This window comes from Chryseobacterium nakagawai (assembly GCF_900637665.1).
Taxonomy (GTDB): Bacteria; Bacteroidota; Bacteroidia; order Flavobacteriales; family Weeksellaceae; genus Chryseobacterium; species Chryseobacterium nakagawai.
In genome coordinates this window covers 3,344,700-3,402,370 of sequence record NZ_LR134386.1, presented here as the reverse complement: position 1 = coordinate 3,402,370, position 57,671 = coordinate 3,344,700, and the positions used below count along the sequence as shown (strand labels likewise).

Annotated in this window: 47 protein-coding genes (2 of these 47 cut by a window edge); 26 read left to right on the top strand and 21 right to left on the bottom strand. The window is 35.3% G+C overall.

Annotation, left to right across the window (positions count from 1 at the left end):
• Positions 1-745, top strand: the 3' portion of a protein-coding gene (locus EL260_RS15350) for a TonB-dependent receptor domain-containing protein (RefSeq protein ID WP_123856180.1). Its footprint begins 1,379 nt before the window's first position; only the last 745 of its 2,124 coding nucleotides appear in the window; its start codon lies off the left edge, out of view; its stop codon occupies positions 743-745.
• A gap of 254 nt (positions 746-999) precedes the next feature.
• Here EL260_RS15350 and EL260_RS15345 read toward each other — a convergent pair whose 3' ends face one another.
• Both EL260_RS15345 and EL260_RS15340 read right to left on the bottom strand, forming a co-directional pair.
• On the bottom strand, positions 1,000-2,202 hold the full coding sequence (locus tag EL260_RS15345) for a YncE family protein (protein ID WP_123856179.1): 1,203 nt from the start codon (positions 2,200-2,202) through the stop codon (positions 1,000-1,002).
• Positions 2,203-2,208: 6 nt separating this feature from the next.
• Positions 2,209-4,569: a TonB-dependent receptor gene (locus EL260_RS15340; protein ID WP_123856178.1), complete on the bottom strand. Its 2,361-nt coding sequence runs from the start codon at positions 4,567-4,569 to the stop codon at positions 2,209-2,211.
• Between the two features lie 533 nt (positions 4,570-5,102).
• Here EL260_RS15340 and EL260_RS15335 point away from each other — a divergent pair.
• From EL260_RS15335 to EL260_RS15320, 4 genes are all read left to right on the top strand, one after another.
• Positions 5,103-5,468, top strand: coding sequence for a BlaI/MecI/CopY family transcriptional regulator (locus EL260_RS15335; RefSeq protein WP_123856177.1), 366 nt, complete (start codon positions 5,103-5,105; stop codon positions 5,466-5,468).
• Positions 5,469-5,473: 5 nt separating this feature from the next.
• Entirely contained in the window at positions 5,474-7,192 is a 1,719-nt protein-coding gene (locus EL260_RS15330) for a M56 family metallopeptidase (protein ID WP_123856176.1), read from the top strand.
• Between the two features lie 55 nt (positions 7,193-7,247).
• Positions 7,248-8,153: a GLPGLI family protein gene (locus EL260_RS15325; protein ID WP_123856175.1), complete on the top strand. Its 906-nt coding sequence runs from the start codon at positions 7,248-7,250 to the stop codon at positions 8,151-8,153.
• Between the two features lie 103 nt (positions 8,154-8,256).
• Positions 8,257-8,823: a sugar O-acetyltransferase gene (locus EL260_RS15320; protein WP_123856174.1), complete on the top strand. Its 567-nt coding sequence runs from the start codon at positions 8,257-8,259 to the stop codon at positions 8,821-8,823.
• Between the two features lie 54 nt (positions 8,824-8,877).
• On the opposite strand, the gene fsa is transcribed toward EL260_RS15320, so the two are convergent.
• Positions 8,878-9,531: a fructose-6-phosphate aldolase gene (gene fsa, locus EL260_RS15315; RefSeq protein ID WP_123856173.1), complete on the bottom strand. Its 654-nt coding sequence runs from the start codon at positions 9,529-9,531 to the stop codon at positions 8,878-8,880.
• A gap of 231 nt (positions 9,532-9,762) precedes the next feature.
• Between fsa and EL260_RS15310 the strand changes: the two genes are divergently transcribed.
• Positions 9,763-10,251: a YdeI/OmpD-associated family protein gene (locus tag EL260_RS15310; protein ID WP_123856172.1), complete on the top strand. Its 489-nt coding sequence runs from the start codon at positions 9,763-9,765 to the stop codon at positions 10,249-10,251.
• A 94-nt stretch (positions 10,252-10,345) separates the two neighbouring features.
• On the opposite strand, the gene EL260_RS15305 is transcribed toward EL260_RS15310, so the two are convergent.
• Positions 10,346-10,909, bottom strand: a complete 564-nt coding sequence (locus tag EL260_RS15305) for a tetratricopeptide repeat protein (RefSeq protein ID WP_123856171.1) — start codon at positions 10,907-10,909, stop codon at positions 10,346-10,348.
• A gap of 184 nt (positions 10,910-11,093) precedes the next feature.
• Between EL260_RS15305 and pepE the strand changes: the two genes are divergently transcribed.
• The 4 genes from pepE (at position 11,094) to EL260_RS15285 (ending at position 15,342) form a co-directional block, all read left to right on the top strand.
• Positions 11,094-11,786, top strand: a complete 693-nt coding sequence (pepE, locus tag EL260_RS15300) for a dipeptidase PepE (protein ID WP_123856170.1) — start codon at positions 11,094-11,096, stop codon at positions 11,784-11,786.
• Positions 11,786-12,649, top strand: coding sequence for a hypothetical protein (locus EL260_RS15295; protein ID WP_123856169.1), 864 nt, complete (start codon positions 11,786-11,788; stop codon positions 12,647-12,649). The genes pepE and EL260_RS15295 overlap by 1 nt, the downstream gene beginning before the upstream one ends.
• 146 nt (positions 12,650-12,795) lie before the next feature.
• The gene (gene dacB / locus EL260_RS15290) at positions 12,796-14,169 is read left to right on the top strand and encodes a D-alanyl-D-alanine carboxypeptidase/D-alanyl-D-alanine endopeptidase (protein WP_123856168.1); all 1,374 of its coding nucleotides are present in this window, start codon (positions 12,796-12,798) and stop codon (positions 14,167-14,169) included.
• A gap of 6 nt (positions 14,170-14,175) precedes the next feature.
• Positions 14,176-15,342, top strand: coding sequence for a sensor histidine kinase (locus EL260_RS15285; RefSeq protein ID WP_123856167.1), 1,167 nt, complete (start codon positions 14,176-14,178; stop codon positions 15,340-15,342).
• Positions 15,343-15,430: 88 nt separating this feature from the next.
• On the opposite strand, the gene EL260_RS15280 is transcribed toward EL260_RS15285, so the two are convergent.
• The 7 genes from EL260_RS15280 to EL260_RS15250 all read right to left on the bottom strand — a co-directional run bounded on the left by EL260_RS15280 (position 15,431) and on the right by EL260_RS15250 (position 25,810).
• Positions 15,431-17,287 (bottom strand): M61 family metallopeptidase, encoded by a 1,857-nt coding sequence (locus tag EL260_RS15280; RefSeq protein ID WP_123856166.1) that lies wholly within the window; start codon positions 17,285-17,287, stop codon positions 15,431-15,433.
• A 133-nt stretch (positions 17,288-17,420) separates the two neighbouring features.
• Positions 17,421-19,052, bottom strand: coding sequence for a M1 family metallopeptidase (locus EL260_RS15275; RefSeq protein WP_123856165.1), 1,632 nt, complete (start codon positions 19,050-19,052; stop codon positions 17,421-17,423).
• Positions 19,053-19,199: 147 nt separating this feature from the next.
• Complete coding sequence (locus EL260_RS15270) at positions 19,200-22,166, bottom strand: reprolysin-like metallopeptidase (RefSeq protein ID WP_123856164.1); 2,967 nt, start codon at positions 22,164-22,166, stop codon at positions 19,200-19,202.
• 275 nt (positions 22,167-22,441) lie between these two features.
• Positions 22,442-23,269 (bottom strand): twin-arginine translocase subunit TatC, encoded by an 828-nt coding sequence (gene tatC / locus EL260_RS15265; protein ID WP_123856163.1) that lies wholly within the window; start codon positions 23,267-23,269, stop codon positions 22,442-22,444.
• A 217-nt stretch (positions 23,270-23,486) separates the two neighbouring features.
• Complete coding sequence (locus EL260_RS15260) at positions 23,487-24,173, bottom strand: type 1 glutamine amidotransferase domain-containing protein (RefSeq protein WP_123856162.1); 687 nt, start codon at positions 24,171-24,173, stop codon at positions 23,487-23,489.
• A 98-nt stretch (positions 24,174-24,271) separates the two neighbouring features.
• A complete protein-coding gene (locus tag EL260_RS15255; RefSeq protein ID WP_317126509.1) occupies positions 24,272-24,838 on the bottom strand; it encodes a Crp/Fnr family transcriptional regulator in 567 nt (188 codons plus the stop codon).
• A 12-nt stretch (positions 24,839-24,850) separates the two neighbouring features.
• Positions 24,851-25,810 carry a KpsF/GutQ family sugar-phosphate isomerase gene (locus tag EL260_RS15250; protein ID WP_123856161.1) on the bottom strand — a complete coding sequence of 320 codons (960 nt, stop codon included), beginning with the start codon at positions 25,808-25,810 and terminating at the stop codon, positions 24,851-24,853.
• A gap of 158 nt (positions 25,811-25,968) precedes the next feature.
• Here EL260_RS15250 and recQ point away from each other — a divergent pair, with 158 nt between their 5' ends.
• From recQ to EL260_RS15205, 9 genes are all read left to right on the top strand, one after another.
• Entirely contained in the window at positions 25,969-28,173 is a 2,205-nt protein-coding gene (gene recQ, locus EL260_RS15245; RefSeq protein WP_123856160.1) for a DNA helicase RecQ, read from the top strand.
• 905 nt (positions 28,174-29,078) lie between these two features.
• Entirely contained in the window at positions 29,079-30,161 is a 1,083-nt protein-coding gene (locus tag EL260_RS15240; protein ID WP_123856159.1) for a glycosyltransferase, read from the top strand.
• An 18-nt stretch (positions 30,162-30,179) separates the two neighbouring features.
• Positions 30,180-30,572, top strand: a complete 393-nt coding sequence (locus tag EL260_RS15235; protein ID WP_123856158.1) for a cupin domain-containing protein — start codon at positions 30,180-30,182, stop codon at positions 30,570-30,572.
• A 99-nt stretch (positions 30,573-30,671) separates the two neighbouring features.
• Positions 30,672-31,805 carry a helix-turn-helix domain-containing protein gene (locus EL260_RS15230; RefSeq protein WP_123856157.1) on the top strand — a complete coding sequence of 378 codons (1,134 nt, stop codon included), beginning with the start codon at positions 30,672-30,674 and terminating at the stop codon, positions 31,803-31,805.
• A gap of 59 nt (positions 31,806-31,864) precedes the next feature.
• Positions 31,865-32,506, top strand: coding sequence for a DUF2306 domain-containing protein (locus EL260_RS15225; RefSeq protein WP_123856156.1), 642 nt, complete (start codon positions 31,865-31,867; stop codon positions 32,504-32,506).
• Positions 32,507-32,615: 109 nt separating this feature from the next.
• Positions 32,616-32,957: a hypothetical protein gene (locus EL260_RS15220; RefSeq protein ID WP_123856155.1), complete on the top strand. Its 342-nt coding sequence runs from the start codon at positions 32,616-32,618 to the stop codon at positions 32,955-32,957.
• A 127-nt stretch (positions 32,958-33,084) separates the two neighbouring features.
• On the top strand, positions 33,085-34,488 hold the full coding sequence (lpdA, locus tag EL260_RS15215) for a dihydrolipoyl dehydrogenase (protein ID WP_123856154.1): 1,404 nt from the start codon (positions 33,085-33,087) through the stop codon (positions 34,486-34,488).
• A gap of 490 nt (positions 34,489-34,978) precedes the next feature.
• The gene (locus EL260_RS15210; protein ID WP_123856153.1) at positions 34,979-35,821 is read left to right on the top strand and encodes a DUF4476 domain-containing protein; all 843 of its coding nucleotides are present in this window, start codon (positions 34,979-34,981) and stop codon (positions 35,819-35,821) included.
• Between the two features lie 131 nt (positions 35,822-35,952).
• The gene (locus EL260_RS15205) at positions 35,953-37,905 is read left to right on the top strand and encodes a hypothetical protein (protein WP_123856152.1); all 1,953 of its coding nucleotides are present in this window, start codon (positions 35,953-35,955) and stop codon (positions 37,903-37,905) included.
• A 148-nt stretch (positions 37,906-38,053) separates the two neighbouring features.
• Here the strand turns inward: EL260_RS15205 and EL260_RS15200 are convergent, their stop codons facing one another.
• Complete coding sequence (locus EL260_RS15200; protein ID WP_123856151.1) at positions 38,054-38,500, bottom strand: hypothetical protein; 447 nt, start codon at positions 38,498-38,500, stop codon at positions 38,054-38,056.
• A gap of 127 nt (positions 38,501-38,627) precedes the next feature.
• On the opposite strand from EL260_RS15200, the gene EL260_RS15195 reads away from it, so the two are divergent.
• The 5 genes from EL260_RS15195 to EL260_RS15175 all read left to right on the top strand — a co-directional run bounded on the left by EL260_RS15195 (position 38,628) and on the right by EL260_RS15175 (position 45,992).
• Positions 38,628-39,455 (top strand): CvfB family protein, encoded by an 828-nt coding sequence (locus EL260_RS15195; RefSeq protein ID WP_123856150.1) that lies wholly within the window; start codon positions 38,628-38,630, stop codon positions 39,453-39,455.
• A 226-nt stretch (positions 39,456-39,681) separates the two neighbouring features.
• On the top strand, positions 39,682-40,275 hold the full coding sequence (locus EL260_RS15190; protein ID WP_123856149.1) for a TetR/AcrR family transcriptional regulator: 594 nt from the start codon (positions 39,682-39,684) through the stop codon (positions 40,273-40,275).
• Between the two features lie 88 nt (positions 40,276-40,363).
• Positions 40,364-41,731, top strand: coding sequence for a TolC family protein (locus EL260_RS15185; RefSeq protein WP_123856148.1), 1,368 nt, complete (start codon positions 40,364-40,366; stop codon positions 41,729-41,731).
• A gap of 6 nt (positions 41,732-41,737) precedes the next feature.
• Complete coding sequence (locus EL260_RS15180) at positions 41,738-42,799, top strand: efflux RND transporter periplasmic adaptor subunit (protein ID WP_123856147.1); 1,062 nt, start codon at positions 41,738-41,740, stop codon at positions 42,797-42,799.
• Positions 42,800-42,806: 7 nt separating this feature from the next.
• Entirely contained in the window at positions 42,807-45,992 is a 3,186-nt protein-coding gene (locus EL260_RS15175; protein WP_123856146.1) for an efflux RND transporter permease subunit, read from the top strand.
• Between the two features lie 306 nt (positions 45,993-46,298).
• Here the strand turns inward: EL260_RS15175 and EL260_RS15170 are convergent, their stop codons facing one another.
• The 6 genes from EL260_RS15170 to EL260_RS26000 all read right to left on the bottom strand — a co-directional run bounded on the left by EL260_RS15170 (position 46,299) and on the right by EL260_RS26000 (position 50,736).
• Positions 46,299-46,745, bottom strand: coding sequence for a KTSC domain-containing protein (locus EL260_RS15170; protein WP_123856145.1), 447 nt, complete (start codon positions 46,743-46,745; stop codon positions 46,299-46,301).
• Between the two features lie 147 nt (positions 46,746-46,892).
• Positions 46,893-47,789, bottom strand: coding sequence for a retropepsin-like aspartic protease (locus EL260_RS15165; RefSeq protein WP_123856144.1), 897 nt, complete (start codon positions 47,787-47,789; stop codon positions 46,893-46,895).
• Between the two features lie 171 nt (positions 47,790-47,960).
• Positions 47,961-48,908, bottom strand: a complete 948-nt coding sequence (locus EL260_RS15160; protein ID WP_123856143.1) for a WG repeat-containing protein — start codon at positions 48,906-48,908, stop codon at positions 47,961-47,963.
• A gap of 144 nt (positions 48,909-49,052) precedes the next feature.
• Positions 49,053-49,817 (bottom strand): hypothetical protein, encoded by a 765-nt coding sequence (locus EL260_RS15155; protein ID WP_123856142.1) that lies wholly within the window; start codon positions 49,815-49,817, stop codon positions 49,053-49,055.
• 160 nt (positions 49,818-49,977) lie between these two features.
• Positions 49,978-50,439 carry a hypothetical protein gene (locus EL260_RS26005; protein ID WP_228445479.1) on the bottom strand — a complete coding sequence of 154 codons (462 nt, stop codon included), beginning with the start codon at positions 50,437-50,439 and terminating at the stop codon, positions 49,978-49,980.
• An 18-nt stretch (positions 50,440-50,457) separates the two neighbouring features.
• Entirely contained in the window at positions 50,458-50,736 is a 279-nt protein-coding gene (locus tag EL260_RS26000; protein ID WP_228445477.1) for a hypothetical protein, read from the bottom strand.
• A gap of 237 nt (positions 50,737-50,973) precedes the next feature.
• Here EL260_RS26000 and EL260_RS15145 point away from each other — a divergent pair, with 237 nt between their 5' ends.
• Both EL260_RS15145 and EL260_RS15140 read left to right on the top strand, forming a co-directional pair.
• Positions 50,974-53,274, top strand: coding sequence for a tetratricopeptide repeat protein (locus EL260_RS15145; RefSeq protein ID WP_123856141.1), 2,301 nt, complete (start codon positions 50,974-50,976; stop codon positions 53,272-53,274).
• A gap of 17 nt (positions 53,275-53,291) precedes the next feature.
• Positions 53,292-55,754 carry an SEL1-like repeat protein gene (locus EL260_RS15140; RefSeq protein WP_123856140.1) on the top strand — a complete coding sequence of 821 codons (2,463 nt, stop codon included), beginning with the start codon at positions 53,292-53,294 and terminating at the stop codon, positions 55,752-55,754.
• A gap of 134 nt (positions 55,755-55,888) precedes the next feature.
• Here the strand turns inward: EL260_RS15140 and EL260_RS15135 are convergent, their stop codons facing one another.
• The 3 genes from EL260_RS15135 to EL260_RS15125 form a co-directional block, all read right to left on the bottom strand.
• Positions 55,889-56,269: a VOC family protein gene (locus tag EL260_RS15135; RefSeq protein WP_123856139.1), complete on the bottom strand. Its 381-nt coding sequence runs from the start codon at positions 56,267-56,269 to the stop codon at positions 55,889-55,891.
• A 597-nt stretch (positions 56,270-56,866) separates the two neighbouring features.
• Positions 56,867-57,511 carry a DUF2306 domain-containing protein gene (locus tag EL260_RS15130; RefSeq protein WP_123856138.1) on the bottom strand — a complete coding sequence of 215 codons (645 nt, stop codon included), beginning with the start codon at positions 57,509-57,511 and terminating at the stop codon, positions 56,867-56,869.
• A gap of 11 nt (positions 57,512-57,522) precedes the next feature.
• Positions 57,523-57,671 carry the 3' end of a DUF2750 domain-containing protein gene (locus EL260_RS15125; RefSeq protein ID WP_123856137.1) on the bottom strand. Its footprint extends 310 nt past the window's final position, so 149 of the gene's 459 nt are visible here — the last part of the coding sequence; its start codon lies off the right edge, out of view — the gene reads right to left on this strand; its stop codon occupies positions 57,523-57,525.

Genomic DNA, 57,671 nt, shown 5'->3' with positions numbered 1-57,671 from the left:
CCCGAGTGCATCAGTTAAATACCAGATGAACGATCAGCATGGATTCTACGCATCGTATAGTAAAAGGATCAACCGACCGAGCCATTTTGATCTGAATCCGTTCCGTTTCTATGATGATCCATTCAATTATTGGCAAGGAAATCCCAATCTGAATCCCGAATTTACCCATGCAACAGAATTAGGATACACTTGGGGGAAATATATTATAGCATCAGCTTACTTTAGTGTAACGAACGATGTAATGACGGAAGTCTACAATTACCAGCCGGATACAGGAATTTTGGTAAAGACCCAGGACAATCTGAATAAGTCTTATGTATACGGAGCCAACATAACGGCTACGACAAAGCTTTTCAAATGGTGGTCGCTTACCTCTATGCTGAATGTTTTTAATAATGAATATAAAGGGAATTACCAGAATTACTCAGTAAATAGTTCGCAGCTGGCATTCACACTCAATGCACAAAACAGTTTCAGCATTGCAAAAGGAGTAAAAGCAGAGATGAATGGACAGTATTTTTCAAAATCAAACATTGGTCTGTTTATCCGTGATGCTTATTTTGACCTGACATTGGGTGTTTCCAAAACATTATGGAAAGACAAAGCAACCGTAAAGCTGGCCGTTACAGACTTACTAAAAACAAATAATTACCGCGTAACAGGTGATAACTTCAGTTCTACGATCCGACAGAAATACAATCTGGATAGTCGTGTGGTAACATTATCGTTCAATTATAAGCTTTAAAAGAATTAGAAAGAAAGTTATCATTAACTTAGAATACAAGAATGACCGGAAAAAATTTTCGGTCATTTTTCGTGTTGCAGATTATCAGTCTCCGAATAGCCTTGCCAAACAGAGTCGAAAAGATGTAGTTTTTTCATCATTAGACTAAACAAGCCATGGATGTAAGCAGAAATAAAAAACTGCTCTCAAAATGATTGAGAGCAGTTTTTATCAAGTCAATATCCTGTATGATATCCGAAATTAATAGGCTATGATTAACCATAGAACTTATCGAAGCGGGCAAAGCCGGAAATATTATCAGGAAGTTTCATTCCTTTAATTATTTTGTCTGTCTGCAGATCATAGATCCATACATAGTTACCCCCTTTACTTGCATTTACAGCAATATATAGCTTTTTATCCTGAACAAATAGACCTTGTTCATAAGGTTCATCTCCAGGCAGCTCATCCAATACTCTAACCAATTGTTTGGTTTCGATATCTATTATAGCATAACGTCCATTATAGGTATTTCCCAATGCCGGATCACGATACAGAACTACCATTTTATTGTTCCCAATATAATCGATCATTGTTTCAAGTGTTTTGCCCCCTACAAGATCTGTAAGGTTGATCTGATACCCTGTATCAGGTGAAGTTGCTCCTTTAAGAGTTCTGAAAAGATAAATTTTATTTGATCCGGCTCCTACACGTGGAAAACAGGTATAATAAAAAGCTTCATTATCTTTTCTGAAAGCGGTTTTAAAATAGGGAGAACCATTAGCCACACCAGAGCTTCGGCTATCGCTTGCCGAGTGTTTTACTTTGAAGGTTTTATAATCTATTACCGCAAAGTTATAATATTCCGGAGTGATCCATTTGCCATTACGGAAACTATACTGCAGATAGATCTGTCCGTCCATATAGGTCATAGAGCCTAATGTATAGAAATTATAAGCATTGGGGAAAGGTTCAAATCCATCGATCTCACCCTGACGGATAATACTAAGGTCTGAAGCATTGAATACCGAATAACGTATATGCTGGCCATCACCGGTTTCTCCAACAATTACCAAGGTATTATCATCTATCCAAACATAGCTGGAAATATCACTGATAAAGGTATAAGGGACTTCTTTTGCCGTAGTCAGTCTATCCTGAGTATATTTGAATTTTTTAAATATACCCTGATCAGTTTTGTAGTTATAGATAAAACCATTTTTTACAATGTAGGAGTAGGTTCCTTTAGAATTAATCTCGTCACCTTCCTTGGTAATATCCATCGCCCCTTTGGTAAGATCGTTGGTAGCCGTCATATAATGTACGGTATTGGGCCAGCTTCCTAAAGCGGAAAGCAGGAAATATTTATAGTCTTTTTCGCCGCTTCCGGAATCTCCGTAGTCTGGTTCGCGTTCACAACCAATGATGGTTAAACATGTAAGTATTAAAAATATACTGTTTCTGAAATATTGTGTCATGGTCTTTTACTTAAGTAGATATCTGAATTTTATATAGAAAGCACGTCCTTGCTTCTGAAGTTTGAAATTGTCATAGGCCAGTGCATCACTAAGGTTGGTGACATCAAACGCCACATTGTACCTTCCGTTCTTCATAGAGTAGCTGATCCCAATGTTGTGCAGGGTTTGTCTTGGAATAATGGGAATATTTCTTGGATTTCCATACGTTTTCCAGTTTTTGTAGAACCACTCAGTCATTTGTAATCCATAGTAAAACTCTAAACGGCTGTCTTTCTGAAGCCAGTCATCTTTACCAATGCTTACATTTACATTTCCAAATAACCAAGGCTGGTTAGGAACATCCTTTTTGTAAGTTGCTGAAATTACATCTTCGCTGTTGTTGGCAAACTTTGTATTGTCGTAAGCTTTGTTGTAGCTTACATTCATCAATACATTCAGGAGCCTTTTGTATTGGTAACTCAGCTCTCCTTCAAGTCCTTGTGTAAAGATATTGGATAGGTTTTCATATTTGAAAGTACTGTTGTACAAATTAGGAACGGTGAAAATAAAGTCTTTTGTATCACGGATGTATCCTGCAGCTTCTATACGGAAAGCATGTTGTCCCCAATGATGATTGTAGTATAAGCCCACGTTTACATTATTACTGGTTTCAGGCTTCAGATCCATATTACTGGTTACAGCAACACCATCTCCGAAGATTTCCTGTGGTTCTACCAAGCGGTAAGAGCGTTCAAATGATCCTTTAAGTCCCAGCTCATTCGTGATTTTAACCGTTGTTGCAAAACCATAACCCCAGTTACTGAAATGATCTTTTACCGGACTATCAGTCCTGGTCACCTGATCAAAAACCATTTTTTGTAATCCTACTTGGTAATATTTAGCAAAGAAAATATTCGTCCAATGTCTATTGAAAAACTCTTGTTGATAGGCCATAGACAGTATTTGCTTGGTCATTTTCGCAGGAAATACATTATCTTTTTCCTCTTCCAGTTTATTGAACGTGATATTTTTAAGATAATCTATTACATAATTAAAGATCAATTTGTGATGATCCACTATTCTGTAAGTAGCTCCCATTTGCGTATAGAGACGGTCTTCATGCTGCATAATTATACTTTTACCTCCTTTTTCACTGGTTGCAGAAGGTTCAAAAGTACCATCCCAGCTATATTTGCGCATAAGGGTATCGGTTGCTTTCTGAACACTTCTGGAAAAACCTGCATAGACATTTACATCCAGATGATTATTGAAGAGGTTCGCTTTTTTATACTTCATAAAATAATTATGAGCTTCTCCGCTTTGCTTTACTCCACCATACACTACATCCTGGTTGGAACCGGTCTGGATCTGTTTGTCAAAAACGGATTGTGATGCTCCTACAAAGAAAGAATCTGCCCAGCTTTTGTTTTCTACTCCAAGTTCAGCCATCCCAAAAACAGATTGATATCGGTCATTAAAACGTTTTAGATTTCTTGGTTCGTATTCGTTTTTAGCAGGATTCCAGATTTTCATATCCTTCATCAGATAATTGTTATCAGAATGGTTATAAAAGCTGTTGATGCGCAGGATAATTCCTGTTTTATCATCTTTAAATTGTCCATTCAGATTGATACGCTGTGTATTAAAAGATCCTATACTGATCCCGGCATCCAGATAGTTTTTACTGCTTCCGGGAGTAATAATATTAACAGCCCCACCCATAGCATCGGTACTTAGGTGGATAGGAACAACGCCCTTATAAATTTCTACACGCTCGGCCATATTTACAGGTAATGTACTCAGGTCTACGCCTTTTCCAAGCATTTCCAAAGGAACTCCATCTATAAAGAATTTTACAGCCTTACCGGACATTCCGTTAATAGAGAAGTTATAATCGGAACCTATACCTCCCTGCTGCCGAACTTTAATCCCTGTGGTTCTGTTCAATACCTGGTTTAGATCGGCTGTGGTATTGGCCAATTTTGCAACATCTATAGCATTCACGGTGAAAGCACCGTCCTGTAATGATTTTACTTTACCTTTTCCGTGTACAACAACCTCTTTTACTACTGATTGATCTTCGGTTAGCTGAACATTTACCGCAGATACTTCGTTGCCGAAGTTGATTTTCCTTCTGAACTTTTTATAACCATCCAGATGAAAGACCAAAGTAGCATCTCCTTTTTTGTAGCTGATCCTGAAATTTCCGTTTTGATCGGTTTGTGTTTTAATTTTTGTGTTTTCAACAAAAATGGTTACGCCACTTAATCCCTGTTTTGTGTCATTTTGTACAACTCCCTGAACCGGAAATCCAGTATCCTGTGCTTGGATTTGGGAAATTGAAAGAGTAAAAATGAGAAAGATAAAAATACGCTGGTATAATTTCATTATTTATAATTATTATAAATAGCAAAATTAAAGGGTTCTAATGAATCGTCAAAGAAAACAGCTTCTTTATTTTTAATTATTCTAATTATAATTAAATTTGATTTATGATTGAAGTCAATAATAAATTATAACTATCTTATAATCAAATACAAATTATTCAAGTGTAGGTTTATCGGACTGTATTAACACGAAAAAAATCATCTGCTTATTGATTATATAGAGTATAGGTTATCAGTTTTGAATGTTTCTTAAAAAATCATTAAATCTCTACTTTTTCTTAGTATGTTTTAAGAATTTCAGGCAGAAACCTATCTTTTTATGTTGATAAATGGGTGATCGTTTCACTTTGTTTTAAAATTAATATATTTGATTGAATTTTATTGTATTGATTTACAGTTGATTATATTATTTCAATGACTTATCACTAAAAAAATAGTTGTTAGATTCAATTTTATTTCTACATTTGTATAACTAATTTCTTAGTGATATGGGAATCATCATTTGTATGTCACTTTAATGATCAATGAAAGGATATGAAAAACCAGACTTTAACAAAAGCAGAAGAACAGGTCATGCAGTATGTATGGAAATTGGAAAAAGGATTTCTTAAAGATATTCTTGACCTCTTTCCTGAGCCCAAACCACATACCAATACCGTTTCCACTATTTTAAAAGTATTGAAGGAAAAGGAGTTCGTAGACTATAACGTACACGGAAGACAACATGAATATTTTCCATTGGTAACAAAAGAACAGTATTCAGGGAAAACCATGAAAAGCCTTGTGAAAAATTATTTCAAAGGATCTTATAAAAGTGCCGTTTCATTTCTGGTAGAAAAGAATGAAATGACTGTAGAAGATCTTGAAATGCTGTTAAATGAACTTAAAAATAAAGACTAATAACCATGGAAACTCTACTTCTGTACTTTGGAAAAGTAATTTTATGTTCTGGTGTAATGTTTTTGTATTATCAATTGTCTTTAAAAGACAAGACATTCCATCATTATAATAGATTCTATCTTTTGTTGGCAATTGTGGTGTCACTGCTGCTGCCCCTTATCAAACTGGATGATTTTACGATAGAGGTTAATAGTGATGTATACTTGTTGTTGGATAAGATTCAGAATTTTAACACACAAAAAAACGTAAACAATGGTAACCTTTATTTTAACATTATTTTTTCAGCTCTGGGACTGGTTTCTTTCTACTTTTTAGGAAAGCTTATCTACGGGATTGTTAAGATCCAGCAGTTTAAGGAACAGTTTCACAAAGAAAGTTTTGACGGGATCAATTTTTACCGTACAGACTTAACCGAAGCTCCGTTTTCATACTTTAAGAACCTTTTCTGGAAGAATGCCATTACCCTGGATTCTGATATCGGAAAACAGATTTTAAAGCATGAGATGGTACATATTGAACAGAAACATTCATTCGATAAAATTCTTATTGAAGTGATGACAGCTATTTTCTGGTTCAACCCATTCTTTCATATCATTAAAAGAGAAATTAGTTTAATCCATGAATATCTGGCTGATAAAAAAGCCGTAAAGAATTCGGACACCAAAGCATTTGCGCAGATGCTTTTAGCAAGCCACTTTTCCGGAACACAGTTGCCTGCTGCCAGTCCGTTTCTAAGTTCAAACCTTAAAAAAAGACTTAAGATGTTACAAAAACCAAAAACCAAATTCGGGTATGCGCGAAGAATCCTTGCATTGCCGGTTTTATTCACCGTAGCTTTTGCTTATCTGGTAAATGCTAAGAACAGGGAAATTGAGGAAACGAACCTCTCTATTAAAAAAGTAGTTTCAGAAATCAAACACGATACGGTAAAAGAAAAAACAGAACAGAAAAAAATAAAAGAAGCTGAACCTGGCTCTCCTGGTACTGATCCTCAATTGGCTGAACTTGAAAAAAAGCTGGCTGAAAAAGAAAAAGAACTTGAAGGGTTGGATCCAGAGTCTAAAATTTTCGATCAGAAGATTGAGGAAATAAGTTCTTTAGCCGGAGAGATTGGTAATATTACAGCCAATATGGAAGTTGATAAATATTTCAAATCTGATGAATGGAAAAAGCAGATGAAGGATCTTGAAAATATGGATCCGCTTGATAAAAAAGAACTTCGCAGAATTAAAAAAGATGCTCAAAAAGCAGCAAGAGAAGCCAGTAAAGCAGCGATAGAAGCTGAGAAAATTGGAAGAGAGGCCGAAAAAATCGGCAGGGAAGCTGCAAAGATCGGAAAAGAAGCTGCACAACAGGCAAAAATTGAAATCAGCAAAGCAAAAATAGAAAGTGAGAATGCAAAAATTCAAATGGAGAAGGCCAGACAGGAAGCTGAAAATGCAACGACAAGCCCAAGAGTTGTAACCCTAACAGGCTCTCCTAAAATCATGGTTATGCAGGCAGACTTCATTAAAAAAGACGGAAATGGGAACATTACCATGAATGGAGTGAAGAAGTATGATATGAAAGGTTGGGATAATATTAAATACTTTGTGAATGGAAATGAAGTTTCCAAGGAAGAAGCTCTTGCTATAAAACCTGAAAATATTGAAAGGATTAATATTATTAAGGAAAATGTAGTACGAGGAACACAGAATGAAATAAGAATTCAGACAAAGAAATAAAGTTCAACCAGGCTTTGCCAATATCATATTGACAAAGCCTTTTTTATCATCCATTATGAAAACTAAAATTCTATTTTTTATATTCCTGGGAATCCTGACCAATGCACAGGTCAACAGGTTTTTCTATGAATACACGTTTATTCCGGATTCTAATAATAAAGATGATGTGAAGAAAGAAATGATGTTGCTGGATATTGATAAAGATGGGTCCAACTATTATAGCCGTGATAAATTTGTGGCAGATTCTACCGGACGTGCCGAGCTTGAAAAACAGTTGAAATCCGGAAGCGGGAGCATAAGTGTAAACAAAAGAGACAAACCTGGGACGGTCTCCTATAGAGTAACCAAACAGTACCCTGATTTTAAAACCTATCTTTTCAGAAGTATTTCTATGGATAAATATAAAATTAAGGAAGACAAAAAGCCTGAATGGAAAATTTTACCTGAAAAGCAGAAAATAGGGGAGTACAATGCTCAGAAGGCTACAACAAGTTTTGGCGGAAGAGACTGGACGGCTTGGTTTACAACAGATATTCCTATTCAGGACGGACCCTATGTTTTTTGTGGGCTTCCGGGGCTTATTGTAAAAATAGAAGATACCACAGGATCTCACAGCATGCAGCTCGTAGGTAATAAAAACCTACAGTCTCCAAAGAAAGAAGAAGGATTAGAGCTTCCGGGAAATGTAAAAATACTGGGATTGGATGGTAAAGATATTGAAGTGACCAAAGACCAGTTTAAAAAAGCCTGGAAAGCCTATGTGAATGACCCTACAAAGAATATGAGAGAGCTCATGATGAGAAATGGTGGTGAAGCAGGAGGAAAAGTCGCCTTTAAAGTAAAAACGGCAGACGGTAAAGAATTCTCAGACCCCAATCAGGTATTCAAAGAAATGGAAAAGCGAACAAAAGATATGCTTCAAAAAGACAACAATCCGATACAACCGGATCTGGTGAACTAAAATTATTATTTTCTACTGAACAGGATGATCCAAAAGATGATCCTGTTTTTTGTTTATATAGCTCAATATTTCTATTTTTAAACCACATAAACCTTAAACCTCTATGACAGAAAAAGAAAAATGTGAAGCTGGACTTTTGTATGATGCCAATTATGATACAGAATTAATCGGGGAACGTGTGGCTTGTAAAGATTTGTGCTTAGAATATAATGGATTGAAGAATTCTGATCCAGAAGGGAGACGGCAGTTGCTCAAAAGAATTCTGGGCAGTACAAAAGAAAATGTATGTATTGAACCTTCCTTTTGGTGTGACTACGGGTATAATATTGAAGTGGGTGATAACTTTTATGCCAATCATAATCTTGTGATTTTAGATTGTGCTAAGGTTAAGTTTGGTGATAATGTCTTTATAGGACCCAATTGCAGCTTTTATACAGCAGGACATCCGCTTGATGTGAAACAGAGAAATGCAGGGTTGGAATATGCCCATCCGATTACGGTAGGAGATAATGTATGGTTGGGAGGAAATGTAGTGGTCTTACCTGGGGTAACCATCGGAAATAATACGGTAATAGGAGCAGGGAGTATCGTGACTAAAGATATCCCGGAGAATGTTGTTGCCGTAGGAAATCCTTGTAAAGTGGTGAAAAATATTGAAGGAAATGAATAAAATAAAATCCCGGAACAAAGTTTCGGGATTTATATCTGAAAAAACAGTCAGGAATTAAGATAACTTCTGAGAATCAGCAATAAACTGAGCCAATCCGCTGTCTGTTAATGGGTGCTTTAATAAGCTCAAGATTGGAGGAAGTGGAGATGTAATCACATCAGCTCCAATTTTAGCACAGTCGATGATGTGCATTGAGTGACGGATAGAAGCTGCAAGGATTTCAGTTTCGAACATATAGTTATCGAAAATTAATCTGATCTCCTGGATAAGGTTTAGTCCGTCTGTAGAGATATCATCTAGTCTTCCAAGGAATGGAGAAACATAAGTTGCTCCTGCTTTAGCTGCCAAAAGAGCTTGTCCTGGAGAGAAGATCAATGTACAGTTTGTTCTGATTCCTTTATCAGAAAAATATTTTAATGCTTTGATACCATCCTTAATCATTGGAATTTTTACAACGATATTTGGGTGGATTGCAGCCAATTCGTCTCCTTCCTTAATCATTTCCTCATAAGTTGTAGAAAGTACTTCAGCAGAAATATCTCCGTCTACAAGCTCGCAGATCGTCTTATAATGGTTTTTGATCGCTTCAGCTCCCTGAATACCTTCTTTAGCCATTAATGAAGGGTTGGTCGTTACACCATCTAAGATTCCAAGATCTTTAGCTTCCTTGATTTGCTCTAAATTAGCTGTGTCAATAAAAAATTTCATTTTGTTAAATAGATTTATTGTTACAAAGATAAGTCATTTAATTGAGTTCTGGGATATGATTTTTTTGAGTACATATTGGGGAAGAGTTATAGAATACGAGCATGATTGTGTGGGAAGTCCGAAATAGGGTATAAGATAAAAACTCAAGAAGAAGTAATAATTACGGTAGCAAAAACAAAATTCATTGAATATAAAATCTAATAGTTAATTTTGCTTTAATACTTATACCCAATGAAAAACGCCACTTTTACAGCGACTTTGGAAATAATAGGAATCAATCCTTTTGTCTTTGTTCCCGAAAAAATTCTGGAAGCTACTTTCGAAGCATCAGGAAGAAATAAAAGTCCGATTCCGGTAAAAGGAACCGTGAATGGAAAGGAGTTTCAACAAAATCTGATGAAATACTTGGGAGAGTGGAGACTGTATGTCAATTTAACCATGTTGAAAAACTCCCCAAAGAGAATTGGAGAAACCATTGAGGTGATGTTGGAATATGATGATACTGACAGAAGTATTTCCATACACCCTCAATTAGAACAGGCAATAAAAGAGAGTGCGTTGGCTAGAAATAACTTTGAAAAACTGATTCCTTCAAGACGACATGAATTGATCCGTTATATCAACAATCTGAAAACTGAAGCCAGTATTCAGCGTAATATTGAAAAAATCATCAGGCATTTGCATGGTGAAACAGATTTCTTTGGGAAGAAGATTGAATAGGAAGTCAGGAACCAAACATCAAAATTTCATGGAAGAAGTGATGATAAAATAAAAAAGCAAAATCCGGAACATGTTCCGGATTTTGCTTTTTTATCTATGAATTTAAAGTTTTGCTCAATTTTATGGCGTCCTGGTTGTTAGGATCGTATTTCAACGATTTTGCAATATGCTCTTTTGCTTTATTAGGATCACTTTGTTGCTCTGAGAAGGCAATATAGAAATAGGCATAGGCCAGATTCTTTTTATTTTGTTCAACTTCTTCAGGTTTTACTGCAGCGATATACTTTTCATAAGCAATTTTTGCATTAGCATCATCTTTAGCCGACTGATAAGCATAGGCCTGGCTGTAATAAGATGGAGCCCAATCTGGTAATAAAACAGATATTTTTTTCCAGGTATCAATTGCATTGGTCCAATCGGATGCTTCCTGGTAAACAGTTGCTAATTTAGCTAAGGCTTCCGTATCTTTTGGATTGGTTTCAATTTGTTTTTTAAGACCTTCTATAGTAGGATTTGTTGATTGAGTGGCAACAGCGGTTTGATTTGCTGTGTTGTTGGCACTATCTGTTTGAGTGGTTTGAGCACTTACAAAACTAGCACTTCCTACAAGAATTAAACCTGCAAATAGGTTTTTGATATTTACTTTCGGCATTTTCATAATCTTATATTTTAATAATTCTGAAAATTAAAATTCAATAATAATTCCATAAAAGTTCAAATTTTAGAGGCTTTAAGTTTTTTTAGAAAATATTAACGGGATTCGCGTTTTTTTTAGATTAATTTTTGATTCGTTGCTGTTTGAGGCTATCTTTGTAAGTCTATTTTTATAATCAAAATATCATATGAATATCATATTAGCTTCCACATCCACACTTTTTGGTGGAGAATATCTGGAATATTTAAGAGAAGAATTAATTCAACTATATGCAGGAATTGATGAAATTGTTTTTGTCCCTTTCGCACGACCAGGTGGCATTTCCCATGATGAGTATACGGCAAAAGCCCGTTCATTTTTCGAAACCATTAATATTAAAGTAAAGGGTCTTCACGAATTTGAAGATAAAATTGAAGCTTTAAACAAGGCAAAAGCTTTTTTTACAGGTGGTGGAAATACATTTTTATTGGTGAAAACATTGCACGAAGAAGGATTGATGTCTGTTTTAAAAGAAAATGTAACCCATGGAAAACCATACCTGGGATGCAGTGCAGGAAGCAATATCGGAGGACAGAATATGAAGACTACGAACGATATGCCGATTGTTTATCCGCCAAGTTTCGACTGTATGGGACTGGTTCCTTTCAACCTTAACCCGCATTATCTTGATCCTAACCCGGATTTAAAGCATAACGGAGAAACCAGAGAAACCCGTATCCTGGAATTCCTTACGCAAAATGACCTTAAAGTAGTAGGCCTGAGGGAAGGAAACTGGATAAGAAGAATCAATGAAACCATTACTGTGGAAGGAAAAGAACTGACCAGAATTTTTGAAAAAGGAAAAGAACCTTACGAAATAGAAGCAGGAAGCTCATTATAATGAAGCAGGAAGACCTCAATTGTTTTATAGAACGCAATCTGAAGAATTTTTCAGTGAACAGTACCGGTTGGAATACTCTGATCGGAGAAATGCTGTCTGAGTTGATTAATGCAGGATGGAATATAGAGCATGATGTTTTTGGAAAAGAAAAATTCGGGGGGCTGCGATGCTCTATTTATTCTGAAAATGAAGAACTGAATGCCAATCTGAGAAAAATCACTAATAAATATTCCCAATTGTCTCAAAAGGTCTGTGAGATTTGTGGCAATGAAGGGAAACTGAGGACGATTGATTCGTGGGAAACAACTTTATGTCTTAATCACTTTCTTGATCAGAAACCCATCATGGAAATTGATGAAAAACAGAATATTACTTATAAGAATAAATCGATTCTGAATGTGAAGGATATCATACAGACTGAAGTGGAATTCGATTTGAAAAAACTGAAACTTTACACAAAAAATCACATTAATAACGACGAATATTTCTCTTTTTCCTGCTATGAACCGAATTATTATCTGCTTTTGAAGACTATTCCGCAGCACTTATTTCCGGAAGATCTACGGAACAGAATTTCAGATCTGTTCCAGAATCTCCAGAACTGTGAGATCTGCGGGCATGTAGCTGTATATCATAAATCCTGTTTACGCTGTCATAATGAACCTTGGGGTACCAGCGAATATCATGAAGAAGACTATGAGGGAAAGTCAGAATATATAAAAGAATGTCAAATGGATATTTTCATAGATGAAGATGGTTATGAGGAATGTTTTAAATATGATTGCTCTTTTGAGAAAATTCCTGACCATCAGATTCTTTTCACTCCTGAAGATCTTGAAAAATACAAAAAGTTATTATTTTAACTATATTTGATTTAGAATTTTTAATAAGATAATGATATACAATTTCACATTAGAATGGTACCATTATAATATGAAGATAATAGGATCAATGTAAAATTTGTAAATGCTTGCTTACCAGCAAAATTTTAGCACAAAACAACAATGCAATGAAAAAAACACTTGCAGTTCTCACACTTTCTGTACAGATTGTTTCGGCCCAGAATATGGTCCAGAAATTAGATAAAGCAACCAAAGATCTTATGGACTCTTCAGGGGCTGTTGCTTCTAATTTATCATTTTATGTGTCAGATGATAATGGCAATTTTATATATGAATACCAGGGGAATAAGGGGCTTTCAACGGCTTCTACCCAGAAAATATTTACAGCAGGCGCTGCGTTAGAAACATTAGGGAAAAATTATACCTATACTACCACTTCAAGTTATTCCGGAAGTATATCCGGAGGAAATCTGAACGGAAACCTTTTCATCAGCTCCAATGGTGATCCTACCTTGGGAAGCTGGAGATATGAAGCATACAAACCTGAAAGTTTTAAAAAGAAGCTGATAGAGGCTGTTAAAAATTCCGGAATTACAAAGATTTCCGGGGATCTGGTGATTGATGACTCTTATTTTGACCATCAAACCATTCCCGGAGGATGGCCGTGGGATGACCTTGGAAATTACTATGGAGCGGGAGTTTGGGGAATCAACTGGAAAGAAAATCAGTTTGATATCAACATCAATGGGACAGATTTTAAGAGCTTTTCCTATCCGCTGGAGGGTGTAAAATGGCTGAATGATCTGAAAGCGGGTGGTAGCTCCGATCAAAGTTTAATTTTTACAGCACCTCACTCCAACGTAGCTCTAATCAATGGAATGCTTCCCGGAGGAAAAACGGTAACCGTTTCCGGTTCTACTCCTAATCCACCTTTACAGCTAGCAGCAGAAGTAAAGCAATGGTTAAAAGAATCTGGGATTGAACTTGCCGGAAAAGCTCTTACTAATTCGCAGCTCGAGCTAGAAGGGAAGCAGGTTTTGGATGCTCCTAAAAGTAATGTAATCCTAACGTACCAGTCTCCAACACTGGATAAAATCGTCTATTGGTTTTTGAGAAAAAGTATCAACCTTTATGGGGAAACACTAATTAAAACTTTAGGAAAAGAGAAAAAAGGAAACTCAAGTTTTAAGAGCGGAGTGGCTTATTTAAAGGAATTCTGGAAATCAAAAGGAATCAACCCTAATATGATTAATTTTGCAGATGGCAGCGGCCTTTCACCACAGAATTATGTTGCTGCAAAAGCTGAAGTGCAAGCTCTTTTATACTCAAAAAAACAATCCTGGTTTGACTCTTATTATGATGGATTTCCGGTTCAGGATAATGGCATGAAAATGAAGAGCGGAACAATGAGAGATACCAAATCTTTTGCAGGTTATCATACTGCAAAGGATGGAAAGAAGTATGTGTTCTCCATTATTATCAATAACTATCAGGGGAGTGGAAGTGCAGAGCTGCAGAAAATTCTTAATGTTTTAAAATAAATAACCTTGAGGAAATCCATATTAACCAGATTAAATAACTGGATTATTTTTGTTGTGATGACTACTTTGGTAATCGCCATTGTAGTATCTTCTACAGCATTGATTAATTTCCTTAGAAAAGAGGAAATTAAAAGGATTAATCTGCTCTCTAAAGCAATCAGAATTCAGCAGGAAGTAAAAAGTCCTGATACTGATGTTCTGGATTTATTGCCTGAAATCCTGAATATAAACAATACCATTCCGTTCATTGTGACGGATAAATATAAAAATCCTATTCTTGATCTTGGGTATTACCGTAATATTCCTGAAAGTACAATCAAAGATCCGGTAAAACTCCATGATCTGATCATGAATATGGAGAAAAATTATGCTCCGATAGAGATTAAGGTTCCGGATGGTAATAACCAATTTGTATATTATGACAATTCACGATTGCTTAATAATCTGCAGTATTCACCTTATATTTTAGGATTGTTTATCCTATTGTATTTCGGATTTACGTTTTGGTTTTTTAAAACGATAAAAAAAACGGATGAAGGCTATCTTTGGGCTGGACTGGCGAAAGAAACCGCTCATCAGATTGGCACACCGTTGTCTTCCATGATTGGCTGGATGGAAATCATGAAATTGGAGAATCCGGATTCTGAAGGAGTGAAAGAGATAGAAAAAGATATTGAAAGGCTAAGAACCATTTCCGAACGTTTCTCAAAAATAGGTTCAGTTCCTGAGCTGAACGATATGAATTTCAACCAAACGATCCAGGAGAACTATGATTATTTAAAAACAAGAATTTCAAGAAAGGTTGATTTTACCCTTCATCTTCCCGCATATATTGTTTTGGTTCCCCATAATAAGATTCTGATGAGCTGGGTGATTGAAAACCTTGTGAAGAATGCTGTGGATGCAATGAAGGGAGAAGGAGCCATTGTAATGTCAGTTTTTGAAAGGAATAAAAACATACTCATTGAAGTAAAAGACACTGGCAGCGGAATGACGAATCAGCAGGCCAGAAATGCTTTTAAACCTGGATATTCTACCAAGAAAAGAGGCTGGGGACTGGGATTGTCATTGGCTCAGAGGGTCATTCATGAATATCATAATGGAGATATTAAGATTTCCCAGACCGAAATTGGAAAAGGAACGACTTTCAGAATTACAATTAAAAAGGGGTAAATGGGAATTCTAAATCATAGGATTAGAACTTTTTTTAAGATAGCTGCTAATAAAAAACAAAAGCGAGGAAATGCCCCTCGCTTTTATATTATTTTTTGCCTGTAAGCCACTGAGTTTGTAGTTTCAGTTCTTCCGGACTTGGATTAGCTTTGAATTGAAGCGTTTCCACGCTTAGTTTATCCAGAATTGCTTTCCCTTTAAGAGTCATTTTTTCTTTTTTACCAGCATTGTCTCTTAAAATAGTTACCGTAACTTCTTGTCCATCCTTGATCGTTCTGGTATACCCAATAAAGTCTTGGATTTTTTGAATATCAATGGTCTTTCCATCCAATGCAAGCACCTGGTCGGTAATTTTAAATCCTATACTTTTGGCAAATGGAGATAAAGTAGAATTTTCATCGAAAGCCAGGGCTTTATTTTTATCATCATATCCTGTTTGATTAGGGTCTTTAATAAGCCAAAAGATAGGAGCTGTTTCCTGTTTGTGAACATCTACACCTACCATTTTCAGATATTCTGCATAAGGTGTAGGCTGGCTTCCTGCAATATATTTATTATAAAAATCCTTTATCTGAGGATACCCTGTTACAGTTACCAGTTCATCAATCAGCTTATCATCTTTGAACGGTTTGTTTTCACCGAATCTTTGAGATAATTTTCTGATCATATCACGGTATCCCATTTCTCCATTGGACAATTTTCTCAGTTCAATATCCATGCACATGGCTAAAAGAGCTCCTTTTTCATAGACATTTCTGTACTGATCTTTGTAGGCATCCTGCAGTACGTTTTTACTCATTACCGTAAACGGCATGGTATCATTGTAGTTTTTAGAGTTGGTAATCTTTTCTCCGATTCTTTTAAGAAACTCATCCTTGTTGATAAGCCCTTCCTGAATTTGGAATAAATTCGCAAAATATTCAGTTCCGCCTTCGTACATCCAGAGATGCTGAGACATTTTCGGGTCTGCATAATTAAAATAATGGATTTCTTCAGAATGCGTTTTCAAAGGATTAACAGTATGGAAGAATTCGTGGGAAACCACATCTGTAATAGTTTGGTCAATAGCTTCCTTAGGCATAGCTTCAGGAAGTACTACACTGGTAGATTCATGGTGCTCCAATGCTCCAAAACCTTTTACCATAGGACCATCGCCACCAGATAGATAAAGCATAATGGCGTACTTTTTATTGGTATTCATATCCCCAAGGAATTTCTTTTGGGCTACCACCATTTTTTCAAGGTTATCCTTAAAATCTGCTGCTTTATATTTTCCGGTAGGAGAGTAAACTCCCAACACAAGATCCATTCCACCTGCATTGAAGGTAATATAATCCGGTTTGGTATACATTAATGGAGAATCTGTCACCTTGGCATAATTGGAAAGCGTATAGGTGTCTGTAGATTCAGATTTATCCTGATCTACCAATGCTGTGGTTCCGTAAAAATCAGTTGGTTTTTGAACAACAAGCTGATACGGTACATCCTGCATATTTTCAATATATCCGATAAAACCGTGGGTATTGATCATATACACTTTTCCTGCCTCAATATCAGTTCCTGAAGGAGAAAATACAGCTTTATGTTTTGAAGTATCCATTTCTTCATCAAAGCTATCATTTACAAGATAGGAGATTTTGCTCAGGTTTTGAGCGTTTTTCAATGAATAGCTATTGTCATTAACTTTTGTGAAGGCTAATTCCTTTCCTTTATTATCATAAAATTTGATCCCTTCTATAAATCGTCCGTAATCATCTACAGAATAAGTTCCCGGAACTGTTTTCGGAAAATGAAATTTAATATCTCCCGATTTCATTTTCGGGAATTCCATCGTAACGGCTACTTTATCATCTTTTACATTAACGAGGTCAATAGTGGTTTTTATAGATTGGGCATTCGCTAAAAAAGCGGCAAACAGGCCTAAGCTAAGTGCTGTTTTTCTCATTAGGTTTAAATTTATAGTTAAATAGTTGTTTATTTTTCCATTTTGTTACTGAATCAAGTATTAAACTTTTCTTAAAAAAAATTAAGAAAAACAAAAAGGCAAACCTGCTGATCTGCAAATTTGCCTTTGTTATTTATTGAACACTCAGATAGTTGATATAATAATTCTTGTTCAATTCAACCGGAGTGCTTTTCTTTAGCTTTACCGTCTGCCATTCTTCAGTTGGATTTATCGTCTGATCACCATTGATAATGATCGGAAGCTTCAGGTTTTTCACTACATTCGTATACCTGAATTTCAGACTGTCCTCGTTTTGAGTGTATTCAAGAGTCGGGATTTTAATGGTTCTGAGATACTGATCAAATACAGTGGAAAAATCAATACCGGATTTTGATGAAATATAATCTTCAATTTGCTTTGTGGTAACTGTCTGATGATAGAACTCTTTACCTAGGCCTCTTAAAATTTGTCTGAATTTTTCATCATTATTAATGACCTGTCTTATCGTATGAAGCATGTTGGCTCCTTTCGGATACATATCACCGCTGCCTTCATTTCTTACGCCATACTTTCCGATAATAGGAACATCATTATCGATTTTTCCTCTAAGTCCTATTATATAAATGTCAGCAGACTTTTTATCAAGATAGTTTTCTGTAAAAAGAACTTCGGAATACATAGTAAAACTTTCATGGATCCACATGTCTGCCTCATCTTTTGCGGTAATATTATTAGCAAACCATTCGTGTCCACTTTCGTGAATGATGATATAATCCCATTTCAGACCAATTCCTGTTCCTGAAAGATCTTTTCCTCGGTAACCATTTTGGTAATCATTTCCATAGGCTACATTACTTTGGTGCTCCATGCCCAGATAAGGAGAATCTACCAGTTTATAAGAATCTTCATAGAAAGGATAAGGGCCAAACCAGTGTTCAAATGCAGAAAGCATTGGTTTTACCTGCTCAAACTGTTTTTTTGCTTTTTCTAAATTATAATCAAGTACCCAGTAATCCAGATCCAGTTTTCCTTTTTCTCCATCAAACGTATCTTTAAAATTGACATATTTACCAATGTTCGGAATGATAGAGTAGTCATTGATGGGGTTTTTCACTTCCCAGGTATAGGCCGTCTTGTTTCCATTGGTTTTTTTATCAATTAATCTTCCATTTCCAACTCCTACCAAATCATTTGGGGTAATAATCTTCATAATGATTCCATTGTCTGGTTCATCACTCCAGATATCTTTAGTCGGAAGCCAGATGGAAGACCCGATCCCTTGAACAGCAGGACTCATCCATGGGTTTCCGTTTTTATCTTGAGTAAAAACCCATCCACCATCCCAAGGAGCATTCTTTGCAATTCTAGGATTTCCGGAATAATCAATATCAATAGTATATTTCTCGCCTTTTTTAAAATTTTTCTTAGCTGTTATAAATATAAAATCTCCATCCTGTTTAGAGCTGGCAATAGGAAAGCTTGCTGTAATTTTTCCAGCTTTCATAGGCTGTTGAAGGTCAATTTGAAATATAGGATTAGCAACATTCTTTATGATCTCAAAACTTATTTTATTTGTTCCTTTAATACTTTTCTGTTCGAAATCAGGTTCTACGGAAAAATTATATTTTTTTACATCCCAAAAATCTCTGAATGGAGTATTGGAACCTTTTAATGTATCTTGTTTGGTATAAACTTTATCTCTTTCAAAGAGTTGCCCAAAAGCAAATCCGGAAATCAATAAAAGTGTGTATGACAGCTTTTTCATGTAAAATTAAATTAATAATCTTTTCAAAAGTATAAAATTAAATTAACAGCCGGATAACGATGAGATGAAAATACAGTCTAAATTATATTGAAACATACAAAAAAGCCCGACTAATGCCGGGCTATACTATAAATAGATGTGGGAATTTTATTTTTTAATGAATTTCAGGTTTGAAGTGGTTCCCTTATCTTCAATTGAAATGACATAAGCTCCAGTACTTAATCTTGAAACGGAGATCTTATTGTCTGAGATTTGACCACTCATTACTTTCTGTCCTGCCATATTGGTGATAGAGAATTGTGCCTTAGGAGAAACCTGAGTTACATTCAATACATCACTGGCCGGGTTAGGGAAAATCTGAATGGAAGCTTTGTCTTTTACCGTATCACTGGTAGAAAGCTGTTGTTGGATCAATACAGGATAATCTTCAATTTCACCATAATCCTGACTGCTGCATCCGTTTTGTGGTTGACTGCCATATGCCATTACAACTCTCATAATCACATTCCCTCCTGTATAAGCATCCATAGGTACAGAGAAAGTACCTGTTACCGGAGTTATTTTGTTAGGAAGGGTTGTTAAAATAATTTCAGAATCAGCAAAATATCCGTCTTTATTAAAGTCTATCCATGCTGTTACTCCTTCATTATAAGTAGTAGTACTTGTCCATTGTTTGGATATACTCAGTGTATTACCGGTTGAACCTTTAGAAAGCGTGATTAATTTTGTAGGATCTGTTGTGTAATCTGTATATGGTGAACCAACACTATTATTGGAGATAGGATTCATACCTGTAGGAGTTACCGTTACATTAGAAATAAATTCATCTTCAGGATTTGCGCTCACTGAGCAAATAAAAGGAAGGGTTGTAAAGTTGGTTGAAGATGAATAAGTACCTACTGTAGCGTTACATACATTAGCAATTTGTACTTCATATTGTGTAGCAGGATCTAATCCGGAAATAAAAGAGGAGTTTGTAGCTGTCGGAAGTGTTGTCCAGGTAGGGGTTCCTACTTTTCTATACATTAAAGAGTATGTTGCATCCTGAAGAGCTGCCCAATTTACATTGGCAGATGATCTTGTTACCCCAGAGGCAGCAATTCCGTTAGGTGCTGCAGAAGAACATGGACTGGATGAGGCAGAAACAGTAGCATTGCCTATTGCATAAAATACATTGTCTATAGCGCTTACTCTAATTTTTACATTTGAATTAGTGGCAAGTGAAGAAAATGAAAAAGGTTCAACTCCATCATTTGGAGTAGATGGAGTAATGACAGTCCATGTTACCCCATTGTCTGTAGTATAGTCTATTTTCACATTCTGCACATTATAAGGCGAACTGTTTGTATTCACAACATCCCAGGTAATGGCCCCGGCGATATTGTTATAAACAGTGGTAGAAGTTACTTTAAATGGTCCATCATTCCCAACATCCAATTTTATCAGACTGCTCTGTGTTTGTTGTTGGGCAGGATTAGGATTATTATCTCTTACTGTTACCTTAAAGTTCATTACCCTTGCTACACTTGGTAAAAGCTCCCAGTTCTGTACTGTGGTAAGATTTCCGGTAAGTACAGTTTCAAGTTTTGGAAAATAACGCGAAGGTGAAGTTGTTGGAGGCCAAGATCTGAAAGTAGCCCCGCTGGTACGGGTTGAATTTAAAGCATTAAATAAAGTGTTGGAAATATCATACTGCTCCCATGTGTAAGTCATAGGATCATTTTGAGCATCAGTTGCACTGGCTGTTAATACAAAAGCAGTTCCTTTTGGAATGATTTTATTAACAAGCGGCTGTATAACCGGAGGAGTGTTGGTAACCGGAACATTAATATCACAATTTTTACCATTTACGTAAGCTTGTATCTGCTCAATATTGATAGTGTGGAAATAAGCATCCGAATTCATCTGTACATTTGCCGCTGTAATTCCTGCATATCCCATAATGGTAGATCCTGATCCTGGCTCTATTGGGACATCTGTTTGATTTTGATTAACAGACATTGTATGACGTCCTCCAAACTGGTGTCCCAGCTCATGGGCTACATAGTCAATATCAAAAGTATCTCCAAAAGGTTGATCTACTATTGCTGGAGAAGTGATTCCCGCCCCCTTTGATGTTGCATCATTATTACTGGCAGGATTTATACATACGTTTCCTACACGGCCAGCACTTCCGCCGCCGCCTCTATGACCAAAGAAGTGACCAACATCATAAGCTGCATTCCCTATGCCGGGAGTATTGGTCAGTGTTTGCTGAACCTGTAGGTTCCATGCACCAGGAGCACTAAAGGTACCATTAGCATTGGAAATAACATTAGAATAAGGATCTGTAGCAGGATCTGTAAAAATAACTTGTGGGAAATCCTGAACAATTAAATGAATGCCTAAATCTTTTTCATAGACACCATTTACTCTGTTTATAGTGGCATTAATACGTGCAGCAGCGCCCGGAACGCCTCCGGCCAATTGAGTGTATTCCCCATTTACAGAAACAGCAAGTCTGTAGGTACGGTATTTTTGATCATTATTTTTATTAATACTTCCTGCGCTGCTTATTCCTTTTTTTGATTGTAAAAGTTGTTTCATCTCCTTTTTAGCCCCTGCAGACTCAGATGTTGTACACTCAAAAGCACTTCCGTCTTGGGTTTTGTTGGATTTGAAAAATACACCGTAGATGTCTTTTTCTTTGGTAACAGGCTCAATGAATTCATATTTTCCGGTATTAGCATCAAAAATCATTGATTGAAAATCATTAGGAGCCGTACTGAACCTGATCTGTTTATTAGGATTATCCACTCCAACTCCTGAATACGCTCCTAATTGATATCTATCTGCCATAGATTTTTCAACCACGGGAGAGCTGAAAACAGAAAATCTTTCAACTTTCCCGTCTGTTGTAGGAATAGAAACAATTACAGGAACTCCGCCTTTTCCGGCTTCCGGTGCATCTTTTAATATAGTTCTTAAAGAATTAAGATCCATTTTATAAGCGTATAAAATATTGACTTCTTTCCTTATAGGTTCCACTCTTTCTGAGACAGGCTGCCAGCGTTGCGCTTGCAAACTGGCCAGACTTAAGGCTAATGTTAAAACAAGAATAATTTTCTTTTTCATAATATTTTACGTGATTAAGATTTATTCGTATAAAAATAGTATAAAAATTCTTATTTCATTAGTTATTTTTAGTTAAAATGTTTGTATTTTTAAATTTAACAGAATGAAAGAAATAAACCTTTAATAAATTTAAATTGGATTGCTTTTTTTTATTAAATAAGGATGATTATAAGAAAAAAATACATGTAGAGTAATGATTTAAAAAGAGTTAAAAAAAACATCCGGTCTTCAAAATTGAAAACCGGATGCTGATTTGTTATAATGTTTTATCCTGATTATTTCTGTACTACAGGAAGATTTCCATTGCTTTTCTGTACTCTTTTATAGGTAAAAGTACACATCATAATACTGAATTCATATAAGATAAGTAATGGGAAAGCGGCCATCAGCATACTTAATACATCCGCTGGAGTTATAATAGCTGCAACTACCATAATCAACACAATAGCATGACGACGATAGGTCTTCATAAATATAGGAGTAAGAATTCCGATACTGGTCAGAAAATATATTAAAATAGGAAATAGAAAAATGACTCCCATTCCTAAAACAACCTGTAAAAACAATGTTGTATAATCACTCAAGTCATAAAGAGGGACAATAATATCTGAAATTTTAAAAATTACCCCAAAGTTAACCGCAAAAGGAAGAATTAAAAAGTAACCACATAAAACTCCGGTCATAAAAAGCATCCATACCGCATTAATGATATAGATAGAATTTTTTCTCTCCCTTGGATGTAAAGCCGGGCCGATGAAACGCCATAACTCCCAAACGATATAAGGAAATGCCGCTACCATTCCACCGAAAACGGAAACGGCCATCATCACATTAAACTGCTGATACAACCTTTGTACACGTACGGGGAAATCTTTCGGAAGATGAATACTGTCTTCTCCCAAAATCATCCTCGAAAAATGATTAACGATTTTGAAAGTTGGGAAATCATTTCTGGTAGGTCCAAAAAAGATATGGTCCATAATCCAATTGATATTGAAACCAACCGCAAAGGCTGCAATGATGATAGCAATAATCGAACGGACCAAATGTCCTCTTAATTCTCCAATATGCCCAAGAAAGGACATGTCTTTGTTATTGTCCATATAATAGAATCTGTAAAAACTCCACCTTGGAAAGGTAAGCAGTTTAAGTTTGCGAAATTATGAAATAATAATCAGTATTTAGAATTTATTAGTCATGAATTTGTTAAGGATGATGTTACAGATTGTTGACCTATTTATAAAGATAGGACCCAATGCAAAAACAGACCCCTTAAAACAATTATTTCAAGAGGTCTGCTATGTTCTATTTCGGTTAAGGTTATTTTTCCAGAATTTCCAATACTTTTTCTGCTACAGCAGCTCCGGATTGAGGATTTTGCCCTGTTACCAGATTTCCATCTGCTACCGCGAAAGGAACAAAATCCTGGTCTGCTTTTACATAATGAGTGCCTTTGCTTTTCAATACATCTTCCGTAAGATAGGGCATATGATCTGCCAGTTCTGCTGCAATTTCTTCTGAATTTGAAAAGCCGGTTACCGTTTTTCCTTTAATCAGAAGTTCTCCATTGGAAAGGGTAATATTAAAAAGAGCTACAGCTCCATGGCATACAGAGGATACAATCCCTCCATCTTCATATATGCTACGCGCTATTTGCTGTAATTCTGTATTATCAGGAAAATCCCAAACTACTCCATGTCCACCTGCATAATAAATAACACTATAATCTTTAGGGTTAATATCACTTGGTTTTAAAGTATTTCCTAATTTATTTCTAAATATTTCATCAGCGTAATATTTCCAGTCTACAGGCTGTACAAACATTTGGAGTGAAATAGGATCGAGTGGAGTATACCCTCCTTTCGGGCTTACAAAATCAATTTCATAACCTTTTTCTTCCAGTTTTTCATAAAAATGAACTGCTTCGCCCAGCCATAGACCGGTTGCTCTTTCCATACTAGGATATTTTTCCACACTTGTCACTACGATTAATGCTTTCTTTTTCATTGATATTGTTGTTTAAAATTATAGAACAAAGATTGGACTTTTTACAACACAATGATAAGGATATACCTCAAAAAAAAGATGTGACACATATCACATCTTTATAAATATAACCGGCTTAATGTTTCTCTTGAAACTCCCAGATAGCTTGCAATAAGCTGTTTCGGAATATGATCTATAAAGCCTGGATACTGTTTTATAAAATCTTCATAACGTTCTTTGGCAGATTTACTCATTAACGAAAGAATCCTCTGTTGTAAGGCAACGTAGCCGAAATTAGACTTTACTCTGAAAAAATGTTCCATCACCGGAACTTTTGAACAAAGGATATTTAAATCTTCAAATGATAGGGCATGTACTTCAGCATCTTCAATGCAATCAACAGCCAATGATGAGGTTTCCTGCTTAAAAAAGCCTGCGAAATCAGAAATCCACCAGTTAGCAGTGGCAAACTGAAGAATATGTTCTTTTCCTGTATGATCTATGAAGCTGCTTTTAAGAATACCTTTTTCTATCAGAAAAATTTCGTATACAGATTGGTGCTCCTGTATCAGAAACTGCCTTTTCCGAAATCTTTTTTTTACAAAAAAGCTTTGAATGATCTCAAAATCATTATCTGTGAGATTAGCAATTTCCTGGATATGTTCTTTTAGAAAAGGGTTCATCATAACAATCAGTGATTAATTGATTCCTTCATCAAGCAACTTATGCAGATCAATAATCCCGAAATATTTTCCATTTTCAGTCACTACAAGCTGACCGATATTATTGCCTTTTAAAATTTTCATGGCTTCTTTTGCAAGGGCATCCTTCTCAATAGTTCTTGGGTTTGCAGACATAATGTCTTTCGCCAACACTTTAGTGATGTCTTCTCCTTTCATCAGCATTCTTCTCAAATCCCCGTCGGTAATCACTCCTATAATCTGATCTTCATTAGTAACAACGGTAATTCCATGGCTTGATGCGCTGATGGAAATAATGACATCTCTAATGGTAGCTTCTTCCGAAACCTGAGGCTTCTGTGAAGAAAGAAACTGTTCAACCTTTGAAGTCAGATTTTTACCCAGACTCCCTCCAGGGTGGAACTTTGCAAAATCATTCGCCTTGAAATCATTCAATTCCATTAAAGCTACAGCAAGCGCGTCTCCTAATGCCATTTGAATTGTAGTAGAACTTGTAGGAGCAAGTTTATTAGGACAAGCTTCTACATCAACATGGGTATCCAGAATAATTTGTGAAAATTCAGCAAGTTTACTGCTTTTGTTTCCGGTCATTCCGATCAATGCTGAAGAATAATCCCTCAAATAAGGAACCAGATTTGCTATTTCAGGAGAATTTCCGGAATTGGAGATACAAAGTACCACATCCTGTTTCTGGATCACTCCCAGATCACCATGAATCGCTTCTGAAGCATGTAAAAATTGTGATGGAGTTCCTGTAGAGTTCAGGGTAGCAACGATTTTATTACCTACATGAGCAGATTTCCCAATTCCTACTACAATTAATTTTCCTTTAGCAGAGTGAATAATTTCTACAGCCTGGGCAAATTGGTCGTCAATTCTGTTTTTTAATTTTTCTAATTCTGAAATTTCAATTTCTAACGTGCTTTTAGCAATTGATATAATGTTGGTTCTATCCATTTTATGACAATAAGGTATACAAAAAAGTTTCTAAAAAACGTTATATTTTAAAAACAATATTTAATATAAATTTTATTTTTTATAAATTCGTTCGCTTTTATTTTAAGCAGAATTTTTATAACTTTGGGTGAGATGCAAATTTAGCAATAGAAAATTAGATGAGCGCAAAAAAAGCCAATTTATCAGGCGAATTGAAAAAGTATTTTGGGTTTTCTACATTTAAGGGACAACAGGAACAGATCATAGAAAACCTATTGAATGGGAAGGATATATTTGTTTTGATGCCTACAGGTGGTGGTAAATCATTATGTTATCAGCTTCCGGCACTTATTTCGGAGGGAACAGCAATTGTTGTTTCACCTTTAATAGCGCTAATGAAGAATCAGGTGGATGCCGTAAACGGGCTTTCATCCGATGACGGGGTAGCGCATGTATTAAATTCATCATTAAACAAGACACAGACAAAACAGGTTTTTGACGATATTAAAAGTGGGAAAACCAAGCTTTTGTATGTCGCTCCTGAATCATTGATAAAAGATGATTATCTGGACTTTTTAAAAGAAGTTAAGATTTCTTTCTTTGCTATTGATGAGGCTCACTGTATTTCAGAGTGGGGACATGATTTTAGACCGGAATACAGGAACCTTAAACAGATTATTGATAAGATTGCCAATGTACCGGTAATCGCCCTTACGGCAACAGCTACGCCAAAGGTTCAGGATGATATTCAGAAAACGCTGGGGATGACCAATGCTTTGGTCTTTAAAGAAAGTTTCAACCGGCCAAACCTATATTATGAGGTATGTCCTAAAATTAATATAGATAAGGAGATTGTTAAATTTATCAATCAGCATAAAGGAAAATCAGGGATTGTCTATTGTCTGAGCAGAAGAAAAGTGGAAGAATTTGCCCAGCTTTTGCAGGTTAACGGAATTAATGCCCTTCCTTATCATGCCGGTCTTGATCAGAAAGTGAGGGTGGCCAATCAGGATAAATTCCTGATGGAAGAGGTGGATGTCATTGTAGCAACCATTGCTTTTGGGATGGGAATCGACAAACCGGATGTACGTTTTGTAATTCACTACGACTTTCCTAAATCACTGGAAAGTTATTATCAGGAAACAGGGAGGGCTGGAAGAGATGGTGGCGAAGGTCATTGTCTGGCATTCTATGATCCTAAAGATATTGAAAAACTGGAAAAGTTTCTGGCTCAAAAACCGGTGTCCGAAAGAGAAATCGGATTACAGCTTTTGAATGAAGTGGTAGGTTATGCTGAAACATCCATGAGCCGAAGACAGTATATTCTTTATTATTTTGGAGAAATCTTCGATCCGGTAAAAGGTGACGGAGCTCAAATGTGTGATAATTCATTCAATCCTCCCAAATTAAAAGATGCTACTTCTGACTTAATGAAGACACTTGAACTGATTAATGATACCGGAGAGAAATTCAAGTCAAAAGATCTTATTTCTGTTATTGTAGGTAAAGAAACTGCGGTTACTAAGTCTTATAAGCTGGAACAGAACCCTCATTTCGGTTTTGGAAAAGAAGAAAAAGATAATTATTGGAAAACCATCCTAAGACAGGCAACGGTTCAAAATTTCTTACAGAAAGATATTGAAACTTATGGTGTTTTAAAGATTGCTGAAAAAGGAAGACAGATGTTAGCAGGTAAATCCAAAGGAGCATTCTTAATTGCTGAAGACAGAGAATTTGATCTTACACAAGCTAAGGCAGATAGCGATCAGTTACAGCAACAAGCTGGAGGAGGTTTAGACCAAAAACTTTTTAACCTCTTAAAAGAACTAAGAAAAAAAGTAGCCAAAAAACATGGAATTCCACCTTACACGGTATTTATGGATCCAAGTTTGGAGGATATGACCGTTCAATATCCGATAACGATAGATGAAATCAACAAAATCTATGGAGTAGGAGAAGGAAAAGCCAAAAAATATGGTAAAGAATTCGCCGATTATATTAAAACCTATGTTGAGGACAATAATATAGAACGTACCCAGGATATGGTATTGAAACAGGTGGCCAATAAATCCAGCCACAAAGTTTTCATTATCCAAAGTACTGATAAAAAGATTGATCTTGAAGATATTGCAAGAGCTAAAAATCTTTCTATGGATGAGCTTTTGAAAGAAATGGAAAGAATTGTTTATCAGGGAACCAAGTTGAATATCGATTATTATATTGAAGATAATTTTGACGAAGATATTGTAGACGGCTTTATGGAATTCATGAACGAATCTGAAAGTGACAGCATGAAAATTTTGCTGGACGAATTTGGAGACGAACTGTCTGATGAAGAAGTAAGAATGCTGAGAATTAAGTTTATCAGTGACGTTGCCAACTAAGGAATGAAATAAGAAAAAAATATTAAAAGCTCTTCAATGGAAGAGCTTTTTTGTTATAGTTTAGTAAAAACGAATGCAATTATAATTATACTGAATGCAATTTTTTTTTAAAAATACCTTGTAATTTTATTTTTTGTCATAATAGGGATCATTTATTTACGACTACTTTTCAGGAAAAACTATCAGAAAACCAGAGAATATGCTATGGGTATACAATTCATGAAATTAAACCATATGGAAGAGGTACTGGTTATAATTATCTTTACCTATTTAAGGTAGATAATAAAGAATATAAAGGACGATGTGATGGAGAGATGCCTTTTTCTAAGGGGACCACAAAATGTCGATAAAAGATTTTTGGTATTATATTTAAAGAATAATATTCATAATAATGCTCTTTATATCAGCATTCCTGTACATGATAGTATAAAAAATAATGCTGAATTAGAGAAATGGGTATCAGAACATCCTGAAGCTAGATCTAAACTGGATTCAATTCTGTGTACTGGATGGTTCTTTGAAAACTATTTTTAGGATGATGAAATTGTGAATTTTCTTGCCACTAATGCACGAATTTCTTTTTACATTCTAACTCATTTTTTTTGAAAGTTTATATATACATTATAATATTCTATGTGTCTATATGGTTCGAAATTTTTTAAATCGCATAGGCACATAGATTTTACAAATAAGATGATTAATGATATTTAAAGATAAAAGTAGATTTTAACAGTATACAATTTTATCGGAGATAAAATCTTTGCGCCTTATAGCATTCACCTATTCTATAATCTTCGCGTCTTTGCGAATGCCAACCAATATATATTTAAAAATTGAGATTGTTTTACCAGCAATGCTAAAAGGAATATTTGACTTGTAATTAAACTTTTTAGTAACTTTAACTGATGAAAAAAATATCTGTCATATTTATTCTGCCGGACTTAGAAACCGGAGGCGCAGAAAGGATAGTTACCACCATAGCAAATCATCTTTCCAGGGATCGTTTTGAACCTAAGATTTTGCTATTGCGTAAACAGGGCGGATATCTTGATTTTTTGAAAAAAGATGTTGAAATTATTGACATTAATACTGAAAGGATCAGACATTCTTTAAAACCTATTTTGGGAGAAATTTACCGAAGAAGACCAGATATTGTATTTTCCGGTTTTGGAGAAGTAAATGCTTACTTATCGTTGTTTATCAAACTTTTCCCAAGAACGAAATTCATTGCAAGGGAAACGAATGTAGTTACCCAGCATGTTACAAGAAAAGAAATTAAATTCTTCTATCATTTTTATAATAACTATCAGAAAATCATTGCGCAAAGTGATGATATGATGAAGGATTTGGTGGATAATTTTAATATTAAAAAGAAAAAAATCGTTAAGATTAACAATCCGGTGGATTTTGATTTTATTGATGAAAAACTGAGAACATCCCTAAAGCCCGAAGGTTTTAAATACAATTATAAGAATGTAGTGGCCATTGGAAATCTATCAGCCAGAAAAGGATTTGATAACTTATTGAAAGTGTTTTCAAGGCTGAAAAATGAAAATATCATGCTTCATATTCTGGGAGATGGAAAGGATAGAGAAGTGCTGCTTCAGATGAAGGAATTTTTAGGATTAAAAAATGTTATTTTCCATGGCAGACAGGAAAATCCTTATCAGTTCTTAAAGTATGCAGACCTGTTTATTCTTTCTTCAAGGTATGAAGGTTTTCCCAATGTACTGCTGGAAGCAGGAGCCTGTGGAACCTATTCTTTAGCCAATAATTGTCCGGGAGGAATCAATGAGATCATTCAGCATAATGTGAATGGAGAGATTGCTAATATTGAAAATTACGAGGATTTTGCGCAGCAAATCATAAAAGTAATGCATGAGAACTATAATCGTGATGCGATAAAGAACTCCATTAAATCCAGATTTTCCAAAAATATTATTCTAGATGAGTATGAAAGGGTATTATTGGATCTAATTTATAAATAATTAATAGCACAAAGCCTTATGAAGAAAATAATTCCATGTATTGCTTTCATGCTGTTTTCTATAACGGTCATGGCTCAGAAAAGCCGGATAGCCAGAAAAGAATTATTGAAAGCTCCAATGAATCAAAAAGTCACTACTGCTGAAGTTCAGGAAATAACAATGCCGGGAGGGGAGACTGCTCCCAAACATTTACACCCATGTCCGGTTATCGGAATTATCAAATCCGGAGAGGTAATTTTTCAGATAGAAGGAGAAGAAAGTATTATTCTTCATGAAGGAGATGCTTTCTATGAACCTAAAAATGTTAACATTCTTCATTTTGATAATGCCTCAAAAGAAAAAGCACTCGTTTTTACGGCAATGTATCTGAAAAAAGGGCATGAAGAAAATATACAGTTTCTAAATAAATAATTGAAATAAGGTGGTCATTTTAACTGTTAATTCAGCTTGCGTGGGTGCTCTTTTATTTAGAATTGTTACAGCACCTGTAATTCAAATCAATTATTTAACATGATATTGGAAAGCATTGCTTTTTCGGGGATTGTTGTTGCATTCATGTGCATTGCTTTACTGTTTTACAAAAAGAAAAATGTTTCTTCCGATTATTACCTTATCGTTTGGCTGTTGGTTGGAGCAGCTAACCTTATATACTATTTATTTCCATTTTTACTTTCTGAAAGGCTTCAACCATTTGGTTTTGCTCTTCCTGTGCTAAGTATGGGAATGCTTTATCTGTATGTTATTTCAATTACCTTTAATATCCCATTTCGTTTTGGGTATTTGATTAAGCACTCTGTATTTTTTATGGGATATAGTCTGTTTTTTATTGTTGTTTCAACGTTTTATAGCCAGATAGGCTTTAAAAACAGTATTCCTTATTTTATTGAAAAAGACCAAAATGGGATGTTGAATCTGATGACGTTTCCAATGGCTGTTGTGCCTGTGGTTTATATTGTTTTATGTTTTCTGGCCTTAAGAAAATATCAGAAAATACTTCCTGAATATTATTCTGCTCTTGAAAAGATCAACCTTAACTGGCTGAAGTATATCATTGTTTCATTAATTATCCTTTTTATTGGGGTTTTCTGTATGATTGCTTTAGGAACACGGACGGATATCATTCCTTTTGATAAAATCTTTCGGATCGTTGCGGTGGTGCAAAGCGGATATTTGTTCTGTATTGTATTCTTTAGTTTACGACAAAGTCTTGTGTTTCATCAACAGGGAACGCTGGATATGAATAATGTTGCTGCCAAAGAAGAGAAAATCAATATTCTGGATAAAAAGGGCTTTGATAGTGTATCTCAAAAGCTGTTAAAGTTTATGGAAACAGAGAAACCTTACCTTGATGAGGAGCTGAGCCTGCAAAAACTATCTTCGTTAATGAATATTTCCACTCATCAACTCTCACAAACGATCAATCAGGCACTTCATACTAACTTTTACAAATTCGTAAACGCTTACAGAATAGAAGAGGTCAAGAAAAAATTGAGAGATCCTGAGTTTGAAAAGTATTCAATTCTGGGAATTGCTTTTGAATCAGGTTTTAATTCAAAATCTACTTTTAATAAGATCTTTAAAGAAGAAACCGGGATGACTCCATCTGAATTTAAGAAGTCCGGATCTATCATAAAAGGGTCCTAACTGATCATTTAGGACGATCAGCATTGATGTTTTATAGGATTTTTGCCATCAAAAAAACTATGGACACACCTCTTCATGTAAGCAATATCATTATACATGTTATCAGCGGAACCATTGCATTGATTGTTGGATTTTTAATCCTATTCAGAACAAAAGGAACACCAATGCACATAAAACTCGGGTACCTTTTTATCTATTGTATGATGGTGGTGGTAACCACAGGAGCTTTCGGAGTTATTGTATTTAAAAGAAATCTTTTTCTCCTGTTAATTACAATTTTGGCTGCCTACAACACTTATTCCGGATTCAGAATTTTAAAAGAAAAAACAAACCGTTTTTATTGGAAAGACGTTTTGGCTATGTTAGGAGCGTTAACTATTGCTTTGGTGTTTATGTATTATCTCAAATTTATTGGCTTTTATTGGAATCCAGTGGTTATTTATTCAGGGGTAGGATATTTGCTGCTGGTGGTTTCGTATGATGTATTCCGTTATTGTATTCCGGCATCCCGCTATGGTAATCTTTGGCGATATGAACATTCTAGTAAAATGATAAGTGCAATGGGAGCTCTTTTATCAGCATTTATAGGAACTCTTTTTCCGGATTATAAACCTTACAGTCAGATTCTTCCCTCTTTATTAATGACTTTACTCATGATCTTTTTTAATATTAAAATCTATTTACGTTTAAAAATCAAATGACCCCTTTAATCAACCCCTTTCCTGAACATCATTTTTGTATGCTATTGATCGTAACTTCATATTAATACGTTTTTAGTATTTTTGCGTTTCAAATAAAAATAGAATGAAAATGATTCCTAAAATAGGATGCGCTTGTGAAAAACCTGACCACAATTATACTGAATTTAGAAGTTCCGAATTAGGGGTAGACCATACTAACGGAAGATATGGGGAAGTAAGTATTCAACAGTGCAAGTTATGCCAAAGAATATGGATTCATTATTTTGTTGAATATGAGCATTATTCCAAATCAGGAAGATGGTACAAAGGAATTGTTTCGAAAAAAGACCGTTCACAGATAACGCCTGAAAACGCAGTGGAATATCTTGAGAATCTGGAATGGTATGTTTATGGAGGTTCGTTTTTTGAAAGCACAGGAACGATCGGAAAAGATAAGCTACAACTGGATTGATAACCGCGTTAAGGTATTTAAAATTTTTTGATCTCAAAATTGATAAAACTCACTTTGGTGCTTGGTAATTTATATGTAAATTTGTGAGACTTAAGATAGATAATAATAAACAAATTCATAAAATAACATGAGTCAATTCGATGTTACCGTAATAGGTTCTGGTCCTGGAGGTTATGTAGCTGCGATCCGTGCAGCACAGTTAGGTTTCAAAACAGCAATTATTGAAAAATATTCAACTTTAGGCGGAACTTGTCTTAACGTTGGATGTATTCCGTCAAAAGCACTTCTTGACAGCTCTGAGCATTTCGAAAATGCAAAACATAATTTTGCAGGCCACGGAATCATCATCAACGAGCCTCAAGCGGATATCGCAAGAATGATCGAGCGTAAAAACGAAGTGGTAGATCAAACCACTAAAGGAATCAACTTTTTGATGGACAAAAACAAAATCACTGTTTTTGAAGGATTAGGAAGCTTTGAATCTGCTACTCAGATCAAAATCACTAAAAATGACGGTTCTTCTGAAACAATTGAATCTAAATATACCATCATTGCAACAGGTTCTAAACCATCTTCTTTACCTTTTATTACTCTTGATAAAGAAAGAGTAATTACTTCTACGGAAGCTTTAAATCTTAAAGAGATTCCTAAGCATTTAGTAGTAATCGGAGGAGGAGTTATCGGTCTGGAATTAGGATCTGTATACCTTAGATTAGGAGCTCAGGTAACTGTAGTTGAGTTCATGGATAAGATCATCCCTGGAATGGATGGAGCTTTAAGTAAGGAATTAACTAAGGTTCTTAAAAAACAAGGAATGAAGTTTATGCTTTCTACTGCAGTTTCTGCGGTTGAAAGAAATGGAGATACTGTAAAAATTACGGCTAAAGATAAAAAAGGAGAAGAGATAGTTGTAGAAGGAGATTATTGTTTAGTTTCTGTAGGAAGAAGACCTTATACAGAAGGTCTTGGTCTTGAAAAAGCAGGAGTAGAACTTGACGAAAGAGGAAGAGTAAAAACAAACGATCACCTACAGACTAATGTTGCCAACATTTACGCAATCGGAGACGTTATCAAAGGAGCAATGCTTGCTCACAAAGCTGAAGAAGAAGGAGTTCTTGTTGCTGAAATATTAGCAGGTCAGAAACCTCACATCAACTATAACTTAATTCCAGGTGTTGTTTATACTTGGCCGGAAGTTGCAGGAGTTGGTAAAACTGAAGAGCAATTGAAAGAGGAAGGGGTAGCTTACAAAGTAGGATCTTTCCCAATGAGAGCTTTAGGAAGAAGCCGTGCAAGTGGTGATACTGATGGTCTTGTGAAAATTATTGCAGACGAAAAGACGGATGAAGTTTTAGGAATGCACATCATTGGTGCAAGAGCTGCTGACCTTATTGCAGAAGGAGTAATTGCTATGGAATTCCGTGCAAGTGCTGAAGATATCGCAAGAAGTTCTCACGCTCACCCGACATATGCAGAAGCGATCAAAGAAGCTGCATTGGATGCTACAGCAAAAAGACCTATTCATATGTAATATCTGATTAAAGATTTAATCATTTCAATAGTAAAAGAGGAGCAATGGCTCCTCTTTTTTGTATTATATAGTTAAGGAATGTTTGGTTATTGCGAACCGAAAATGAAGCAATATCAATTTTATATAGGTGTTGGAAATCGCAAAGCTGCAAAGTTTTCTTTAAGGTGCAAGGATTTTATCTGAGATAAAATTGAATGTAGATAGATGTTCTCGCAGGTTTTACTGATTAAGCAGATTAATTAAAAAAATAAAATAACGAAAGATAATTTGGATACATCTCGTTTGCAGGGAATCTTTGATTCTTTTGCGTCTTGAAACATTATATTATTTAAACTCTTTACGTTGCTCCAACCACTTTATTAATTGTAATAGTAGAACATCTTTTTATTCCTACATATTAGATAGAAACCAAGGGTAAGAATTTCAGTTTTGATGATATAATAAACCTTTTTTGGCATAGAAATGGAGATTGATTTTTGAAAAATTAAATATGAAGAAAATTTTTATCAGCTTAATGATTTTGATTGGAATGAGTTCTTTTGCTCAAGAGGCGGGGAAAGCGGGGGAATTATTAAAAAATGAAGCTTCTAAAGCCGAAATGAAGGAGGCGAAAGGAATGAATGATAAAAATAAAGCACCTGATTATAAGACCTGGGGACCCATCATTCCGGATAGAGTCAAAAACTATAAGTATATACAGAAAAACTACGGCTATGCAGAAGTTTTTTTGAGAATTCCTGAACAAGGTTTTTTCACTGTAGAGGTTGGAGATCAGGTGATCGCTAATGGTTCCGGTAAATATCGTTTTTTTGATCTTCAATCCGGGAAAATACCCATATCTATTTATGAAAATTGCTTCTTAATCTATAGAACTTCATTGATGCTTCGAAATAATAACAGAATGATGTTAGACTTTTTTATCAATGAAGGGTTGTATCTGCTGGATTCATATCCGATACAGGGACAATATGCATTTAATGATTGGAACGATCTATGGAACAACCCTTACGGAAATCAATCCGGAAATTGGAATAATTCAGGAAATGTGATGGATAATGCTACTTTCCGACAATTTTTTGAAATGCTGCAGAGAACCGAAAAATTTGACGATGGAAAAGTTGCCTTGATTAATCAACAGGTAAAAAACTCTATGTTTACCGCTGCACAGATAAGAGATCTGGTAAAATCATTAAGCTTTGATAAGAATAAGCTAATTGTAGCAAAATCAATGTATTTAAGTTGTGTAGATAAGAATAAATATTTCATGGTGTATGAAGCCTTTGATTTTGAAAACAGTAAAAGAGAGCTCAGAGATTATATCTCCAGTTTATAAGAAGTAAGAGAAGCGATTGCTTCTCTTTTTTGTGATTTATCTCATAATAATAAGAGTGTTTATTTATTTTTATTTAGAAAAAATATAAATAAATTTATTGCTTAATATTTAATAACCTAAAATTCTATTTTATGAGAAGATCTTTATGGGTATTGAGCTTTGTACTCTCACTCATGGCATGCAGTTTTGTAAATGCACAGCTGCAGGATGTGATAACCCTTAAAAAAATTGAAGTCTACGGGCAGCAGTATACTTCTAATGTAACCCTTTACAAAAATGCACCGGTCACCATAAAGGTATCGTATTCTGTATTGAAGCAAACCCCTTCATTTACTAAAATTGCGTCCTCTGTATATTTTGTTGCTGATATGGCAACAGGTTCTCCACTGCAGATTCATGTCCATTCAGGGCCAGGATTTCCGGTTTCAGCTGGGGAAAAGCAGGATTATGAATTCTACACAGTAGTACAGAATGCATCAATGCTGATTAAATCTTTTAACTCCGGTAATTTATACTTAAGGCTATTTTCTGCTTCAGATGGAGTACTTGCTTATTCAAGCAAGTTTAACACAACTTTTTCAGATCCTACTGTGTTGAATAATACGATCAGTATAAGTGGTAATGCTAATTATAAGGAAAGCGGTCCTACTATTATAGGATCTGTACCTAGTGTAATGCCTTCAGGAGGGAATATTAAATACTATTGGCAGAAAAGGGAACCATCAGCTAATCCTAACTTTGCCAGCAGCTGGCAGAAAATAAATGTAAATGCACAGCATTATACTCCAACGGCCGCTATGAACCAGAGCCGTTATTTCATGAGAAGGGCAGTGGAAACAGATCAGTTTGGAACCTATTTCAGTAATGAAGTAGAGGTGAAAGTGAATATAGGTAACAATTTACTTGAGTTAAGAAGAGATGGCTTTAACGCCTCCCTTTTTATTAAAGGACAGAAAGGAGAAGGTGGCAATGGAGTTGCTTTAATGACTTATAAATGGCAAGAGAAATCAAATTCAACATGGACAACCGTTACAGCTCCATCAGGAGATGATTTTATGTTCCCTATTCCTTCTACGGCAATTCCGAAATATTATCGTAGACTTATTTCATCACCAGGACTTCCGGATAGTGTAAGTAACGAAATTGAAATTTTACCGGGTATTCATAACAATACGATCATTAGAACTAAGAATCCGATGTTAGATGTATTTTACGAGGGGGATAAACTCTTACCAGGACAAATTCCTATGGAAGGAAGGTTAACGACTGGTGAGACATTTTATACAACAGAAAAACCACTGACTTATCAATGGCAGAAAAAAGAACAAAGCACTGCTTGGGAAGATATTGCCGGAGCTAATGGGAGATATTATGATATTAATGTTCCGGTATATGACGGGACTGAATTCAGAGTGAAGTGCAATACACCGAATTTAGGAGATTCTTATAGTAATGCCATCAGCTTTGCTATTTCTCATTTCCCGGCTATTGAAAATAATACCATTCAGTTTGATCCTGGAAATGTTGAGAATATTCTTGGATCGATTCCTACCGGAGGAGACGGCAATTATCAATACTATTGGGTGGTAGATATATATAAGGAGGAATCAATAGGAGCTTTGCCTACATTGATCTATACCCAGAATAGTACAATTGAGGAACAGGCAAGCAGATATCCTATTACTCATGATGAATATTATTTCACCCGCTATGTAATATCAGATGGGGTGTGGAAGGCCTCAAATACCCTGAAATATTCTTATACTAATGGTGTTCTTCTTAAGCAGGCTCTTCAGTCCCGAAATTTAAAGATGGCTGTAAATGAATCTGAAAAGAAAATTTTGGTAACGGAAAATAAGGGCGAAGTAGTATTTAACTTTAAAAATTACAATAAGGAAAATGCTCAGATCTATATAATAGGTCTAAACGGAATGAAAGCAGAGAAGGTTATGACAACCACCATTGATGGTGATAATTTTATAAGCAACTGGCAAGTTCCTCATAGCTACCTTCCTGGAGTTTATATGTATAAAATTATATTAAATAATGGAGAAGTAAAAAGTGGAAAGGTAATTTTGAAATAATAAGAGAAGAGGAGCAGTATAAACTGCTCCTCTTTTTTTAGAAAAAATGGATGCCCTCTTTAGAGTAAAGGGTATTAAATTTTATTAATATTCTTTATAATTCAAATAATGGTTAAACTTTATTCGGAATCTAGTAAAGTAGGTTGCCCTACATAATCTTCATTTTATCATAAAATTTTGAATGGTTGGGTGCAATATTGAATTGTATTCCAAAGGTAATTCCTTTAAAATATTTTTCTTTGTGTATAGGAAAAGCATATCCGGTATTAATAAAGAAAGCGTTGAACAGGGAGATGCCAATTCTTGGTTCCAATGCATATTGGTTTATCGAAGTCCCATATAACAAACCATTATTGATGTAATAAATGTTGGCTTCCGGAATAAATTTATCAGTTTGATTGATGCGTGTATAAAGTATGGAGGGACCCAAAACGATAGATTGATGATTAGAATCTCCAAGTCTGAATTCAAGCCCGGCTTGTAAAACATTTCTTCCGGAATAGCGGTAGGCAAGGTTAACCGCTGCTCTATCCAGAACTTGTGCATTGATAGTTATGATAGAAAGAAGAAAAGTCACAGCAAAATACTTTTTCATGATTTTAGATTTTTTATTTAAATATAAGGGTTTTGAAGGCTGTCTGAAAGATAAAATGATTCTTAAAAGTATTCACTAGGTTATAATCTTCAAATTTCCGTACCTTTGTCAGCTAATTTTATCATCAATGCAACTCGGAAAAACTCAGACTTTACAAATTTCAGAAAAACTCAATTCAGGATGGATCTTAATAGATGAAGAATCCGGTGAAAAAGCTTTTCTTCCTAAAATCTTCATTCGTGAAGAACAGGAAGTAGGAGAGTATGTAGAGGTTTTTGTATATCAGGATGATGATAAATTGAAGGCTACCACTGAAATTCCATTGGCAGAAGTAGGGGAATTTGCAGTAATGAGCTGTGTACAAAGTCTTCCAAGTGGTGCTTTTATGGATTGGGGAATTATTAAAGACCTATTTATTCCTTACAAACAGCAGAAAACTAAGATTATTGAAGGCAAAAGATACCTTGTTTATCTTTATGTAGATGAGGATATGAAGCTGATTACAGGAACAACAAAGTTCAAAAGAAATCCTCAATATCAGGATCTTCCGTTCAAAAAAGGAGATAAAGTAGACCTTATTATGATGAATGAAAGTGAACTGGGCTGGAATGTCATCATTAATAAACAGTATATTGGTTTGATATATACTTCTGATGTTTTCAAAAAATTATATCCATTGTCAGAGGAGAAAGGATTTATCAAGGTAATTCGTGAAGACGGGAAAATTGATATTTCCCTCCAGCCGGAAGGATTTGAAAATATTGACGAATTCAGACAAAAGATTTTGGACAAATTAGAAGAAAATTATGGACTTCTGTATGTTTCAGATAAATCTTCTCCTGAAGAAATCAAGGATGAGCTTCAGATGAGTAAAAAGAACTTTAAGAAAGCAATCGGAGGACTTTATAAAGATAAGATCATCGATATTTTAGACGACAAAATCAAATTACTATAAAATTAAAAGAGCAGAATTTTCTGCTCTTTTTTGTTGATACCTATTTCTAAAACTCTTTTAGGTTGGAATTTCTATAGTAATCACTACAATACTATGCAATCTTAAGAACTCAACCTTTGCTTCAAAAACATGATGCATGTCATAACAATTTAGTTTAATTTTTTTGTTTAACAATTTTGTCAAAAACAAAATTCGATATACATTTGCACAAATTTGTTTAACAAAAATGTCAAATCAAGCAAAAAAAGACCAAACACAGGAATTGATCAAGGAGACAGCGAAGAAATTATTCTTTGTGAAAGGAAAATTTGATGCTACTACGCAGGAGATTGCCGATGAAGCAGGAGTGAATAGAACCCTTATTAATTATTATTTCCGATCAAGAGACAAACTGATTCAGATCATCTTTGATGAAGCTCAGAAGGTAGAAGAGGAAAAATCAAAGATCATTCAGAATTCGGATCTTCCATTTAAGGAGAAGATCAGTAAGTTTATAGAAAGCAGCCTTTCTACGAGCCTTCAATACCCATACCTGGAAACTTACATCGTTTCACAGATCAATAAAGGAACCTGTCATCACAGAGAAATTGAGGAAGATATCCTGGAAAAAATGTACAGTGATATTGAAAAAGAAATGGAATTAGGAAATATTGAGAAAATGGCTCCGGTTCAGTTTATTCTGAATATGGTTTCGTTATTAGTGTTCCCAAGTGCTGTAAGGCCTTTATTCATGGAGAATTTATTGATTAGCGATGAAGAATATGATAAGATTATTTCCGTGAGAAAAGAGATCATTCTCAATATGTTATTTAAAAATTAAAAAAATCTAAAGTATTTCTTAAAATGATTCGTCAGTTTAGAAATAAAACAAGGATAAAAATTAAAAAAATAAACGAAGTATAAAAATTATGAAAAGAAAACGTATAACTGCTATAAAGCTAAAGATTGGGATAGCTGCAGCATTTATGATTTTCGGTTTTTCATCAGTGTCTGCCCAGCAGCAGGTTTCTCTGCAAGAAGCAATAAAACAGGCACTCCAGAATAAGGCAGAAGCTAAAAAAGCCGCCTTACAGGTTAAAAAAGCCGAATATAAGATTGATGAGGCCAGAGCTGGGGCCTTACCTCAGATAAGTGCGACGATCAATAACACGTACAATCCTATTTTACAAAAAACGGTTCTTCCGGGGGAGATTGTAGGTAAACCAGGAGAGCTTATTCCCGTTGCTTTCGGAACTAAATGGCAATCTGTGAATGTGGTTACTCTTAATCAGAATGTTTTTGATCAAAGAGTTTTTATTGGTCTTAAAGCGGCTAAATCAACCCGTGAGTTTTATCTTTTGAACTCTGAGCTGACGAATGAACAGATCATTGAAAATGTTGCTACAGCATATTATCAGGTATTTGTTCAGGAGGAAAATCTGAAAACGATACAAGAAAGCTATGCCAATACAGAACGAGTAAGAAATGTAATCAAAAGTTTGGTAGATAATGGCTTAGCTAAGCCTATCGATCTTGACAGAACGAATGTTCAGCTTACCAATATAGGCTCTAATAAGCAACAATTGATTAATGCGGTAGAAGTTTCAAAAAACTCATTGAAGTTTTATATGGGAGTTCCTATTGAGAGCTCTATCGAACTTGAGGAAAAAGAAATTGTACCTAATCCTGAACTGTTGGCAACCAATGTGAATCTGGAAACCCGTTCAGAATTAAAAGTTTTAAATAAACAAAAAGAACTTTTACAATACAGCAAAAAAGCAACAATAGCTAATTTATATCCTACAGTGGGACTTACTGCTAACTATGGATGGCAAGGGTTGGGAAATAAATTTCCTTATACTACAGGATCAAGCCAGGGAACTAACTGGGGAGATTATGCTTCTATCGGTTTGGCAATTAAAATTCCGATCTTTATGGGAGGAGCTACCAAGGCTCAAATCCAACAGTCGGAAATTGATATCCAAGATCTGGATCAGGATATTCAAAACAAAAAGCTGAACCTGAGTTTAGATTATAAAAATGCGATTTCTAATATGGAAAATGCCATTATCAACATTCAAAGTATGAAAGATAATGTGAACCTTGCAGAAAAAGTACAAAAAAATACACAATCTAATTACCAGTACGGTTTAGCAACACTTACTGAAGTACTAGATACTGAAAATTCACTTACGCAGGCTAAACAAAACTATGCTAATGCATTGCTGGATTATAAGCAGGCTGAGATCAAGGTAATTAAAGCAAAAGGAGAATTAAACACACTACAAAACCCATAATAAGCAATGAAAAAAACTTTAATATATATCATCGTAGCAGCTGTACTGGTTGGGTTGGCAGCTTACAAGATTGCAGGTAACAAAGAGAAGCAGACTCAGGAAGTAAAGGAGGTTGCTAAACAGGTAGATAAAATCAATGTTAATATCGTAACAGTAGCAAGAGAAAATATCGATACAGATTATTCTGCGAACGGTACCTTTATTCCTAAGCAGGAAATGAACCAGTCTTCTGAAATTTCAGGACGTATTGTGAGTGTTTTGGTGAAAGAAGGTTCAAGAGTAGGGGCAGGGCAGGTATTGGCAACGATTAAAAGAGATGCTATCGAAGTTGATGTTACTCAGGCTCAGAATAATCTACAGAATGCTATTATTGATAACCAACGTTACGAAAACGCATACAAAACAGGTGGAGTTACCAAACAACAGCTTGATAATTCAAGACTGCAATTGAAAAATATGCAGGCTGCAGTGAAAGCTCAGGGAGTTAAAGTAAATGATACAAGCATCCGTGCAGGAATTAGCGGTACGGTTAATAAAAAAATGGTTGAGCCGGGAACAGTAGTTTCTCCAGGAACAGCAATGTTTGAGATCGTTAATATCAACAGCTTAAAACTTTCTGTTTTAGTAGATGAAAGCCAAGTCGGAAAAATTCAGTTAGGTCAGGAAGTTCCAATTAATGTAAACGTATTGCCAGAAGACTCTTTCGTAGGTAGAATTACATTTATCGCTCCTAAAAGTGATGCTTCTTTGAATTTCCCGGTTGAAATTGAAGTTCAGAACAGAGGAAATCTTAAAGCAGGGATGTATGCAACAGCTACATTTAAAACAAACCACGGTGCTGAAACTCAGAATATGTTGACAGTTCCTGCAGAAGCGTTTGTAAATGGAGTAAGTTCAGGACAATTATTTGTTGTTCAGAATGGAGTTGCAAAATTGATTACAGTAACTGTTGGAAAAGTTTACGGAGATAAAGTACAGGTATTAAGCGGGCTGAATGGTGGTGAACAGGTAGTAACCAGCGGACAGATCAATCTGGACAACGGGTCTAAAGTGAATATTATAAAGTAGAGGATCTATGAAGTTAGCAGAAATATCGATTAAAAGACCCTCGTTGGTAATTGTATTGTTTACAATTCTGACGTTGGGAGGTATCCTGAGTTATACACTCATGGGATACGAATTGATTCCGAAGTTTGAAACCAACATGGTAACCATTTCTACGGTATATCCGGGAGCTTCACCCGCAGAGGTGGAGACCTCCGTCACCCGAAAGATTGAGGATGCCGTAGGTTCTTTGGAGAACGTAAAAAAAGTAGAATCTTCTTCTTATGAAAGCTTATCTGTTATCATGGTTCAGTTGAACAATGGAGCAGATGTAGACTTTGCTTTGAATGATGCTCAGAGAAAGGTAAACGCAATTCTGGGAGATCTTCCGGACGATGTAAAAGCACCTTCCCTGAATAAATTCTCACTAGATGACTTACCAATTATCACGATGAGTATTTCATCTGATAAACTAAACAGTAAGGACCTTTACGACTTATTGGATAAAAAGATTGAGCCTATTTTCTCTCGTGTAAATGGTGTTGCACAAGTAGACCTTGTAGGTGGTCAGGAGAGAGAGATCCAGGTGAATCTGGACGAAAAGAAATTACAGGGATACGGACTTTCTATTGGAGACGTTCAGCAGGCAATCCTTTCTTCAAACTTAGACTTCCCTACAGGGAGTTTGAAAACGAGAACAACAAAATCTACCATCAGATTATCTGGAAAGTATAAGTCTACGGAGGAAATGAATAACCTGGTTGTTTCCAACAAAAATGGAGCACAGGTTCGTTTGTCTGATATTGCAACGGTTTTCGACTCTCAGAAAGATGTTGAAAAAGTAGCACGATTCAATCAGTTTCCAACGATCTTAATGCAGGTGAAAAAACAGTCTGATGCGAATGCGGTAGCAGTATCTGAAAGTGTTCAGAAAACAATTAAAACTGTAGAAGAAGCTTACAAAGTTCAGGGTGTAAAAGTAAAAATCGTAAATGATACAACAGAATTTACCCTTGAATCAGCGAACCATGTAATTTTCGACTTATTCTTAGCGATTATTCTTGTGGCGATTGTAATGTTATTGTTCCTTCACAGTATCAGAAATGCATTTATTGTCATGGTATCTATTCCTGCTTCATTGGTGGCAGCGTTCATCGGAATGAATCTGATGGGATATACTTTGAACTTAATGAGTTTACTAGGGCTTTCCCTTGTGGTAGGGATTCTTGTGGATGACGCGATTGTGGTACTTGAAAACATCTACCGTCACATGGAAATGGGGAAAAGCAAGATCAGGGCAGCTTATGATGGAGCATCAGAAATTGGATTTACCGTTGCAGCGATTACCCTGGTAATTGTGGTGGTATTCTTACCGATTGCGATGAGTTCAGGTCTTGTAGCCAATATCTTGGCACAGTTCTGCGTCACGGTGGTTATTGCGACGTTATTATCTTTGCTAGCTTCTTTTACCATCATTCCTTGGTTATCATCAAGATTCGGTAAACTAGAGCATTTAACAGGTAAAAACTGGTTCGAGAAATTCATTCTTTGGTTTGAAGGGCTAATCGACAAATTTACCCACTGGATTACAGATATCCTTGAATGGTGTCTGAAAACAACATTGAGAAGAATTTCTACAGTAGTTATTACTTTTATTGTTTTAATCAGTTCATTCTCATTGGTGATTTTTGGATTTATTGGAGGGGAATTCTTCCCGCCAATTGACCGTGGTCAGTTCTTAGTACAGATGGAGCTTTCAAAAGATGCAACTGTTGAAAAGACAAACCAATTAACATTAGATGTTGAGAAGTTTTTAAGAAATGATAAAGATGTTGTAGACTTAATTACAACGGTTGGACAGCAGTCAACAGGTTTTGGAGGAGCTCAGGCAACTACTTACCAATCTGAGGTTCAGGTAAACCTAACAGATAAATCTGAACGTTCTGAAAGTACGAATATCAAAGCTGCTAAAATAAAAAGAGAGCTGGAGGAGAAATTCACCGGTGTTGAATTCAAAACAGCTCCAATTGGGATCATGGGTGCTGAAAATGCGCCAATTGAAATGGTGGTAACAGCCCCTGATAATGCAACAGCAGTAAAAGAAGCTACAAGAATCCTTGAATTATTGAAAAAAGTTCCGGGAGCAGTAGATGCAGAATTGTCAACCGACTCTGGTAACCCGGAAGTACAGGTAAATATTGACAGAGATAAAATGGCTTCTCTAGGCTTAAATCTTTCAAGTGTAGGACAAACAATGCAGACTGCATTTAACGGGAATACAGATGGGAAATTCAGAGCTGGAGAGTATGAATATGACATTAACATCCGTTTTGGAGATGTGAACAGACAATCTATTGATGATGTTAAAAACCTAATGTTTACAAACCCTCAGGGTCAGCAGATTCGTTTAAGCCAGTTTGCTGAAGTAAAAATGGGGTCAGGGCCAAGTTTGCTTGAGCGTAGAGATAAATCTCCTTCTGTAAAAGTAAGAGCTAAAGCAGTAGGTAGACCAGTTGGGGATGTTGCAAACGAGTGGGCTGCTAAGTTCATGAATGAGAAAAGACCTATTGGTGTAGATTACATCTGGAGTGGAGATATGGAAAACCAGCAGGAAGGTTTTGGTACGTTAGGAATTGCTTTATTAGCGGCTATCGTACTGGTATACCTGGTAATGGTATCGTTATATGACAGTTTCGTATATCCTTTCGTAGTATTGTTCTCTATTCCGTTGGCGATGATTGGGGTTATGGTAATCCTTGCTTTGACAGCTAATTCACTAAACATCTTCACAATGCTAGGGATGATCATGTTGATTGGATTGGTAGCGAAAAACGCGATTATGATCGTTGACTTTACGAATGCAAGAAAGGCAGCCGGAGCAACGACTCATGATGCATTGATTCAGGCTAATCACGCCCGTCTTCGTCCGATCTTAATGACAACCATCGCGATGATCTTCGGTATGTTACCCATTGCATTGGCAACAGGAGCTGGAGCGGAAATGAACAAAGGTCTTGCATGGGTAGTTATTGGTGGTTTGACATCATCTCTATTCCTTACCTTGATTATTGTACCGGTAGTATACTCTTTATTTGACTCTATTCTAAGAAGAATGGGTAAAGATACTAAAGTAGACTACGAAGCTGAAATGAAGGCAGAATATGTACACAGAGAATTAAATGAAGACGGATTTACCCCTAAACATTTAGACAAATAAATATCATATACCTTTAATTAATCGAAAGCGCCTCAGAAAATCTGAGGCGCTTTTTTTTGCTACGGATGCATGAAGAATTTCTTTTTATTAATGAGATTATATAAGATGCTTTTCTGCCTTTTAAGATCTTAACTCTTTTGAAGGATGCTCTATTCTTATTTATGTTGCTATGTGGTTCAAAATTATTAAACCACATAGGAGGTTTTAGATATGCATCAGATTATTCGTGTATTAGTGGCCATCTAAGGCAATAAAAAAGGCTCCCAGTATAAACTGAAAGCCTTCCTATATTGTAAATGAAAAAAATTAGTCAGCCATAGCCTCTCCAGACTTTCTGTAAACAAAGTTTCCGTAGATATGTCTTCTTGCAAAACGGCTTGGAGAATCAGCATTCACCATTTTGATATAGGTGTTTCTTGGAACTCCCATATACTCATAGCTTTTTCCATTCAAGTGCTGAACCGTTAAAATTGATTTTTCAAGATAAAAATCCTGAATGTTAGATTGGGTAACGGTTTCCGTATATTCTTCTTTATATTTTTCCTGTGTTTCAGGATTAATGCTTACCAGGAAATGATAGGCTTCAATCACAGACTTACTTTTTTCTTCTGCTTCCAGCTTTCCATCTTCATCGTTGATAAATTTATCAGGGTGCGTATCTTTCATTGCATTCCTGTAAATTGTTTTTAACTCTTTTAAAGTTACATTTTTATCAACTCCAAGAAGGGTTCTGTGTTCACCTATTCGTTTCATATTTTGAATTCTTATTTTCGGGGTGCAAAATTAAGGAATTTAATTGAGATTATCATAACTTATTCATTATTAATTTATTTGGTATTGCAAAGTGAGGAAGTTATCATGATTTCAGACAGATAGAACTGGTAGGATTAACTTGCACAGTTATTTAAACTCCGAATACAGATGTTTATTCAGTTTAAAATAAATTAACCCGTTTTTAAAATCGATCACCGTATTGAATCTTTTCAAGAACGCATTTCCAAAAAAGCCCGCCATTTTTTCTGAAGCATCAATCCCTTCCGTAGAGCTTGAAAGCGTAATCGGGACATTGTAAAGAAATTTATGAGCAAATGTAATGGATGGGCAAAGTACTACCGGCATTTCATAAACAGAACCATCTGAGCCTTGTGCAGTGGCTTTCCCTATCGTTTTCATGGTGTTGGCTAAAGAATTCTTTCTGGCGTAAGGAGAAGCAATGGTAAGCGCGTCATCGGCACCGCTATCGAGACCAAAAAAACCGGAATATTCTTTACCATTAACTGTTATAGAGCTTTCTACAGAAGGATAATTATCTATGAGATGAAGTTTCATTTTTTCATATCCAGAAAAATCAATAGACGGATCATATTCATCATAAAACCGGATAACATTTTTGTGGTAATCAATCTCGATGATTTTTCCTGTCATTAAATCTGTTCCGAAAACACCATCAAAATTAACATCTCCATAAGGAATAAGGGTAAATAAAACATCTGTTTTCTGGATATCTCCGAACTGAACGGTATTATGATTACTATAATCAACCGTATTTACTCCGTTTGAGCCTTTATTTTGAGCCTTTCCGTCAATTTTAAGATCTACTTTTTTCTTTGAATTGATATTGATGACAGAGCCATCTGCTCCGGTATCAAACAAAAATTTGACGTTTTCGGTTTTGTTTACCTTACAATGCAGATAAATAGAATTGTTTTCCAAAGAAAAAGGAATTACTGTAGGGCCTTTCTGAGCCGAAATAAATGTACTGATGAATACTGTTAAAAAAAGATAAATGAATTTCATGTGAGTTGTATTAGTCTCACGAAAATAAATCTATTGACCACTACAGCAAAAGAATATCAGTGCATTAACTTTCCCTTAACCGTTTTCAATATAAAAAAATAATATCTCAAGATAAAGGAACAGTACCCAATTTGAGTGCCGTCATTATAATTCTTTATAAGTTATGACTCATTAATTTTTTACATAATATGGGATTATGCTTTTTTCAAAAATAAAATAGAAATCATTTCCTGTCCTTGCTAAAACGCCATCTTCAGAAATCCAGTCGTATTCTTGTGGCAGTGTAGTTCCATCGGTATAGAGAAGTCCATATTTCTGTCCATTTTTATAAATACCCAGTTTAGTTTGTCCATACAGGAAGGTATCACATAACACGTTGCTTTTTGTAATGAGTTTTCCTGCAGGATGATAATAGTACCATACATTCTCTTTTCTTAGGGGAATGGTGTTAACAGTACTGATCCGGTTTTCTATAAAATTGACTGTAGATTCTTCATACTCAATTGGAACCAGAATTTTTCCGGTTTTATCAATAATGCCTATTTTCCTGTCTTTTAATACCAAAAAAGAATTATCTTCAAGAGGTGTTGCATTATCAACTTCAAAACAGTTGGTTTTTAAAGTGTATTGTCCAACCTGATTTTTAAGGAAAGGGAATTTGATTAATGTGGGATAGGGACACGAAATTCCTGAGCATCGTTCAAATTCTCCATTGAGCTTATTGAAAGTGAATTCCGTACTATTTTCATTCATGAAAAAACTTATAAAATAATGATCACATCTCGTTTGGTTATTGATCTGAGTAAATGTTCCCTTATCTAAAATGAAAGAACCCATACGATCAATCACATTATATGATTTTGTTTCCGAATCAAAAACCAGAGCAAACTTACCATAAAAAGGATAGGCTTCCCTAAACTTTTTATTAAAGACAGGTTGTCCGTTCTTCAGATTCATATAAACGAAAGCCCCATTTTGATAAGTAGGAAGAATGCTGTCTTGAGGGGTTTGGGAGGAAGTTTGCTTTACCAGAGTAACCAAATTAAAAGGAATATCAATTTGGGCTTTTAAAGAGAGGGCAAACAGAAGAATAAATAAACAATATATTCCTTTTTTCATAGTTATCAGCTAGCTGATAAAGTTAATAAATTTGACCAATTCATAAAGGATTTTATTACAATGATTGAAAATGAATTCTTATGGTGTTATTGAATAAAAACAGTACTCAAAAATGAGTACTGCCATTATAATTTTCAATTGATATTAAGGTTCATCACAATTTTTCTTCAATTTTGTAAAGATTTTGTCAAAATCCCTGTACATATTTCTTTCCTCATCAAGCTTTTGTCTGAAGCTGCTGTTGGCACAGTTATGAAAGCTAAGTCCAATCATATCGATCAATGCATAATCTTCGCTTTGAGGATCATTTAACTTGGCATTAAAACGGTTCATTACCCCTTGTGGATCTGCATTGTTCTTACTTTTAAGCTCAGTGTAGGCCTTCCAGGAGGCGAACATTTTTTCTCTGTCAGGAGAAGAGATCGCATCAATGGATTCTCTGCAGGTTTCGTAAAATCTACTGTTTTTAAGCGTGGTAGGATCGGAAAAAGCGATAATTTCTTCTTTGTTCAGCTCATATTCATTCTCAAATGTTTGTATGGCATTTTCATACAGTTTCTTCCAAACTGGCTGATTGATGACTTTAAGGCTGTAAAGTTCCTGTTTTTTTTCCTGGTACTGTTTTTCCAGGTTTTCAAGATGTTGCTCTTTATTTCTACGGACTTCTTCCAGGCTGGAAAGTTTAAAAATAGGATTCGTATCAAAATGAACCCCATTAAACTTGTATAAAAGTTTATTGACTCCGTCTATTTCCTCTATTTCATATTTGGAAGCATCAAAATATCCCTTGTTGTCACAATTGAATGTCTGATAGCTGTACGGTGTCAGATTGTTGGTTTTTACTGGTCCCTTTTGACCCAAAACAATAACAGATAAAGTCAGGGAGAGCCCGACCATCATTTTTTCCATGCGCATAGTTGTAGAAAGAATCCGAATTTTCTAAAATTTCAGTGCAAAATTAAGGCTTTAAATTTGAAAACTAAAGAATTTAACCAATTTTATATAGTTATTTTTATTATTTAATGAGAATTTTAATTTTTTACTTTAAACAGGCTGTTTTCTGAAATGTTTAAGGTTCGTCGCAATCCCTTTTTACTGTAACGAAAACCTTTTCAAATGTTTTAAATAAAGTATTATCCTCATCAGCTTTAGTTCTGAAACTATGATTTGCGCAATTGCTGAAAGCATTCATAAGATCAATAAGGGCATAATCATCCTTTCTTGGGTCATTCCATTTGGCATTAAAAGCATCCATTGTTCCGGAATAGGTTTCTTCCCCTTTTTGGGCCTCAAATAAATTTTTCCATACCGAATACATTTTTTGTTTATCCTTGATGGTCATGGCATCTGCATATTCTTTACAGGTATTGTAAAACTTACTGTTTTGAAGAGATTGGGGATCAGCATAGCCTGTAAGAAGAGTTTTATAAAGCTGATATTCGTTTTCCAGAAGTTGTATAGCTTCTTCACGCTCATTTTTCCATATCGGAAGGTCAATGAGTTTAAGCTCTTCAAGCTCTTTTTTTCTCATAATATATTCTTTTTCAGCCTATTGCAAAAGCTGAGTGCTATTGCTGCGTACCAAATCGAATTTGGTAAGATTAAATACAATTAGAGAAGAAAAGGGAGACAGGGTCAGGGGTGATATAAGTTTATAGGTACCATCTATTTCTTCTTTTTTATATTTGGAAGGGTTGAAATATCCTTTAACGTCGCATCCAAAAGTCTGATAGCTGTAAAGAACCAATGGACTTTTCTTTGCAGGAGCCTTTTGAGCGATCAATACCACCGATAGAGCCAATGAAAGTCCTGTCAATAATCTTTTCATATTGTTATAGTTGAATAATCAGTATTTTTTATTTTGGCTTAAAATTAAAGCTTAAAATTTCAAATCCGGCAATAAATCAGAATTAAATTATTTACTCACTGGTTTCAGGGATTTATAAGGGTTGTCATTTGTTTTTCCTTTTGTTTTTTATATTTTGCAGCTCCCATATCATGAATCTTTATCCTGTCAGGGTATAAATGAAATGTAATGATTGAATTATAGAACAAAATATTAATAATGTACGACAATTTAGAACAGCTGTTTTACAGAGGAGATCTGGACCAGTGTATCATAGAAGGAGAACAATATCTATTATCTTATCCTGAAGACGAAGAAGTCTTATTTTTAATGGCAGTAGCTTATCACGATATAGTTTATGATGAGGGGCATGAAGCGGTTTATGATGCCATCAGGGATTATGTTATTCCTTACTTAAGAAGAATACTTCAATTAAATCCAAGCAATCAGAAAGCACTATACAACATTCTGGATTACCCTTTAGGAAATGAATATGCTCTGATGCAGATCGCCAGAAGTAAAAAACATATCACCCAGGAAAATAAGGAGGAGTTTATAGGCTATGCGGAACGTATGCTGGAGGATCCGGATTATGTAGGATATGGGTATGATTTTTTGGTTAAAATATATGAATCCCTGGAAGAGAATCAGGCACTTTTGAACAGTCTGGAAGCAGGAATATATTATTCTAAAAAAGCAAATGCTGGCAACCGTGAGATCAGGGACAAAAATACCTCACTTTACTGGATCAAAAAGATCTATTTACTAGACCGTACAAAAATGGTTTCAGGAGAGGAACTTACAGTACTTATTGACAAGGAACATACTGCTTTCGTGAGCCGGAATGAATATGATTTTATCAATCTTTCCGATATTGCGTTTGAAAATAATGCGCCCGACCTTTCACTGAAGATGATGATGAAGGCCATAAAAGGGGAGAATTCAGCACTTCATATCCATGAGAAACTAGTAGAATGGCACCAGCGTTTTGCAGAACTGATTCAGAATGGATATCATAATCCTGATGTTTTTTATTATCAACTGATTATAGAAAGAAATTATAATGATCTGCTAAACGTTTCTACGGATTTTTACTACCATCATGCCCTTGAAGTTATCAATTCCCATCCGGAACTGTTCTCAGGATATCATTTTGCAGGTACATTCCTATATGAAAACGAGCGCTATGCTGAAGCGATTCCTTTATTGGAAAAAGCCGTGCAATTATCATCTAACGCTACGGCCTGGAGAAGAATAGCAGACTCAGAATATCTTTTGAATGGAATGATATTATCTGAAATTCCTGTATTTTCCGATTACCCTGCAGATATTTACAACGAAGGGGTTTTACTGAATGAGTGTATAGATGCGTTAGAGGATGAAAGTGATAAACTGAAATGGCATAAAATGGGTCGTATCGTATATGAACAGGCCCATGAAGCATTCCGAAAGTATTTTGAAGAAGACCAATTTGAAAGTGATTATTATAATGATCTGCATACCAGAGCAATGTGCTGTAATAATTTAGCGATTAAACATTTGGTACTGGAAGATTATCAGGCAGCTGCTGAAATAGCTTCTGAAGGGCTTAAATACTCAGAATTTATGGAGCTCCATCTTGTCCTGATTGATGCTTTGCTGGATGGGGGGAATTATGAACAGGCTGAAGAAGCACTGAATAACTATTTCAGTCTTTATGGGAGATCAGACGATTATTGTTCTAAAACTCTATACTATAGAGCACGGCAGATCCAGCTTTATGAAGTTATGGGATCGAGTGATGTTCAAAGAGAAGCAGAAGAAATCCTTACCTGTATTTATCAGTACATCATAGAGAATCCGGAACTTGAAGATGACAATTACAGAGACCTGGAGGCTGGTAAAAATATATTGGAAGGAATTTTATTTCAACATCTGGATAATCAGGATTTAAATATCAGAAAATCATATTATGAACAAGCAGCAGAGCGCTTTCCAGGGGAAGCCAATCCTCAGTTTGCTCTGATGCAGATTTATAACGAGGAGGGAAATTATGGAGGGGTAGCTTTGGCAGCAAAAAGATATCTTGAGAATAAAAAAGAATTCCTTTTGGATGCTTTTGATAGAGCCAAGACCATTTATATGATTGTGAAAAGTGATTTTCTTCAGGGAAATTACCAGGAAGCGGCCTCTGTGTTCAGTCAATATGATGCAGATTGTGAAGCGGCAATGGATCCTGAAGAATATGTGCTTTGGGTAAGCTATGGGGTGAGGGTTTATGAAAAGCTGAATAATAAAGACCAGACCTTAGCTTTTGCGGAAAGATTCACCACAATCTATAATACTGAAGAATGGGGATATGATGATCTTGTTGAAAGTGTTGAACTGGCGAAAGCAGTGGTATTGTATCAGGCAGGAAATATAAAAGAAGCACATGCGATTTTGGATCAGGTACGTTCAGTAGCAGATTATGATTCTGTTGCTGATGAATATAAAGCTTCATGGAAAAAACCAGGACTGTTCTCTAAATTCGGATTTTAATCACTAAAGAATAAAAAATGGCACACCGCCTTTATGTATATAATGTGGATTCCAAAACAGGAGATCAGTATTCACATCATTTGGGAGAATGGAATTATGTGATCCCGGATTTGCTTTTTCCTCTGTTTTCCTGCGATCCAAGGTCAAAAGGAAAATTGCTATATTTTGATAAAATAAATGGAGTGGAAAGGCTGAAATCATTCTATCAATTGGTGGGGGAACACTATCAGCTGCTTTACAAAAAGGTATATTATGAGCCTGTAAACAAAATGTTTGAAATGTTGGATGATCTTCCTTATGATACTTTTATGATCAATGGATGGGACGTCTTCAATATGAGTGAAGAAAAACATTCTGATCAGGCCAAAGACTGGGTCCTGCAAATTAAGGAGAAGAGCAGGCTATATGATAAAGCGATTTCTAAACAGAATCTAGAATGGCTGGAAAAAGAAATTGTAGCCAGAAGTGGCTATACATCCTTTTTAGAGATGTTGGAAACAGACTGGATTGATTATGGTCTTGGGTATTGGAATGAAGATTTATATAAAGATATTTCGGAATCTTTTGAAGACAATGGTCTTTGGGGATTGAAGGATAAAAAAGGAAATATCATCACTCCGGCAGTTTATGAAGAAATATTTGCCTTTACTGAAGAAGGGATTGCTGTAGTACAGAAGAATGGTAAGTACGGATATCTGAGAAATGACGGGAAAGTACTTGTTGAATGCATTTACGAAGAAGTTTATGATTCTCTTTTTGTTGACCATAAGAATTATGGAGTGATAGAAGTAGATCAGAAATCAGGATTAATTAATATTGCGACCGGAGAGATTGTGATCCCCTGTGAATACGATGAGTTGGAGATGTTAAGGCATGTCTGCCTTTTTAACGCTAAAAAAGCAGGGAAATATCGCCTCATTGATACATCCAATAAACCGGTTATTGAAGAATCTTTTGATGAGCCTTTTGAATTTAATTATTCTGGATTGCTTTATCGCAGGCTGGAAGGAACTTCCAAGAGAGCCTTTTATACCTTTGAAGGTGTTTTCCTGGGAGAGCATCCCGAAGAGGTATTAAGTGAAATTGGTGAAGGGTATTATTGGGTAAAACCCAATAAATTTCAGAAAAAAGCCAGCATTATAAAATCAGATGGAAGTCTTTTGGATACTGATATAGACACCCTGATGATTTTGAATGATTATTATACTTCTTTTGCCTACAAAAAAGCTAAAGAATGGTACATATATGATATAAAATCAGAAGAATTCAGATTGAAAGAACATACCATTGAAAATATCCACAGAGATTGGTATACTCAGTTTATGAAGAATGTGTTCCTGATATCTGATGTAAATGGCTGGGGGTTGTATAATGCTGCTGAAAACCGTTGGCTGCTTCCTTCCTCTAAAGAATATAAGAAAATAGAATCTTATAGAGAAGAGATTTTCCGGGTTACTACCTCAAACGGAATGTTCTATTTTGACCAGAAAACAGAAATTCAAAGCGGTATTTACGATTATATCGGTGAAGGGATAGATTATGATAAGCAGATGCTTTGCCTTTATAAAGGAAATGAAATGTTTATTCTTGATATCGGAAGAAAGCTGCATCAGGTTTCTGATCATCAGCTGGGAGCTTTATATGAAAAAAGATATAACCTGCGGGGAAAAGATCAAAAGTATTTTCTTGATTTTTATAAAGGATGGACGGAAAGAAAAGGTTCCGGCTACGAGGAATATTTTGACGATGATACTTTGATGTCAAAAGCTGAAAAATATCTTGAAGAAGGAAAGATTGAAGACGCTGTAAGATTATATGAAATAGGAATAAACCGAGGAAATACAGATATGATGGTGGAACTCGGATATATTTATGTTCATAATGAGTATCCTGAATATTATGATCTAGAGAAAGGACTTACCCTGTATGAAAAAGCAGCTTCAAAGAATCATGCTATTGCCTGGAATAATCTGGGATATCATTATCAAAGTGGTGTTGGTTATCCTCAGGATATTAAAAAGGCCTTAAAGTGCTTCAAAAAATCTGCAGAATTAGGAGATGGTCTGGCAATGCAAAATCTGGGCCTTCTGTATTTTTATGGAGAGTATGTGTTACTGGATTATGATCTTGCATTAGACTACTATAAACAGGCAGAAAAGAAATTCTATTATAATGATGAGAAATTGACTGAAATCTACTATCAGAAAGGGGATTATGCCAATCTTCAACGCTATTTAAAAAAAGATACTGAAGGGACTTATTCCGATATCTATTACGGAATTATATATGACGAAGGATTAGGGGTGAAGCTAAGCCCTAAAAAAGCAATCAAATACTATGAAAAATCTCTGGAACATGGCTATTATACTACAGCATTGAGCAGGCTTTTATATTTCTATAAGGACGATTCTGCCTTTGCCAATCCTGAAAAATATCAGTTCTGGAAAGCATTTGGTGAAGATAACGAGATGGATGTATGATAGCAACTTTTTAAAATCACACCATTCCTAATGATATTCTATGTCTCTATGTGGTTCAATATTTTTACCACATAAAGACATAGGCTTATAGGCTAACGTAGAATTATTTTATTGGTGTATTCGCGGTTATTAACTTAAGAATAGTTGCTCACTTCGATGAGATTTTGATCCGGATCACGAAAATAAACAGATCTTATCTTTCCTACAGCACCCGTTCTGTCTACAATGCCTTCAATAATCTCCACATTTTTCTGTTTCAATTCGGCCATCACCTCATGAATATCCGTTTGGGCAATAAAACAAAGATCTGCAGAACCACAGGTAGGAGTTTTTGCTTTAGGCTCAAACTCATGTCCTTTTTGATGAAGATTGATCTTTTGATTTCCAAAAGTGAGTGCTTTTCGGTGATCACCAAAGGTTACCACTTCAAACCCCATGATCTCAGTGTAAAATTCTATGGTTTTACTGATATCTGCTACAGTTAATACAATATGGTCTATGTTTTTAATCTTCATGACTTTTGTTTTGAAACACTAATACTTTACAAATATCAGGATTTGCAGGTTATCAATTAGTACTATTTTATAGCTGGAATTGGGGATATTTGTGCTTTCTGTTCTTTTTTTAATTTTAAAATAATAGATTTACATGAATTAATGATAGGCTTATGATCTACTTTTTTCTCATTTTTATTGTTGCCATATTGGGTGGGATTTCTTATCTGATCATGCATTTCTGCAATCGATGGACCCGAAAGCACAAGTATGAAGTTCTTTTTAATACCTTGATCTTTATCGGATCATTCCTTCTCATATCATTCCTTAGCCTTTATGTTTTCATTGCAAATCTTGATCTATCCAGATAATAATTAAATTTTAAATACCCATTTTATATAAATATCATTCTATGCATTTTGATTGGATTTACCTTATTGTCATTCTGTTTTTAATCTTTGTCATTGTGATTTTTGCGGCAGTTTCCCAGGTAATTGTACGTTTTTGTAACCGCTGGACTCAAAACTATAGATACAGAAAACTGTTGAATACTTTAATCTTTATAGGAGCATTTGCTCTGATATCCTGTATTAGCCTTTATATTTTCTTTACGAATGTCTATTTAGGACGATAGTGGATATTTCTTCTAAGAAAATAATACGCAATCAGCAGATTGATGGCAAGAGCAAGCCATACATTGATGCCGTAGAATAGCTCATAATCATGCTGTTGTTCATTATAAAACAGATTCTTAATAATTCTGAAAGTGATGGCCGTTGTTGTCACGGCATAGCTTAAAATCATAAAGTTTTTATGCCTGATAATATTGCCTTTTTTAATAGTAAGGACAGCAGCTACCGTAAAATAAGCCCAAAGAATATCCTGAATCAGAAATCCTGTAATTCCTATCAATCCGCCATTCGAAAATAATCCCAATACAAAACATGCCGGAACGTTGATAATAAGAATATTATACACGTAAACTTTTCCAATGATTTTGTGTAAGTTTCTGTTTTCTCTCAGGAATTGGGGTGAAAATTGAGTCAATCCAGCTAAAAGACAAAGTGTTATTGAAAAGATATGGATATAGAAAAAAGCCATCCAATACGGATTATTGACTACTTGTTGTTTAAAGGCAAGAAATCCTATCGTTTTATCAAGAGAAGTATATTGGGAGATTGTTTTCAGCATCAGAATACTGAAAATAAAAACAGAAAATACTGCTATAATTTTAGCAATCTTTATTCCCAATGATTTTATCATGAATCTGTTTTTTAATCCTTTAATACCTCTTTTATCTGGGTTTCCATATCTTCAAGATCGTTGAATTTTCTTAAGATCACAGATTTATTGTTTTTTGTAAGCTCTTCAATAATGGCAAGTGCTAGCTCTAAGGGCTCTGCTTCGTAGCCAAATAGATTGA

Excerpts from the sequence above, each read along its gene's own strand:
- EL260_RS15345 (WP_123856179.1), bottom strand. The coding sequence starts at position 2,202 with ATGACACAATATTTCAGAAACAGTATATTTTTAATACTTACATGTTTA.
- EL260_RS15340 (WP_123856178.1), bottom strand. The coding sequence starts at position 4,569 with ATGAAATTATACCAGCGTATTTTTATCTTTCTCATTTTTACTCTTTCA.
- EL260_RS15335 (WP_123856177.1), top strand. The coding sequence starts at position 5,103 with ATGAAAAACCAGACTTTAACAAAAGCAGAAGAACAGGTCATGCAGTAT.
- EL260_RS15330 (WP_123856176.1), top strand. The coding sequence starts at position 5,474 with ATGGAAACTCTACTTCTGTACTTTGGAAAAGTAATTTTATGTTCTGGT.
- EL260_RS15325 (WP_123856175.1), top strand. The coding sequence starts at position 7,248 with ATGAAAACTAAAATTCTATTTTTTATATTCCTGGGAATCCTGACCAAT.
- EL260_RS15320 (WP_123856174.1), top strand. The coding sequence starts at position 8,257 with ATGACAGAAAAAGAAAAATGTGAAGCTGGACTTTTGTATGATGCCAAT.
- fsa (WP_123856173.1), bottom strand. The coding sequence starts at position 9,531 with ATGAAATTTTTTATTGACACAGCTAATTTAGAGCAAATCAAGGAAGCT.
- EL260_RS15310 (WP_123856172.1), top strand. The coding sequence starts at position 9,763 with ATGAAAAACGCCACTTTTACAGCGACTTTGGAAATAATAGGAATCAAT.
- EL260_RS15305 (WP_123856171.1), bottom strand. The coding sequence starts at position 10,909 with ATGAAAATGCCGAAAGTAAATATCAAAAACCTATTTGCAGGTTTAATT.
- pepE (WP_123856170.1), top strand. The coding sequence starts at position 11,094 with ATGAATATCATATTAGCTTCCACATCCACACTTTTTGGTGGAGAATAT.
- EL260_RS15295 (WP_123856169.1), top strand. The coding sequence starts at position 11,786 with ATGAAGCAGGAAGACCTCAATTGTTTTATAGAACGCAATCTGAAGAAT.
- dacB (WP_123856168.1), top strand. The coding sequence starts at position 12,796 with ATGAAAAAAACACTTGCAGTTCTCACACTTTCTGTACAGATTGTTTCG.
- EL260_RS15280 (WP_123856166.1), bottom strand. The coding sequence starts at position 17,287 with ATGAGAAAAACAGCACTTAGCTTAGGCCTGTTTGCCGCTTTTTTAGCG.
- EL260_RS15275 (WP_123856165.1), bottom strand. The coding sequence starts at position 19,052 with ATGAAAAAGCTGTCATACACACTTTTATTGATTTCCGGATTTGCTTTT.
- EL260_RS15270 (WP_123856164.1), bottom strand. The coding sequence starts at position 22,166 with ATGAAAAAGAAAATTATTCTTGTTTTAACATTAGCCTTAAGTCTGGCC.
- tatC (WP_123856163.1), bottom strand. The coding sequence starts at position 23,269 with ATGGACAATAACAAAGACATGTCCTTTCTTGGGCATATTGGAGAATTA.
- EL260_RS15260 (WP_123856162.1), bottom strand. The coding sequence starts at position 24,173 with ATGAAAAAGAAAGCATTAATCGTAGTGACAAGTGTGGAAAAATATCCT.
- EL260_RS15255 (WP_317126509.1), bottom strand. The coding sequence starts at position 24,838 with ATGATGAACCCTTTTCTAAAAGAACATATCCAGGAAATTGCTAATCTC.
- EL260_RS15250 (WP_123856161.1), bottom strand. The coding sequence starts at position 25,810 with ATGGATAGAACCAACATTATATCAATTGCTAAAAGCACGTTAGAAATT.
- recQ (WP_123856160.1), top strand. The coding sequence starts at position 25,969 with ATGAGCGCAAAAAAAGCCAATTTATCAGGCGAATTGAAAAAGTATTTT.
- EL260_RS15240 (WP_123856159.1), top strand. The coding sequence starts at position 29,079 with ATGAAAAAAATATCTGTCATATTTATTCTGCCGGACTTAGAAACCGGA.
- EL260_RS15235 (WP_123856158.1), top strand. The coding sequence starts at position 30,180 with ATGAAGAAAATAATTCCATGTATTGCTTTCATGCTGTTTTCTATAACG.
- EL260_RS15230 (WP_123856157.1), top strand. The coding sequence starts at position 30,672 with ATGATATTGGAAAGCATTGCTTTTTCGGGGATTGTTGTTGCATTCATG.
- EL260_RS15225 (WP_123856156.1), top strand. The coding sequence starts at position 31,865 with ATGGACACACCTCTTCATGTAAGCAATATCATTATACATGTTATCAGC.
- EL260_RS15220 (WP_123856155.1), top strand. The coding sequence starts at position 32,616 with ATGATTCCTAAAATAGGATGCGCTTGTGAAAAACCTGACCACAATTAT.
- lpdA (WP_123856154.1), top strand. The coding sequence starts at position 33,085 with ATGAGTCAATTCGATGTTACCGTAATAGGTTCTGGTCCTGGAGGTTAT.
- EL260_RS15210 (WP_123856153.1), top strand. The coding sequence starts at position 34,979 with ATGAAGAAAATTTTTATCAGCTTAATGATTTTGATTGGAATGAGTTCT.
- EL260_RS15205 (WP_123856152.1), top strand. The coding sequence starts at position 35,953 with ATGAGAAGATCTTTATGGGTATTGAGCTTTGTACTCTCACTCATGGCA.
- EL260_RS15200 (WP_123856151.1), bottom strand. The coding sequence starts at position 38,500 with ATGAAAAAGTATTTTGCTGTGACTTTTCTTCTTTCTATCATAACTATC.
- EL260_RS15195 (WP_123856150.1), top strand. The coding sequence starts at position 38,628 with ATGCAACTCGGAAAAACTCAGACTTTACAAATTTCAGAAAAACTCAAT.
- EL260_RS15190 (WP_123856149.1), top strand. The coding sequence starts at position 39,682 with ATGTCAAATCAAGCAAAAAAAGACCAAACACAGGAATTGATCAAGGAG.
- EL260_RS15185 (WP_123856148.1), top strand. The coding sequence starts at position 40,364 with ATGAAAAGAAAACGTATAACTGCTATAAAGCTAAAGATTGGGATAGCT.
- EL260_RS15180 (WP_123856147.1), top strand. The coding sequence starts at position 41,738 with ATGAAAAAAACTTTAATATATATCATCGTAGCAGCTGTACTGGTTGGG.
- EL260_RS15175 (WP_123856146.1), top strand. The coding sequence starts at position 42,807 with ATGAAGTTAGCAGAAATATCGATTAAAAGACCCTCGTTGGTAATTGTA.
- EL260_RS15170 (WP_123856145.1), bottom strand. The coding sequence starts at position 46,745 with ATGAAACGAATAGGTGAACACAGAACCCTTCTTGGAGTTGATAAAAAT.
- EL260_RS15165 (WP_123856144.1), bottom strand. The coding sequence starts at position 47,789 with ATGAAATTCATTTATCTTTTTTTAACAGTATTCATCAGTACATTTATT.
- EL260_RS15160 (WP_123856143.1), bottom strand. The coding sequence starts at position 48,908 with ATGAAAAAAGGAATATATTGTTTATTTATTCTTCTGTTTGCCCTCTCT.
- EL260_RS15155 (WP_123856142.1), bottom strand. The coding sequence starts at position 49,817 with ATGGAAAAAATGATGGTCGGGCTCTCCCTGACTTTATCTGTTATTGTT.
- EL260_RS26005 (WP_228445479.1), bottom strand. The coding sequence starts at position 50,439 with ATGAGAAAAAAAGAGCTTGAAGAGCTTAAACTCATTGACCTTCCGATA.
- EL260_RS26000 (WP_228445477.1), bottom strand. The coding sequence starts at position 50,736 with ATGAAAAGATTATTGACAGGACTTTCATTGGCTCTATCGGTGGTATTG.
- EL260_RS15145 (WP_123856141.1), top strand. The coding sequence starts at position 50,974 with ATGTACGACAATTTAGAACAGCTGTTTTACAGAGGAGATCTGGACCAG.
- EL260_RS15140 (WP_123856140.1), top strand. The coding sequence starts at position 53,292 with ATGGCACACCGCCTTTATGTATATAATGTGGATTCCAAAACAGGAGAT.
- EL260_RS15135 (WP_123856139.1), bottom strand. The coding sequence starts at position 56,269 with ATGAAGATTAAAAACATAGACCATATTGTATTAACTGTAGCAGATATC.
- EL260_RS15130 (WP_123856138.1), bottom strand. The coding sequence starts at position 57,511 with ATGATAAAATCATTGGGAATAAAGATTGCTAAAATTATAGCAGTATTT.